This is a genomic window from Ammoniphilus soli (assembly GCF_040813775.1).
This window is the reverse complement of sequence record NZ_JBEGDL010000036.1, coordinates 1-50051: the sequence shown is the minus strand read 5'-3', so window position 1 is coordinate 50051 and position 50051 is coordinate 1. Positions and strand designations below refer to the sequence as shown.

Below are 50051 nucleotides of genomic sequence, written 5' to 3'. Positions count from 1 at the left end.
TCAGTCCCACTTGGATGATCATGAAGCCATAAAACAGGATCAAGTGCATACATCCACTTTTCTTGTCTTTAAATAATTTACGTTGGCCGAACCCATTGATTAAAACAGCATTAATTCTTTCTTTAAGGCTTGGTTCAAACTCGGCCTTCTTGCCAAGTTTCACAAACAAATATCGGCTGTATACGACATTGAAGAACAAGTAGAAAGCATAACCGGTCACGGCCATGAGGGTTATAAAATTAAATAAATCTAACATTCCCTAACCTCCATTACTTCTGTATTGGTCATGGTGAACTCCCGCTACCGTTGTGATGAGGGATACCTACCCCATAGAAGGAAAAAGGGAGGAAATGGATTCCTCCCACAAACGGGGACAAGTCAAACCGCAGCTCCATTAAAAACTTCTTTCAATTCTTCCGTCAATAAAGGTACTACTTCAAATAAATCTCCTACAATCCCATAGTCGGCCACTTGAAAAATAGGGGCTTCAGGATCTTTGTTAATGGCTACAATCACTTTGGAGTTCGACATTCCCGCTAAGTGCTGAATGGCACCAGAAATCCCACAAGCAATGTACAAGTCCGGTGTGACCACTTTGCCCGTTTGTCCAACAAGCAAGGCATAGTCGGAATATCCCGCATCACATGCTCCACGGGAAGACCCTACAGCTCCGCCTAACACATCCGCTAACTCTTGTAAGGTTTTAAACCCTTCAGCGCTCTTTACCCCGCGTCCTCCGGCTACAACCACTTTCGCTTCACTTAAATCAACTCCGCCAACCGCTTTACGTACGACTTCTTTCACGATGGTGCGCAGATCCTTGATCACAGGTTGGAAGGGGACGATCTCGGTTTCTGTAGGTGCTTCTTTCATTTCGAAGTTATTGGAACGCAGGGTTACAAAGATCGTTCCTTTCTTGAAGCTCTTCTTTTGGAAAGCCTTCCCCCCATATATCGGTCGGATAAAAGTGATATTCCCCTCAGCTGTATCAAGTCCAATGCAGTCCGTAATTAAACCGGATCCCAACCGAGCGGCTGCCCTTGGTGCCAAATCTTTACCCATACCGGTATGTCCCATTAGAACTACATCTGCTCCTACTTGTTGAACCAATTGCACGACCGCTTGAGTATAGGCATCTGTCGTATACACTGAGAGGCTTGCCTCGGTACTTACATATAACTTCTGGGCCCCATATCGTGAAATTCCGGAAACATATTCTCCAGAGTCTGCACCAAACAAAGCCGCAATAATCTCTCCGCCTTCTGCAAGCCGTTGGGCAACGGACAAGGCCTCTAAAGAAACTTGACGCAATTTCCCATCTTTCACTTCGGTTAATACAAGTACTCTTCTTCCCATTCGTTCTCCCTCCTCTTAGATCACTTTGGCTTCTGTACGAAGTAACTGAGCTAACTCACGAACTTGCTGCTTTACTTCTCCTTGTAAAACGCGTCCGGCCTCTTTTTTGCCTGGCAAGTACTGGTCTGTGACCACCGTGAGCGCCTGCGATTCCTCTTCGGATAGGCCAAGATCACTTATTGAAATCACTTCCAATGGCTTTTTCTTCGCCTTCATGATTCCCGGAAGAGACGGATAGCGCGGTTCATTTAACCCTTGTTGGGCCGTCAGTAACACCGGCAAAGAAGCCTCAATGATTTCCAGATCTCCTTCTACATTTCTTTCGATGATTGCCTTTCTACCATCTAGTGATAATTTTGTAATGCTAGATACATGGGCAATATCCAGTTCTTCTGCTACTCGGACAGCAACCTGACCAGCCCCCGAATCCACCGCCAGATTACCTCCGAGGATCAGGTCAAACGAACGGTTCCGAATCGCTGCTGCCAACCATTTAGCCACCACGAATTCATCGTATTCTCCTTCTTCCTGTTCAATCCGTACCGCCTTGTCCGCTCCCATCGCTAATGCCGTACGCAGCACACTGTCGGAACGTGCGGGTCCAACCGTTAAAACGGTCACCTCGCCGCCTTTTTCTTCCTTTACTTTCACAGCTTCTTCAATGGCATATTCATCATAGGGGTTCATGATAAATTCCACTCCATCTTCAATGATTTGGCCATTTTGAACGGCAATTTTTTCTTCCGTATCAAAGGTCTGTTTAACTAAAACCAAAATATTCATTGGTTGCTCTCCCTTCATTCTCAGGGTCTAATTTATCGAAAATAGCAATAACACATATTATAAATCCCCTGTTTACTAATCAGTTAGTAAATAGTCCTTCAAGCTTACAAACCTGCCAAAGACCCTAGATAGCCCGTGAAAGAAACCCCTTGACAGACTATCGAGGATTGGAAAACTATGAAATAAATCTAGCAAAATTTAGTAATCCATCATTTTATTCAAGCGCTCAACCGATTCAATAAACTCTTCTAGCATTTCTTCAACCACTCGCTTAACTGTTGTCTCTTTCGTCATCTGTCCAACAACCTGACCAACAACTGGGGCCATATAGTCTTTAGCTTTTGCACGATGAATACGTGGGAGTGCATAACCCCTCCAAAATAAAGTTTGTCGCGGTAATCCAAGCGTATTTGGTGCGTCAGGCCTTACCCAGGCATCCGTTGCTTTATCCCGTATCATACGAGACGGTTTACCAGTCAAATGGCGTGACAGAACGGTATCCTCGGATTTAGCCTGTAATATAACTTCCCTCTCTTCTGGAGTTAATTCACTTTCCCTTGTAGCAAGCCAGACGGAGCCACACCAAACGCCCGCTGCGCCCATCGCTAGAGCGGCAGCTATTTGATTCCCACGTCCAACCCCTCCTGCGGCTAAAACAGGTATCGGATCTAGTGCTTCGACAAGTTCAGGCCATAAAACCATCGAGCCGATTTGCCCTGTGTGTCCCCCCGCTTCATATCCCTGAGCAATGACAAGATCGACACCCACTTCTTTATGTTTCATGGCATGTTTAAGATTCCCTGCTAACGCCCCCACTTTAATGCCCTTAGAATGTGCTCTTTCGACCTGGTGCTTCGGGGGAGCACCTAGCGCACTGACGATCAACTTCACATTCGGATGACGATAGACAACCTCTAACATCTCGTCATTTCTTTCCGGGTTCCAGTTGTATATATTGAAAACTTCCTTACGCTTTTCTTCCTTTAAATCCTCAGGTAAGTGTGGAATGTTAGCTTCTTCAAGCAATTGATCAACAAAATCCTTATGTTCCTTTGGTGTAATGTCTGCAAGTGTTGTAGTTTCACTCAACACGTTTTTCTCTTGTTTAGATGGCATAACAAGATCAACACCGTAAGGTTTTCCGCCTGTATGTTCGTCAATCCACCTTAATTCTTGCTCTAGCATTTCGGCGTCCATATAAGCCGCACCAAGAACACCAAATCCGCCAGCTTTGGTAAGTTCAACAACAACATCCCGACAATGACTAAATGCAAATATTGGTAACTCCATACCTAACATCTCTGTAGCCTTCGTTTTCATTGTTTATCGCCTTCCTTATACCTCTTTATTTTTTAATGATCAACAAAATTTGAAATAATATTTATTTTAGAACCAACACCTATTTATTAATAAATGCTTTCGCCGCATTAGAATTCATTAATTCGCTGTTTTTAAATCTGTTAATATCATACTGAGTAACATCTACCAGATCCGTTTTGCCATCTACAATAAGATCCGCCATCACTTTGCCATAGAAAGGAGAAGTTTGAATCCCTCCAAATCCACCAATTCCGATACAATTAAAGAATCCTTTTACCTCGTCTAGTTCTCCAATGATGGGTAGGTGATCCGGTGTAAGGGCATATAATCCTGCCCAGCCCGTTTGAAATTCAATATTCTCAAATCCTGGGGCAACATCCATAAGTTTTTCTGATAATTCCTCAACAAATTCTCGATCAATCGATTCTTTAAAGTTATCTGGATCAACTGGTTGTTCACCTTCTTCACAATCTTCACTATGGAGGCCAGCAAATATTTTACCGCCTACTTCATCCCTAAAATAAACACTCATTTCTTCTCTTCCAGGGAAATAAGTCGTAACATGTGGAACTACATAGTCAACATGAGTTTTAAACACCGCAGTTTGCCTTCTGAATCCTTTTACTGGAAAATCCACACCGATCATACGTCCAATTTGATCAGCATGAGCACCAGCTGCATTAACAATATATTCACATTCAAAATTTCCTTTATTAGTAACAACAGTAAAACCACTACCATCGTGGATAATTATGTTCTCTACCTTCGTATTTTGAGATGCCTTAGCACCGAGTTCCTTCGCTTTATTTATAAACACTTGTGTAAGTAAATAAGGATCTAGGTAGGCATCATTTGGTCCCCATAAAGCAGATGGAACTTTAGAAACATCTAAATCAGGAATAATCTTTTTGATTTCCTCAGGTCTAACTGTCGCGGAAATCCTTCCGTATTTCGCTTGAATTTCATTCGATTTTTTAAAAGCTTCCGTGTCTTCTTCGTATTTCCCCAGTCTCAAGTATCCAGTAATCTCTAATTTAATATCACCATTTCTATGAAATTCTTCAAATACTTCCATGCTTACAGCTCTTTGTACAATATCGCCTTCATCTAGATATTGGGTTTGTACAACACCGGAAGATTTACCCGTTGCACCACTTCCATATGCCCCCTTTTCAAGCAACTGAGCATCTGTGAGCCCTTTTTTAGCCAGATGATATAAAATACTTCCTCCTATGACCCCTCCACCAATGATAAGCACTTTAGTTTTCATCAAATGATCCCTCCATTTTACTACTAGCTTTTTATCAAACTTATAAAGATATAAAGCAAGTTTCGTGCCAAGTACATTTTACTCTGTAATGTTATAATGGGGAGGGATAATAAAACAATTATGAAATTATTCATCAATATATTTAGGAAGAGCATTTCTTAAAATGGTTTTTTAACTTTAACAATCAAACGGGATAAGATCTGTATTAAAAACTGAAAATCGTGTATCAAAATCGATACACCGTGTGTTAATTTTTGAAATTCACCCCTTACTCTATTCCTAATTTCCTCATTTTATAGTAGAGTGCAGAGCGAGATAATCCTAAACGTTTTGCTGTTTCTAGTTTATTGCCTTTTTCTAGAGATAGAGTTTGCATAATCATCTTTTTTTCGAATAAATCCACCCCATCTTGTAAAGATACTTGTAAAAGTATATCTTCTTGTAAAGATACATCCTCTTGTAAAGATGTAGCTATTGAAGTGTAACTCCCCTCCGTATTTTCAAGATCCACCCTAATCGATGTATCGTTATGATTTATCGTCTGGCTTGTGTTAATTAAGTTTTTTGGAAGGTAATCCACTAATATCGTTTCATCAGCAGAAAAAACGACTAGACGCTCAATTACATTCCTAAGCTCACGTACATTTCCAGGCCAAGGGTAGTTAATAAGTATTTCCATTACATTATATGGAATCTCTTTAATAAAACGATTATACTTTGTGGAGAATTCGTATAAAAAGTATTTCGTTAATTCTACTATATCCTGTAAACGTTCCCTAAGTGGGGGGATATGAATCCCAATAATATTTAATCGGTAGTAGAGATCCTCTCGAAATAATCCTTTTTGAGCCATTTCAAATAAGTCTCGATTTGTAGCAGCAATTATTCGAAAATCTACTTCGAGTTCCTTAGTACCACCAACAGGATAGTATTTTTTCTCTTGTAAAACCCGTAACAGTTTGACCTGCATATCAAGGGGCAATTCTCCAATTTCATCGAGAAATAACGTCCCTCCTTTAGCAAGTTCAATTTTCCCCTTTTTCCCTTTTTGATCCGCCCCTGAAAAAGCCCCTTTTTCATACCCAAAGAGTTCACTCTCAAATAAGGTTGGAGGAATTGCCCCACAGTTGATTTCAATAAAGGGCGAACCAGGTTTTTCCCTTAAATTATGAATAGCCTTAGCAAATAGCTCTTTTCCGACCCCGCTCTCACCATATATAAGACAAGTAGTGCTAGTATTTGCCGTTTTTTTACATAATTCAATCGTTTTAGTTATAGCTTCGCTCTTTCCTATAATCAAGTTAAAGGGGTTGTTAGAAGGGGCTAATTTTTCTACCTCATTTTTTAGTTGTTCAACTTCTCTGGTGGTATTGATTAATTTTTGAGTTAGTCGAATTTCATTTGATATATCCGTTTCTGCACATGTGACTCCAACAATTTCCCCGTCTAATTCAATGGGACTCATATTCACAAATAAAACAAGATCATCTCGAGGCCGACTAATCGTTCGATGCAACCTTTCTCCAGTCTTAAGAACTCTTACCATTTGCAATTTTTCATAGGGAAAATAGTTAATCACTGGATTCCCTATTACCTCTTCTTTTTTCATTGAATATAAACGTTCCACTCCTCTTGACCATTCAACAGTTATCCCATTTTTATCAATAACAGCCAATGCTTCCTCTGCAGTTTCAATGATTGAATCATAGTAAGCTTTCAGATATCTGTAAGCATTGTATATTTTTTTGTAAACATCATGAACTTCAATGTATCCCATAGGGGAACCCATGTCGTTAGTTATTAGAATCACCTCATATTCATCCAAGCTCTTCATTAATTCATCAAATTCAATGGAAATAGGAACTGACTTTGTTTTTATCCATGACAGAACTTCAATTTTAGAGATGGGTGGCCTTAAATAATACAATTGTTGATTCTTATAAGAGAAGTACACGGTTTGATCTTGTTTCTCTGGATAGATGTCATCATCTACAAATGCAAAAGATTCATTCAGTAGGTTTTCAATCTTTGGAAGCTGATGTTTCATAGAATCCTCCTGTTCTAAAATTCATACATTATTCTAAAATTTACACATAATATGCTTCGTTTTTTGTACATATCGTTATTGTACAAGATATATCTCTTAATTTTCAATATAGTGATTCAATTTCGAACCCTACTCCTCAAGTTTTCTAACGCGAAAAGGGATATCTTGGCATGGTAATTGCTTATAAAAATATCATGAAAGAATTTTTCATTAGGATATTAAAGAATGGAGGGATTTTAAAATGAAAATTTTAGTGTTATTAAAACAAACCATTGGGACTGAAGAAAAAATAGTTATCGACAACGGAAAGGTCATTGAGGATGATGTGGAGTTCATTATTAATCCATATGATGAATATGCCATTGAAGAAGCAGTGAAGTTGAAAGAAACCATGGGAGCTGAAGTGACCGTCATTACGGTAGGACCACCAAGGGTTGAAAGTTCGCTTCGAACTGCACTAGCAATGGGGGCCGATAAGGGCATCGTCATTGACGTTGAGAAAGAGTTAACAGATGAGTATAACACGGCTAAAGTTATTGCAGCTGCGATAAAAAAATATGAGTATGATTTAATATTAGGAGGAAATATGGCCGTAGATTCTGGCTCTGGTCAGGTTGCGATCCGAGTAGCAGAAGAATTGGGGATCCCTCATTTATCCTCCATTACTAAACTATCAATTGAAGATAGAAAGGCGATAATAGAGCGTGATGTAGAAGGAGACATAGAGGTTATTGAAGTTAATCTACCATTCTTGGCGACAGCCCAACAGGGATTAAATGAACCTCGGTACCCATCTCTATCAGGGATCCTAAAAGCAAAGAAAAAATCTTTTGAGCATTTTACAATAACGGATTTAAATATGACTGGTGAGGATATAAATACTCGCACTTCTGTTCTAAATCAATATTCTTCACCAGAGAAACCGCAAGGTAAAATTCTAACCGGAGATATTTCTCAACAAGTTAGTGATCTAGTACATCTGCTTCGTAATGAATCCAAATAGTCTAATTATTTATTCGAGGAGGACAAACAGTGAAAAAAATACTTGTACTTGCAGAATGTAAGGATGGAAAGTTACGTAATATCTCTTTTGAAGCTCTAACTTTAGCCAACCAATTGGCTGAAGATGGGGAAGTAGTTGCTGCTCTTTTTGGTACAGAAGCTTCTTCTCATGTTGAAGAACTAAGTAAATATGGGCCAAAAAAAATATATATCGCAGATGAAGCTGCCCTATCCACTTACAATAACGATGCGTATACTCAAGCATTAGCTCAGCTTATCGAAGAGGTGCAAGCGGATGTTATTTTAATGGGCCATACTTCACTTGGCAAAGATCTTGCACCGAGAGTAGCCGCTAGATTGGGAGTAGGTTTAATTTCTGATTGCACTGCGGTTGAAATTAGAAACGATATGGTTGTTTTTACCCGACCCATTTTTGCCGGAAGAGCATTTCAGGAAAAGGTCTTTAATCAAGGAAAAATATTTGCAACACTACGCCCTAATAACTTTGAAGTTCTTGAAAATCCTAAACAATATGTGACAGTACCTTTCCAACCTGTTATTAAAGATATAAGAACCACGATCAAGGAAATTGTTAGAAAAACCTCATCCAAAGTCGACCTGAGTGAAGCAAAAGTCATTGTATCCGGTGGTCGTGGTGTTAATGATAAGGATGGATTTAAGGTGCTTCAAGAGTTAGCGGATGTATTGGGAGGTGCTATAGGGGCTTCACGAGGTGCATGTGATGCAGGTTATAGCGATTACTCTTTACAAATTGGGCAGACAGGTAAAGTCGTTAATCCGGATTTATATATTGCTTGTGGGATTTCTGGGGCCATTCAGCACTTAGCGGGAATGTCGAACTCCAAAGTGATTGTAGCCATTAACAAAGATCCTGAAGCGCCGATTTTTCAAGTGGCGGATTATGGGATTGTAGGAGATCTATTTGAAGTTGTACCGTTATTAACGGAAGAGTTTAAGAAAGCATTGGTTACTTCCTGATGTTTCATTCCTGCTTAGGATGAGCAATTAAAATTAATTTTTATTAACTACTGGCTATGCCTAATGAAATTTACAGCGTTGTAACAGAAAAGATCTCCAATCGTTATAAGAGATAAGCGTAAGACTTACTCAAATAACGAAAGGAGATTTCTTTTGTAATTCCACCATACTTATAAGTCTCTAAATAACTTGAAAACGGAAAAGTAGTTGAAAGCCTTCGTATAGCTGAATATGATCCACTGCTTTAACACTAAAATCTAGATCGAAAACGACTTAGGAAATCTTTCGTACGCTGTTCTTTCGGATCTTGAAAGAGCTTTTGCGGCGGGCCTTGTTCTATAATATTCCCATCAGCCATAAAAACGACTCTATCAGCAATATCTCTGGCAAAATCCATCTCGTGAGTAATCAATAGCATGGCCATTTCCCCCTCATTTGCGATTTCTCTAATCACCTCTAATACTTCACCGACTAGTTCCGGATCTAATGCAGCTGTTACTTCATCAAATAACATAATTTGGGGTTTCATGACTAATGCTCTTGCGATAGCCACTCGCTGTTGTTGTCCACCGGAAAGTTTTGCGGGATAAGCATCAAGTTTATGTTCAAGACCCACTTTTGTTAACATTTCAATTGCTATTTCCTTCGCTTTTGTTTTTGGCATCCCCAATACATGTACCGGGCCTTCCATCACATTTTTAAGAATAGTCATATGTGGAAATAAATTATATTGTTGAAAAACCATTCCTATCTTTCCACGTATCCTACGGAAATGCTTTTCGTCTGCAGGAATTAGTTTACCGTTTTTTTCTGTATGCCATAAATATTCGTCTTCTACTTGGATTGTTCCACTTGATGGCTTCTCTAACGTCATTAACATCCTGGCAAGTGTTGTTTTACCTGATCCACTTGGGCCAATAATTGCAACCTTTTCCCCTGGGAAAATATCGAGATCAACACCTTTCAAAATTTTCACATCATCAAATGACTTTGTTATGTTTCGATATTTAACAATCGGCGTTACTTGATCGAGGCTTTTATAACCATTTATCTTTTCTAAATGATTAACTGAAAGTATTGAATTCATATTTCACACATCCTTTACTCGTATACTTAAGCAGTCCCTTTTCCAATACCTTTATTCATTTTCTCTTCAATGTAACGAATAAGAATAGATGACGGATAACTTAAAAGTAAAAATAGCAATCCTACAATTGTGAATGACTCAAAATATCTAAAAGATGTTGAACCAATGATTTTAGCTGTTTGCATCATTTCAATTAGTGTAATGGCGGATAGAAGTGGAGTTTCTTTAAACATAACAATGAAATAATTACCTAGTATTGGTATTACCAAACCAATTGCTTGTGGCAAAATGATACGAAACCATGTTTTAGTCTTTGAATGGTTTATTGCTATACTTGCTTCCCATTGACCTTTTGGTAATGATTCGATACTTGATCTATACACTTCTGCCAGATAAGTACTGTAATGAAGGCCAAGACCGATCACACCGGCAACAAAACTCGAAAAAGAAATTCCAAACTCCGGCAACACATAAAAAATGAAAAATAGTTGCACTAATAGTGGAGTACTGCGAATAAATTCAGTAAACCATGTTACTACGATCACTAATGGTTTAAAGGTTGATCTCCTGCAAAATACCCAAACTAATCCCAGAAAGGCAGCGAGCAAAAAACCTATTATCGTTGCAGCTATTGTGATTTTCATAGCATTCAATAAGTCTGGAAGAATTGACCATGCGAACTCCCAATCCCACATCAATTATACCCTCCCAGCAGATAATTTTTTTTCTAACTTTCGAAAACTAAATGTAATAGGATAAGCTATAATAAAATAAAAGATTAAAAGTAAAGTGAATAATTCAGTTGATTGCATCGTAGAGTTTCGTAAGGACATTGCTTGGAAGGTTAAGTCAGATAAGGTTATAAGAGACACAAGGCTTGTTCCCTTTAGTAATTCAATCATTAAATTCCCGAATGTAGGAATTATTAATAAAATTGCTTGAGGAAGAATCACTCTTCTCATTCTTTTGATAGGCGTCATATTTAAGGCAATCGTTGCTTCTGTTTGCCCTTTTGGAACAGATTGGATAGAACTTCTGACAACTTCAGCACCATAAGCCCCCATATTTAACCCAAGAGCTAACACCCCAGCTGTCATAGCTGATAATTCAATACCCATAATTGGAAGTGCAAAATATAACCAGAATAACTGTATTAATAATGATGTTCCTCGAAATACTTCAATATAAAAGTTTGAAATAATTCTAATAACAATCCATTTTGATAGTTTCATAAATCCCAATATAAAAGATAAGGCTAAACCCAGAAAAGCAGAATAGATTAAGATTTCTAATGTAACAACTAGTCCACTTAGGAGCGGTGGAATAAAATCTATTATGGAATACATTCTTACTATCCTCACCTTCTAGAAAAGACGAAAGGAAAGAAAGATTCTTCTCGTCTTTCCAATTATTACTTTGATATTATCCTTTAAGATTAGTCTTTTAATAACTCCTCCGCTTTTACATCGCCAGGCAGTTCCTGTTCTGTAAGTCCAAATTTCTCAAGAATTTCTAGTAATTCTCCGGATTCTTTCAATACTTCAAGCTCTTTATTAAAGGCTTCTCTAAAATCATCATCTTCTTGACGAAAAACTGTTGCACCATATGAACGTACACTTTTCCCATCTATCACAGGTTGTACAAAATCCTCTACAATCTCTATACCGCTATCTTTAGTTTTATCTAACAAATCTTTCAGTGATGGTCTTGTCGTCGCAACCACATCTACTCTCCCTGATTTAAGAGCAGAAAAGGCGCTTGGAAGGTCAGGAAGTAGCTTTATTTGATCTTCAGAAACTCCAACTTTTAGTAAGTACTTCTGTTCAACAGTCCCACTTAAGACAGCTACTTTAATATCTTTATTATTTTTAATATCTTCATAACTTTTTATATTAAAAGGATTTCCAACTTTTACACCAATGCTCTCACCAATACTATACTCCGGATTAGCAAAGTCAACTTCTTTAGCCCGTTCTGGAGTGATATACATACCTGCTGTAATAATATCAAAACGTTTCGCTTTTACTGCTGGAATCATTGAACCAAATTCTGTTAATACACCTTCCATCTCATTGATTCCCATTCTTTTAAAAACCGCACGCGCTACCTCAACCCCCAATCCCGTCAATTCACCGTCTGGTGTTTTATATGCATATGGAATCTCATTGGCAAATCCAACCGTCACTTTCCCTTCCCTTTTAACTTTTTCTAATGTTGTCTCCCCTTCTGATTCCTTGCCAGAGGAAGAAGATTCTGAACTGCTGCATCCAATCAGACTAAATACCAAAACTAATATAAACAAACTGGTGATCAATTTTTTCATTATTATTCTCCTTTTATCATATTTTTGGAGCTACCCAACCCAGAATAAAATACCTGCTATAGGACACCTACTTTTGCTCCAAAGATTCATTGAGGCAATGTGCCAAGATTTACTTAACATTTTGTGATTTCCTAGAAATGCATAGTGTTACGGCATCGAATCTAAACGGTAACAAAAAACTAATTTTGCTCTATTGGGCTAAATCACCCCCTTATTGTACTTACCTAAAAGGTTTTTCGGTGTTCTTTACTTACTGTTAAGTAAAAAACGAAGCTAGAATACATAGTGGACACACCGTTAAGAAGGTATTAATCGTGCAATACTGATCCTAACGAGGAGGTGTCCACATGGGTGAACAACGGCAACGGTGGTATATATTCTATAATTTATAAAGTGTTATTCATTCAAACAAATGGACTTCATCACCTACATGAATTTCACCTGTTTTTTTCACAGAAGCATAAATGCCGAAATTTTGTTTTCTTTCTTTTACAATGGTTTTAAGTAAAGTTGCATCTCGTTCTCCACTATCAGGATTAACGGTAATAATCATACATCTTGGACAATCACTTGTTAATTCAATTTCCACCTCTTCCCCTATTTTCATTTGTTTTCCAAACCACGTTTCTTCTATAAATGGATTTTTTTCTATTAATGATATAATAAAATTAGGGCGAAACCGCCGATGATCGACTTCTCCTTTTCCCCACAATTCTTTTAACTTATTTATGGAAGTATCAAATACCAGATGTATGTGATCTACTGCAATTGGCCCGATAGGGACATACGAAGGGGTATATGCAAAAGTTGAAATTTTCCTGTTTGTTTTGTTTTCAATTTCTTTAATCAGTTCTGTATCTTTCCAATCAAAAACCCTACCTTCGGGTGTTATTATTTCGACCTTGGGATATTCCTTCATGAGCTCTTCTCCTACAAACCTTGCTTTATATTGAGCCATTTCCGGGAATTGTGCAATGGTTAAAAACTTCCCTGGCTTTGTTTCATCTAAATAACCATGGCTACGGTCTCCATATAATCCATATTCCATTACTTTTGTTTTCTGTAAACTTTCTCCGTAAAAGGATTTCACAGGGTGGCGAACAATTTCCTTGATATGACCGATTAACATTAGCTCCCTCCAATTTTAAATTTTGCTAGACGGAACAATCAGCACAATTAACAATTTATCCATTTTTTCTTTCAAGTTGGATAAGAATTTTTTAGGATCCTTTTTAAAAAGTAGGTCCTACGGGCTCTCTCCAAATCATGCTTGAATATTTGGAACATACTCTCCCATACTCAATCCTTGCAAATTCCTAGCAGCTCCCGCAAAGAAGCAAATTTGGTCGACAACAAATTCACTTACTTATCAGTAAGTAAATTATACCCAATCACAGATGTAATGTACAGTATTTTTTGAATACTCGATATTTAGTAATTGAACTTACCGGTTATTCTATATCATCTCCATAAACTTCGATAGTCGTTTCTTGGCAATGCAGAAGAGGACATAGAGGTGATTGAAGTTAATCTACCATTCTTGGCAACAAAAATAGTCTATTTTTTTATAAGAAGAGGATATACAGCGTGGGAAAAAAATACTTGTATGTGCAAAGTAGTTAATCCTGATTTATATATTGCTTGTGGGATTTCTTGTGCCATTCAGCACTTAGCGGGAATGCCGAACTCCAAAGCAAGACTTTTTCGATGTCCATTATGACGGTCAAACCTTAGCTATAAATGTCAGCAGATACGTCAAAGCCTGGTCAAGAGATGATCTTCAACCCGACAGCAGCAGCTAATACCATTGCAATGAACAGGATGCGACGCAGTTTTTTGATTCACCAAAGAAAAACATGCCAACCGATGCTCCTCCTACAGTACCGATCCCGGTCCATATTGCATAAGCCGTACCCATAGGTAGACTTCTCATTGCAAAACTCAAACATATGAAGCTCTCTCTTCGCCGCATCCTGATAAGCGCCATGAATAGGTCGTCTTTGCCCCCAAGAACATATTTTTCGATTAGGGAAACACCCCCTTCCTATGCAGAGGTTTTAAGGTTGTAGCGCAAACGCTCCCACAGAAGCCCAATCTATTAGGACCACTGTCAAAGGTGAGATATAATCAATTGCATACTTCGACACTTAATTCATATACCCGCCTTCAAGTAATTGCAAATAAATACCTATTATTTCTTTTTTAGAAATTGGACCTTCCGCGTCATACCATTGATACAATCCATTTACCATTCCAAATATACCCCTAACAACAGTATGAGGATCTAAAGATCTAAAGTGACCCAAATTTATGCCTTCTTTATATACTTGGACAAATAACATTTCATATGCCTTAACCCTACTTCTCAACGATTTGAGTTCTTCCTCTTTAAGCTCGGATTGTTCATGATTAAAGATAGTGGTAAAAGTTTGGTTATCAAGAACAGCGTGTGCATGACCTTCAATTAATCCGCGGAGCTTTTCTTTTGGATCTATATCCTTTTCCATGATAGTCATTGCGGAACGAAGATATATATCCATAATTTCTTCAAAAATCGACCAAAGAATTTGATGCTTGTTCTTAACATAATAATATAGCGCTGGCTTTGTTACCCCAAGTTCTTTAGACACATCTTCAAGTGTAGATGCTCGATACCCTTTTTTTGCAAATATCTCAGAAGCAGTTAAAAGTATGGTCCTCGTTGTAATACCATTCCCGTGCTGCATCCTAACCTCCAGGTCACATTACTTATCAGTAAGTAAATTTTTAACCTTATCATACCTCGGGAATATGATTTTGTCTACTACAAGGCATATACTCTAAATAAAAGGAAAAGCCACGAGAGCAGTTGTCGTGGCTTTAAATGGATACACTTTCATGGCAGAACCGATGGTGAATCTGTCCGACCTACATTGCCGTTAAGAGTAACACGTGCCAAAGAGGCTTTCATTAAGGTACGATTTTATCTCTTCAGGTATTGGATAGGATTGTTTATCTTTTATGTTAATATGAGTCATTTCTACAACAGCAAGGATTGTTTCATTACGCATTATATTAAATACAACATGATAACTAGTGACTCCTATTTTCTTGACATATAAATCAATATCTAATAAATCATCTAAATAAGCTGGTTCTCTGTAGTCTATATTTGCTGATCTCACTACAAAATCAAAGTCTTTGGAGGCCAATTCATGAGGGGACCAGCCCTTTTTTCTAAAGAATTCATAGGAGGCATTATCACACCATGTTAAATAATGGGCGTTAAATACAATTCCTTGTGCATCCACTTCATTATACCGAACTCTATGTTTCATAACCTTCATAAGTAACCCCTCACTAAAAAATTACTCTACATTCGTTATTCAACAATTTCTTAAGTTCTTTTTTATTAATTTTGCCCACTCCACTTTTAGGTAATTCTGATACGATCACGATATGTTCAGGTACCTTAAACTCAGCCATTCTTTCTTTTACAAACATTTGAATTTCATCAGGAGATAATGTGTGTTCCTCTTTTAAAGAAATAACCGCTGCTACTTTTTCACCAAACACATCATCTGGGATGCCAATAACTGCTACTTCATAGATAGATGGATGTTTTGAAATACATTCTTCTATTTCACTAGGAGAAATATTAATACCTCCACGTATAATTAACTCTTTTTTCCGGCCAACTATATAAAAATAACCTTCTTCATCATACTTGACCAAATCTCCTGTATAAAACCACCCATCTTTGATAACCGATTTAGTCTGATCAGGGTCGTTATAATAACACTTAAATAACGTATTACTCTTAATGAGTAGTTCGCCCTCTGTTTGGGGAGAAACGACTTCGTTTCCATCATTATCTTGAATTTTAATTTGAACACCTGGAGCAACTCTACCGCATGAACCCTCTTTAAAAGTATCTGTTTTCGTATTATAAGCAATCACAGGTCTCACTTCTGTTAAGGCAAAGAAATTCATAATTTGAATATTTAACTTTTGTTTAAAATGCTTCACTGTACTCTCAGCGATAGGTGCACCAGCTGTTAACATCAATCGAATAGAATCTAATCTAGTGATATCCATCTTCTCAGATGCATTTAGCATCATATTATACATCGTAGGTACACCCATAAATAATGTAATTTTCTCTTGAACCATTTTATTTAACACTTTTACAGGATGGAATTTTTCTTCCAAGACAACATGTGCTCCAGCAAATAAGCAAGTAAGAGTTCCAGTAGTTAATCCGTATAAAAAGGACATCGGTAAAGTAATTAATACTTTATCATTTTCATTAATATGCCATACTTCTTTATATTGTTTGGTTGATTCTAATTCATTGAGATGAGTGGCTACAACTCCTTTGGGTACACCTGTACTGCCAGAAGTAAAAATGATTAATGCGTCTGTATCCTGGTCAAACTCCTGCAATTCAGCTACTCCATAACTATCATTTTTATTTACAGCCACAGGATTTCCAATCAATTTATACTCTTTTTCAAATGCAGTAATTTTTAAGGCTTCCTTGAATAAATCCTCCGAATTTTCAGAAGTAAAACATTGAACCGGGTTTGTTCTTTTTAATATATCTGCCACTTCATCCGCAGTCAGTTGATGATTAATAGGTACGAAAATAGCTCCTAAAGCGGTTGTTGCTAAATAAAGACTAATAATTTCCGGCCTATTTTCTGAAAAGCAACAAATAATATCTCCAAATTTAACATTTTCTTTTAAGATATTAATGGTCGCCTTAATTTGATTGGCTAACTCTACATATGAAATATCTTGATCCTTAAAAGAAATTGCAGGCCTGTTACCATAAGAGTTGGCAATTTGAATAAACTCTTTTGCTAAATTCATTATTATACCGCCTTTCTTGGCATACTTCATATCGATATTGCTGATGTTGAATCCTCTGACTTCTACTCCAGACATTCAGACATTGTATGAAAGACCGCATTTGATTTTTCTTTAATCGTTTTAATCAAACGTTCTACCATCTCTATCCGAGGGCCTCTGCCAATAACTTGTGGATGCATAGTCAAGGTATACACACTATTCTCTAATTTATCAGCATAATAGAACTCTTCCATCCAGCGGTTAAACACAAAATCTGGAGAACTAAGTCCTCTATTTTGGCCTGTAAAAGCAAAATAGGGAAAATCATCCAATTCCCAGGAAACAGGAATTTCTAAAATACTAGATGGCTGTCCGAATTTTATATTACCGTCGATATCAGCTGAATCCCCTATACGTAAGTAATAGGGTGTGTAGTCATCTGCCATTAAACTAGAATCATATTTGAACCCATATTCTTGCAAAAGAGATGGGGTAATCATATTCAAGTTCCACGCTGGTGACCTAAAACCTGAAATAGTAGTTTGTAAAAACTCTTCTAACATCTTCTTTCCATGAAAAAGTATTTCTCTTTCTTGCTCTTCAGATAATTGATTCCATCTTTCGTGAGAGATACCATGAAGACCTATTTCATGTCCATTATCGCGTATTTTTTTTATTAAATATGGATAATTTTCAATTTGTTTAGCTGGTACAAAAAACGTTGCTTTAATTGCTTCTTGTTCTAACAAATTCAAAATACGTTCTAACCCTACACGCGCTCCATATTCTCCTCTGGAGAGTTCAGCTAACGTTGTTTTGTGAAAGGTTCCAGTCCATAACAATTGAAAATCCACATCGAATGTTAGTAAAACTTTTGTCGTCATGTTGCTGTCCACCCTCATCAACAAATTTATATTCATAATCTTTTCCATAGATCAATAGAAACAGCTGGCAGATAAATAAGGGTTTTTTATAGAATTGTACACCTCAATATCTGATAAATCAATTAATTAATATCAATCTCAACTGCATAATGGAAATTAAATTTCGTATCGTTTGAAATCATTACGACATGGTTGTCCTGGTGCAACCTCTATATATCCTGAAGTTAAATTCATTATGATTGAAAATACGGTATTAGCTAGAAGTGGTCTACCTAACTTAGGTTTTATCTCTTCTCCATGTCGACAAATACTGTCTGGGAAATTAATATGATCTGACAAAATTTCCTTAAACGTTTCTACAGTGATTTCTCCATCTACCTGCTTCAATAACTTTTCAGCTCGTTTGTTTCTTAAATGTGTGTCTGGGAATTTCAATCTTGAAGTATCTTTAATATTAATATATTTAGGCCCACAGAAATGATTGGAATGCGTAATATAATTGTTTTCTGCATATATAACATCATAATCATCACATGTTACTTCAACATCAATGGCTTCTCCCTCTTTAGAAGCAATTAAATAGTTTGCCGCTGTTCCTCTTGGCATACGGGAGATTTGTCCAATCGTTTGTGAATGAAACTCACTATTTAAAATTCCTCTTAATACAATATGAATGGGAACTCCGTATTCCTTTTGCTGAATACTTAAAAAGTTTAAGCATACCCCTATTCCGCTGCTATTCATCCCAATTTTTCCTACTATACCTGCTTCTGTACACATTAGAATCTTTGGTTTATTATCTTGCTCAATTTCAAGAATAATTAAGCTATCCTTTATTTTCCCAACCCAATCCCAATTTTGTCCAATGATAGTTTCTCTATATTTTGTACTTGGAGGAACAGCAGCCATTGATGTACAGCCATCATTACTTGACATAATTTCACTTCTAGCATTTAGCGCGACGATATCTAGTAGGTCAATTTCTGCCCCTTCACTAATTCCACGAATTTCTTCCATAATGTCTTCATCGTACTCTTGAATCCATGGAATATATTTATTGGCTTCCTCACGGGCCTTTTCCCACTCTACTTTATTATAACGGAACATTTTTTTATATAGCTGTACTGCCTTTGTTATTTCTTCACGAGCTTTCACACCAACTTGGAAGCCACATTCATACGAGTTTCCAGAAACTTTAATATGTTTCAAAACATCTCTCTCCCTATAATATATTTTTTTTCAAACGAACAGAAAAGTGCGCAGGCGAGCGTTATTAATTATAAAATGTAGAATCAGCAGACGAGAGTGGGGTAAAATGTTTTAGTGGTTACTCGTATGCAAAAGTTTATCTGACAAGATCTGAACAATCCGATCTCCAACTTCAGAAGTGGCAGCCTGTCCATTCATGTCCGGCGTAAGAACCTGTCTTTCTATCATAATGGATTCAATAGCATCTAATGTCATTTCAGCAAGCTTCTCATACCCAAGGAATTCCAACATTTGGCTAGCGGACCATATGGCTGCAAGTGGGTTAGCCACCCCTTTACCTGCAATATCCGGTGCGGAACCATGGATAGGTTCGAACATCGAAGGGTAAACTTTTTCCGGATTGATATTAGCTCCAGCAGCTAATCCCAACCCTCCTGCAATCCCCGCGCCAAGATCGGTTAAGATGTCTCCAAATAAATTGGATGTCACAACCACTTCAAAACGCTGAGGTTGTTTAATCATGAACATACTAGCTGCGTCAACTAAATAGGAATAAGTTTTTACATCCGGATATTCCATTCCTATTTCTTCAAACACTTGATCCCAGAACACCATCGAGTAATTCAATGCATTGGCCTTACTGATGCTAGTCAATGATTTCCCCATCCTTCGGGCCGTTTCATAGGCGTATCGTATAACTCGTTCAGTTCCTTTACGCGAGAAGACACCTGTTTGTAAAACCACTTCTTCTGGTTTTCCTGGAAATAACCAATCTCCTTTTCCTGCATATTCACCTTCACTATTTTCTCTAATGAAAAGCATGTCAATGTCTTCCCTTTTAGCATCCATTAAGGTTTTAGGTGCACCTTTTAGTAACTTAATCGGTCGAATATTTATATATTGGTCAAACCCCTTTCGAATCTTAAGGAGCAAATCCCAAAGGGATATATGGTCAGGAACTCCAGGATATCCAACCGCCCCTAAATATATGGCATCAAACTGTAATAACTGTTCCAAACCTTCACTCGGCATCATTTCTCCATGCTTCGTATAATATTCACACCCCCAAGGAAAATAGGTAAATTGGAATTTAAATTCTCCACGTATTTCCGCTACTTTCTTTAAAACCTTGACACCTTCTGCGATTACTTCAGGACCAATGCCATCACCTGGTATTACAGCGATATTGTATATTTTCATAATAATTCCTTCTTTCATATTGTAAATTGCTGTTTTGTGCAATATTTTACTTACCGTTCAGTAGATTGTAACTTAAGTTCTCCTCATCATCATCACTTTCCATTCACCTTCTTGACACACTTCACCAAGCTGATTTACAACCTCAACATGAAAATTTACAATTCCACGATCAGGTTTTGATGTTTCACGTTTTGACAGGATGGTTTCAATGACTTTAATCGTATCACCAATTTTAATTGGAGCTTTAAGATCCCATGTCATTCCTAAAAAAGCAATGGCTGTTCCCTCTTTTATTCCTAGTCTGCTTTCTAATCCAATTGCAATGGCAAATCCAGCTGGACCATGTAATATTCTTGTTCCAAAAGCTGTCTTTTTGGCAAACTCCTCATCCGTATGAATTGGATTATAATCCCCAGAATACCCCGCATAAAAAGCTAAATCTGTCTCAGTAATTGTTCGGCGTGGACTTTCAAATTTTTTATTTACTTCGAAGTCTTCGTAGTAATATCCCATTCAATAATTCGTCTCCCATCTTAAAAATTTCTTAATTTATTTTACTTAACAGTAAGTAAGGTATAATGTTATTATACCTTCTGCAATTTTAATTGTACAGAAATTTCTATTATCTATACGAAGCACACAATCGTCGAGCCAGTCGGCGTTATAAGGGCTATTCATATCGTTAAAAAAGCAGGAGCGCTTTCGGCTTTTCTGGCCCGCCCCTGTTCAGTCAAAATAACAACCCACTAGCTACATTAGGTGAACTGGTAAGTAATAATAAACGAAAGTGATTGCAATAAGACCCACTCCACTTATTATCATAAATAAAGGGTATCTTTTGGTTATTGCTAGTTCCTTACTATCATACATAGACTCTGGTATGACAAAAAGCTTTTCTCTTTCTAATCGTTCTTCTTCTGTAACGTTAGTCAACTTTGAAATTAAGACTAATGATGTGATCGATAAAATTGTGCCAATTATTACTGGTGGCAAGAATAAAGGCAACGTTAATCCAAATAATTTCAACGCCTCTCCTACTAGTACTCCAAATAATCCTAATAGAATACTCCAAAATGCTGCTGTTTTAGTCACCTTTTTAGAATAAATACTGGCCAAAGCCATTGGACCCCACGAAGCAGCAAACATTGTAGCCGCACTATAGGCAAGCCACATCACAGAAGTTGGCGGTTTTAACCCAATAATTAATACGATCACACTTGCAATCAGCATTGAAGCCTTTGCCAAATTGAGCACCTTTTTGTCAGACAGATTTTTATTTGGAATTATATCTCTAGCAATTGTGTTTCCAATCAATTGTAAGAAAGTGGAACAAGATGAAAGTACAGCCGCCATGATCCCGCTAACTACAATAACTCCCATCCACATTGGTAGAATATTCTGCGCCGCCCAAATGTAAGCACTCTCCGAATTGGTTATTTCCGGTTTAATTAAAGGTAATGTAGCCATAGTGGAATGCAAGAATAGATAAATAATTAGCATAGGTATTGGTGCCAGCATTCCAGCTCTAAGTATAACATGTTCATTCTTTGCCATAAGGTATCGGCTAGTTTGCCAAGGACTTATAGCTGTTACGAATGCCCAAGAAATTGCCATAGTGATAACCCAAATAAGAACTTCACTTTTCGTACCCATATATGCACCTTCACCAGTTATACCATGCCAGTTAAAAACTCCTTCTCTACCTTGTTGTGCTACACTATTAATAAATGCATCAGGCCAACCACCTGTTGCCATTAGTATGACTGGAACAGAAATTACACTTGCAATAAAAAATAAAAAGAACATAAAAGTATCAGTTACTAAAACACCCTTAGCACCAGACAAAAACGTAAACGTAGTATAAACTAACCACATTATAATGAGTGCGAGAACATAATTTATGCCCAAAATGTCTGCAAGAATTATGGTACCAGCTTGTGCAACGGAAACTAAATAAGCAGTAATTCCTACAATTACTGTAATAGAAGCAGCAACTTGGACTTTTTTCGATTGAAATCGATTACCAAAGAATTCTGGTAATGTAAGAGCTTCACTTCTTCTTAGGTATTTACCGAACATAATTGTACCTAGAACATACCCACTACACATAATCATAATAAAAATGGCTAACAAAATGGGATATCCATCATAAGCAAAACCAACTTCTCCAGTAAAACCTACACTGCTTACTACTGACGCTACCAATGATCCTACAATAAGAACAGTAGATGCATTTCTGCCTGCCACGTAATAATCAGCTGCATTAGTAACCTTTTTAGAGACATAGATACCTAATAAAGTGATCAATATAAAGAATGTAACTACACCTACAGCAAACACTATAATCCCCCCAATTCTTTATTTACGTTATCTTTAGTTACATTGGACAGATCTTGAATATTATTAATGGATTTCTCTATTCTAAGGATATGGTATTTGCAAATCACTCCATAAATTATTAAGGAACCCCCGAAAAAAACAGTAAAAATCAGATCTCCAATAACCACTTTAATCATCCTCCTAAAAGTAATGTTTTCTTTCATTTTCTCTCTCATTTTCAGTTAGTGCTGTAGTGTGAAGTTTTCACTTCATCTCACAAGTTCAACCTTGGCTAAGAAGCTGGCAAAGTGAGAACGCCCATTCGATTTTTTATACACTCGGCCTAGTTCTTTCATCCAAGTTGCCAACTTCGTTAACCCGTCCCAATCTTTGTGGAATACGCAATCCTTACCTAGCTCAACTCCGCGAAGATCCACTTACATGAACTTCGCGCTTATCAATACGATTCCATATAGATTAGGGCTATTCGAATTCCACTTTAGGTACTTTGGTAGTTTGCTTAAGTAAAGCTAGCTGCCTCTTTACTACTCGTATGTTCTTTGTTCGTATTTACTCTGTCTTTAAGTAAAAACATATTAATTAAAATAGATACAAATAGATATATAGTTAAAGCCACGAATCCAATGGAATAAGAATCTGTTGTATCTTTAACATAGCCAATTAATAACGGGACAACTAATCCTCCTATTGTAAAACCTAAACATATAACGATACCATTTACAAAGCCTATTTTACTTTGATCAACCGTATCAGCTACAAGAGCATAGGCGACTGGCATTCCTGCATAAGCAAACAAACCTGCTAATGGAAGCAAAATGGCCAGTAAAGTATAATTCCCTATCACATAAGAATAGGTGAAACCAAAAAACATTACTAGTAATCCAACACCAGCAACATTAATGAGTAGTGCACGTTTACCTAGCTTATCTGAAAAAAATCCAGCGGCAATAGCACCTAGTGTACCTGCAACTGCAAAGGATGCTCCAATAAACCCTGCAAGTCCTTCAGACCATCCACTTTCCTCTATAAGAATAGTTGGCACCCAATAGACTGCTAAACTAAATGCGCTGATTTGAGCTATTACGTATATCGAACTACCGATCACATTTCTGTTAATTAATAATGGTATATTAGATTTAAATCCATTATTCTTTTTCAATGTTTCAACTTCAATGGTTTTGCTAAAATTTGGTGGATCTTTTAGATATTTTAAAGCGATAAAGAGAATGATTAAGAACGGTAAGCAACCTATTAAGGAGCCAGACCTCCAACCAAATGTGATGAGAAATATCGAGAATAGATAAGTAGCAACTAATGTTCCAACTCCATCTGCTCCTAACATTACGCCCATACTAATTCCATTGGGCTTTAGAATCTTGAAACCATAATATAGCAAGGGTATAAGGAGCGATTATTAACGCTGCTACACCTATTCCAATAATGGCTCTTTAATATTTTACACAAATATAAAATTATTTCTTTTACCAAAAGATTATAAGCTAGTCTCGATGACGCACTTCGTGACATCTACATTGCAGTTTCTGAGTCCTCTATACTTTCGTAACTATCTGTCTTTTTTGAAAGATATAAGTGTTTATATGCATTTTTGCAAAATGGTACAGAAACAATACCCATAACGATACAACCCATACTGGCAACCAGAATATTATTTAAAGCAGTAACGTCTCCAAATATCAGTTTGGATAGCAAGGGATTAACATATCCGGCAAGAAATTCCCCGGAGAACATTGCTACAATGCATAAAGAGCTAATAATTTCAGCAATCCTACCCTTGAATCCCAAAATTACAAGCGTATTTACAGCTGAGGAAAATATCAGAGCCCCCATCCCTGCAAAAATCCATCCTAATATAACAGCGTAATTACTAGGTAGAGTTATGCAGAAGATACCTGCCATTGCGACAACTACTAACGCTATCATCAGACTAAATCTTTTTAATTTTTTCATCCATATAAATATAAAGGCAGTAGCAAAAATGCCAAAGAAATTTCCTATGGAAGCGCCCATTCCGACCTGACTTGAACTAATATTCCGTTCATTAATGAAATAGTCAGACACATTATAAGGAAATCCTATATAGAAAAATCCTGCGATAAACCGAACAACCAAAAGGGCAATTATAAATTTGGGAACTATAGATAATACGGATTTTATGGATAAACTGGTTCCCTTTTCGGATTCAGTTGTTGTTGTCATTGCAATATCGTTTGTGTTATCACTATTTACACTTGGATAGAAAAATACTGTCAAAATAATAATTGGAATAATTAAATAAAAAACATTGTACGCACTTGCCCAGTCTCCATCAGATGCAAGATAGCCTGCCAACGCCTGAACCATAACCATCCCCAAAGAAAGCACTGCGTAATCAAATCCAATTACTTTATCTCGAAGTTTCTCAGGTGCGATGAATGTCAGAGTCACATTATTCACCGAGGGCAGCAATCCTGCCGGCAGTCCAGTCAATGCTGTTCCAATCAATGCAAATGTCAAACTGTTTGTTCCCATGAAACGGATAATCAGACCGCCGCAAAGACTTAGGCAGAGGGCAATCATCACAATTGATTTCTTACTCATAATGCGCATCAATGGTATTGCGGCAAGTCCACCGATCAAAGCGAATAACGATGGTAATGACATCATCAAAACGGTGAGAGAACCCTGCCCAGGGAAGCTATTAACGATATATCCATAGACAACGATTGAAACAACAAAAAACCATGAAGTAAACGAACCTAAATAGACAACGCCTAATTGTAAATATCTTTTCATACTCTTTCCCCATTTCTCTAGATTAGAAAACTATATTTTTTCTTTCGTCAACAATTAATTAAGGCTTCGCACACTTAAAAGGGATTTCATACTTTCGTGACCAGGTGCATTGATATTACTCTGTTTTCCAGTTATGTGATGAATATGCCATATGTCTAAATGACTGCCACCGTATTGGAGGATTTCTTCTTGAAAATCATAGGGGGATAGGGGTTGGCAGACAAAAACGGTAGTTCACAACAAAACTGAGCTTATTAATCATATCCTGACCAAACAGCTCAATATACCCCCATATAACGGAACATCCCATAGACCAACCAATCAAATTAACTTTAGATGCAATCCTCCTCAGGTAGATCGACGACTCCTCCCATTTGAGCAAATCCTACATTCTTATAAAGAATTCAATTTGACCAAACTCCTTAATTGTGTCTGTAACGACTTTTTGAACTTCAGCTGAATTTGTTACATTTGCCGTTCGATAAGAACAGACCCCTTTTTCATTAAGAATAATTTGGCACGTTTGTTCCGCAGCTTTAGCATGTAAGTCTACGGCCATGACTTTTGCACCTTCACGTGCATAAGCAACTGCTGCCGCTTTGCCATTTCCCCATCCTTCCCCAACTGATCCTGCTCCAAATTATTCTTTAATCGATTTGTCATCATTGCACCCTTCTACAAACTGTTCAAGATTGAAACCAATAAAAGGAATTTTCGTTCTTATAAAGTTTTACTTTTTGATTTATGGTTGGTTCACTCTTAACAAGACGAGCTGTTACGTGTGTCCCTTCATCTAAATCAATCATGCTTGAATGATTTGGAACATACTCTCCCATACTCAATCCTTGCAGATTTCTCGCAGTTCCTGCGAAAAAACGAATTTGATTGATAACAAATTCAATATCCGCCTGTGCATACGCAATTGGTTTCCCCACATTAAGCGATTCTAAATGCGCCAAACGTTCGCTATTCTGTTCGATTAGATCGGCCCATTTTAATAGAAGTGAGCTTCTTTCAGACGGTGTCGTTGTTTTCTTTCATGTTATAAATGCCTCTTCAGCAGCTTCTACTGCTCTATTGACATCCACTTCTGTACATAACGGAACTTCTGCAATAATCTCTTCTGTCACTGGATTCAAAATAGGGAATTAATTACTATCTACACTTTCTATTAGCTCACCATTAATAAATGCCTTATACCGTTTTTCTACTTTTTGTGTTGTCATTTCATAGCCTCCTCAATAAACTTGATTTATCCGAACCTTTTAACACCAACACCCACGCATAGAAAAATCATACTTCCTCATTACTTACTGTTAAGTAAATTACGTAGTTGCTACCCTTTTTGCTATCCATTTCATCTTTGCACTTGTTTTTTTACTTACCGGAAAGTAAAACGGAACATCTTCTTTTTCGCCCATATTCGAAGCATAAAGACTTTGTTACCCTTAATGTGACAACGCTTACAACCCTAGGCGTTTATTATTCGCGGTAGCTTACACAATCATTTTATTACAATTATTCACAAGGTAAGAATTCACAAACCTCCCTTTGTTACTTACCAGTAGGTAAAATTTTTTTCTATTTTTTATGTTATCTTTCACCCCCATTAGAGTAAGTTTCAAATTTATTGTACATTATACCGCACAATTTGTATATATAATTTTTGAAATATTCTACAATCTATTCCAAGCCACAATTTGGTAATCAAACATTAAGACCCTCAAGAGGTGTTTAGTTAATATTTATTTTGAAAAATTTTTACTCCTTAGTAATAGCACGAAAGGCCTGTTTGCCAAAGTGGCCAAAATAAACCGAGATTAATCTACAGAATTCTGCCTTTTGTTGCATTTCTTAACCGATACCTTCTTCGTTCAGTACATCAAAATTATGAGAGAGGGTATGGGAAGGATCACCGATCATCGTATAGGTGATTTATCCTTTTTATGGGATGCTTCACATAATACATTATGTTAAGGCTGTACTTAACCAAGAAACATATAGTAAAATAATTATCTCAACCAAAAGAGCAATTATACACGGGATTGTACCTTTAATTACAACCTCCAACTTTTCATCGAAATTACCAGAAATTTCAAATAAACTCGAACCTATTGGTGGTGTTATTTGTCCTAACATTAAACAAATCACTATTAGGATTCCAAAATGAATAGGATCATAACCAAGACTTATAGCCGTAGGGAATAATATTGGTATAGAAATATATAAAATAGGAACAGATTCTAGAAAGGTTCCGAATACTAAAATTAAAACTAATATGCATATCATAATAACCCAACTAGGAGCAGTAAGATTTGCTAATATTTGTGTGATTTGTTGAGGAATTTGTGAAAATGATAAAGCCGTTGAAAATACAGTAGCCCCGCATAAAATTAAATAAATAACAGAAGTAGTGACCATTGATCTAACAAGGCTTTTCTTTATATTAAGTATTGTAAATTCTTTTCTATTAAAAATAAAACTAATGATTAATATATAAATTATTGACATAGCAGCTGCTTCAGTAGGAGTGAAAATACCACCATAAATTCCACCAAGTACCTTGATGATTTTTGATTAGGTTTAATGAATCAACTAGCTACTGTCTCGTAGTACTCATCGCCGAAAATATACTGTTTCCTTTCAAAAAAAATTGAGCTGGGTTGAATTTTACAAACTCACCGGACAGTTGACCGACTACTATCCAACGCCCCCCCAACGCCAGACTTTTTCTAACTGAATTAAATACTGGTGTTCCAACATTATCGATAATCAGATCAACACCATAACCGTTGGTGACCTCTTTTACCTTTTTTGAAAATTCCTCACCTTTTTCTATCAAAATTACAACATCTGCTCCAGCATCTTTTATTACATCGACTTTACTCGAAGACGTTGTGACACAAATGACAAATCCTCCAGCACTTTTTGCAATCTGTACTCCATGTATTCCAATGCCGCCCCCTGCACCAGTCACTAATACTCTTTCTCCTAGCACTAAATTGCCAATTTCTCTTATAGCGTTTAATTCCGTTCCCACAGCACAAGCTGCAATCGCCGCTTCATCTAACGAGACCCCCTCAGGAACAAGGGCTAAATTATCTTCTTCCACAACAACATATTCCGCATAACCACCATTCAAACCGTAATCACCTAAAACCCTGGCCTCAGGGCATAGTGTTTCTTTCCCACCTCTACACCATTTACAGTGCCCACATATATGATGTCGTTGGGTCGTTGCAACCTTGTCACCAATTTTAAAATCAATTACACTCTCCCCTATAGCCACTATTTCACCAGAAATTTCATGTCCTGGAATTAAAGGCATTTTAATTCCTCGTCTTAACGTACCATTTCTAGTAACAACATCATGAAAACAAACACCACATGCATGAACTTTAATTAGAACCTCGTTATCCTTTGGCTCCGGAACAGGTAAATTTTCAACTTTTAAGACGGAAGAATCTCCCGTTTCACGTACTACTATTGCTTTCATAATTTTGTCTGCCCCTTAGTTAATACAGTTTACTTCACGTAGCTTTTAATCAACCATAAACACCCGCAAATCATGAAACTCATCATAATTTACGGGTGTTTAACCTAAATACTCATATCAATTACAAGTTTACCAACATAATTCTTGGAACCAAAAGCAAGCTGGGCTTCCGACAGCTTTTCAAGAGGGAACAATTCATGAACAATAGGGTTCAACCTACCAGACTCTACATAATTTACCAAGTTGCTAAGTGCCTCTGGTTCTGGAAAACAAATTCCAAAATATTGTAGATCCTTATAAATTAAGTCTCTCAAATCTATATTTACTGCTGGACCTACAAGAGCTCCTGCTGTTGAAAGACGGCCTTCACGATCTAGTATATTACATAATTTATTAAAGTCTTCCCCACCTACAACATCTAAAGCAACCGTTGCTCCGTGTTCTCCGATTGTGGCTTTAAGTTGTTCACCAATATCTCCATCGTCTCTTGTTAGTACTTTGTCAGCGCCATGTTCAAGGACCTGTTCTTTTTTTGAACGGCTACTAATCGCAATGACCTGAGCACCACGTAGTTTAGCTAATTGAACATTGGCAAGTCCGACACCTCCTGAAGCACCTGTAACCACAACAACATCGTTTCTTTTTACTCCTGCACGAATCTGCATTTCCTCTGCAGTCTGATATGCACATGGAAGAGTTGAGAGATGAGCAAAACTTGTATTAGAATTTACCTTGATAGCATTTTCTGCAGGTACAGAAACATAATCTGCATATCCTCCATCCTTTTCCATTCCAAGATACTGCACTCTAGGTGCATAGGGAGGTAACTTCTTTTCTCTAATTATTGGATCAACCACGACTCTTTCACCAATACGTTCATTACTTACCTTTGAGCCAACAGCTACAATTGTTCCAGCAATTGAAGCTCCTTGTATACGAGGGAAGCTCATTTCTTTTCGCTCCCATGTTCCCAAAATAGTTTTCATATCTTGAAAACCATTTTTCACAACATCAAAGGTAATACCACTCTTATTATTTGCTTCATACCACCCAACACGTACGTTAATATCTGTATTATTTAGTGCACATGCACCAACTTGTACAAGTACTTCTTTCTCACCAATATTAGGAACAGGATATTGTGCTCTATATTCTAATTTGTCTATACCACCATGTCCAGTCAAAACAACCGCACGCATTGTAGTGGTACTTTTATTATTTGCAACTTCTTTAATCAAGATAACTCACCTCATAGAAATTAAAATTTAGTTATCGATGAATAATATTTATTCTATATAACTAGCAAATCAATAGATTAAGTTCATTTTTTTAGTTAAGATCAATCCACACATTTTTGATTTGTGTGTAAGCATCAATTGAAGCTTCTCCATTTTCTTTTCCGATACCACTTTGTTTATATCCACCAAAAGGGGAATTAGGCTCTTCAAGGTTGTACGTATTTACCCAAATATTACCAGTTTGCATAGAATTAACTACTTTAAATGCTTTTTTAAGATTTGTTGTGCAAACTCCACCACCTAAGCCATATTCAGTTTGATTAGCAATCCGAATGGCTTCGTCCACTCCATCAAATGGAATAACTGAAACAACAGGTCCAAAGATCTCTTCTTTTGCAATGGTCATATCATTGTTCACATTGGCCATTACTGTCGGCTTAACAAAGTACCCTTGGCTTAAATGCCCTTCCGTTGCATCACCACCGATAAGCATTTCTGCTCCTTCTTTCCGTCCAATATCTATATAATTTAAAACACGTTTTTTCGCTTTTGCTGAAATTAATGGACCAATTACGGATGATTCATCAAAACCATTACCAACCTTGTATTTTTTTGAGTATTCAGCTAAATCTGCAACAAATCTATCATAAATTTTCTTTTCCACTAGCAGTCTTGAACCTGCATAACATACTTGACCAGTGTTAAGGAAAATTGCATTTGCTGCATTTTCCAAGGCATTTTCGTAATCTGCATCCGAAAAAATTATGTTAGCTGATTTACCGCCCAATTCTAATGTAACTTTTTTAATATTAATTGCACTGTTCTGAATTATTTTCCTTCCAACTTCTGTTGAACCAGTAAATGCAACTTTATCGACATCTGGGTGTGAAGCCAATGCATCTCCCACTGTGGTACCTCGACCAGTAATAATATTAACAACCCCATCAGGAATTCCCGCTTCCTGCATAAGCTCTCCTAAGCGCAATAAACTAATTGGTGTTTCTATCGATGGTTTAATAACAATTGTATTTCCTACAGCAAGTGGAGCGGTAATTTTCATCACAGCACCTATTAATGGGGCATTCCAAGGAAGAATTCCTGCACATACTCCTAAGGGTTCTCTTTTGGTAAAATTAAAAACTTCCCCAGGAATAGATGAGGTGAAAGTCTCCCCAGTAATTTTTGTTGCACACCCCGCATAATATCTGAAATTTTCGGCTACAAAGGCTGCAAACTCACTCGTAGTAGACAACGGCTGACCGTAATCCAGGGTTTCTAAATGGGCAAATTCTTCCGCATTTTTTTCAATTAAATCGGCAATCTTTAACATCAGTTTTGCACGTTCATTTGGTTTCACTCTTGCCCATGGTCCTTCTTCAAACGCTTTCCTCGCATGCATAACTGCTAGATTGACGTCCTCCTTGTCCGCCTCAGGAGCCGTCGTAATTATTGTTCCATCGGCAGGATTAATAATTTCTGTTCTCTTACCACTTAGAGCATCTACCCACTTGCCACCTATAAACATTTTTAATGGTTTAAATGCAAATTCTGCTGCTTTAGGATTTAGGGAAACCAATGTTGACATAGTATATTCCTCCTTATTATTCTTAAGGCTCGACGATTTTTCTGATCCGTCATATTTCCTTCTATGCTACTTTTGGTAAAAGACTTTCCATTTTCAATTCATGTAAACCGATGCTTATAAATTTTATTATCAAGAAATTTAGTTGAGATTTCTAACAATTAGAAACGATCAATTATAACCGCTCCTACATTTTTTTGAGCCTGCATATCTAAAAGGATTTGTCCAGCTTCCTCAAGAGGAATTGTTTTTGTAACCATTTTTCCAGGGTTAAGGGTTCCATCTTTAATCAATTGAATAATAGAAGGATATTGATAGGATGGAATTCCAGCTGATCCAATCATAGTTAACTCATACATCATAATGTCGTCAACGGGAACTTCAATAAAATTAGTTGCAGTGATACCAATCTGGACATGTCGCCCTCTAGCTCTTAGGCTTTTAATTGCAGGTTGAATTGTTTGTTTAGAGCCTAAAGCATCTAAAGATACATGAACTCCGCCCTTGGATAGTTCTTTTATTTCGGAAGGTACGTCTTTTCCTCTCGCGTTAATTGTAAATGACGCCCCCAGTTCTTTAGCTAATTTTAATGCTTCGTCATTAATGTCAACAGCAATTACAATCGCTCCTATGGATGCAGCAGTATGAATAGCAGATAAACCAACACCCCCACACCCAAAAATCGCAACCCATTCGCCCGGCCGTACTTGCCCTTGAGCAACAATGCCGTGATAGGCAGTGGGAAATCTGCAGCCTAATGAAGCGGCTTCCACAAAACCTATCTCTTCAGGTAAATGAACTAACGTTGTATCTGCCTTTGGGATAAGTGCGTATTCTGCAAAACCTCCCCAACATGTAATACCAATCTCCATACGATCCCCACATACATTAGGGTGACCAGATGAACATTCATAACAATGCCCACATCCATGGGTTAATGGAACTACAACTCTATCACCTTTTTTAAATTTGGTAACATTTTTACCAACCTCTTCAATTATCCCACAAAATTCATGCCCCATGACAAATGGTAATTCTTGTGATTGGCCAATCCCGTCTAATCCTCCATCCCATATATGCAAGTCACTTCTACATACACCACTAGCCAATACTTTTATGATTACTCCATCTGGAGTTAAATCGGGGTCTGCAACTTGTAAGATTTCTAAGGGCTTTCTAAGTTCTGTTAATACCGCAGCTTTCATTTAAAACACTCCTTGTATGAGATATTTCAAAGGCAAATTTTTCATTGTACTAGGTATATTAATAGTTTGCTGAAGTAGAGCTAGCGCATCTGAACTACTCGTATTTCCTTTTTCTTAGTGTATAAAAGCATTCACTATAGTATCTACCTATTTTTACCCTCCTTTTTTACTGAATGGTAAGTAAGTTTAGTATATTATATTAACTTTTATTTGTAAACACTTTTTGAAGTTTTCACATTATTACTACTCTGAGCATTTATATATTAAGAGGCCGTTCAAAAAAGATACCCCTCACGTAAAACTGAGATACAGATTTCTATTCTAAAGCTCCAAAATGATATAATAATCCTCCAAAGTAAGGAGGATTATCTCAGCTCTGCCTCATGATTAGTAGGTGGGTAGGGTTTGACGCTTACAAAAAAACCTCTGGTGAGGGTTTATGCCAAATCTATCAGTGATATCAATCTATCCCTGCCTGGGCTTAACCTGTACGGTTGTGGAAAAGATGTCGCTCCCCCACCCATGTCCGCGATTCGGTCTGGCGTTAACCGGTTAACGGTATGCGGGCAGTTTTCTACTCCCCACCAAGCCCTTGGCTAATGTTGACTCTCCAGGAAGCATTGCCTCAAAGACCTTGGCGCGAAGCTCACATCGTCCTCGCTCATTCCAAACGAAGACCGGATCTCCATCGGCAATCTCCCGCTCCTCTGCATCCTTTGGATGGATCTGAAGCAGCGGTTCCTTTTCGATCGCTTGAAGCTTTCGCACATTCGCAAAGCTAAAAAGGCGGGCTGAGCAAGACATATATACATAGAAATCTTTAGGCCGACCACTAAAGATAGGATAGCGCCAAACTTATTTGCCCTCTTCCAATATAAACCCAAAACTGTGACTGGGAATATGACTATCAAGGCTTGATATGTGTATAAAGCCATAAAGATTAACTGTTGTTGACCTAGTGATGCCACATACAAGGACCGCTACGCCGTAAGCAATACCGAACTCTCCTATCTGGATATCCTTACCATTCTGGATTTATATTTGCTAGTCCGCAGACAGACATGTTTTGTCCGCTTATGAAACCAGATTTATCAGACGCCAAATATAGTGCCATAGCAGAGATATCCTCTTTCTTACCATACCCGAAGCCTGTTACCGATTGAAGTTTCTCAACCCATTTCATTGCTTCTTCAGATTTGTTTGCCAACATTACTTCATCGTAACCACTTACAATAGGACCTGGAGAAATACAATTAACTGTTATATTATACTGTGCGACTTCTTTGGCGAGCGCTTTACTAAAACCAATTACCGCTGCCTTGGCTCCGGAATAATCCGCCCGTCCCATGGCTCCTAAAACTCCATCCAGTGACGAAATACTTATTATTCTTCCACTTCTTTGTTCTATCATCTGATTTATTACCGCTCGTGTAACATTGAGTACTCCCTTGTAGTTAAGATTAATAATATCATCCCAGACTTCCTCAGTAGACTGACAGAAAAGAGAAGACCTTTCACGAGCACTGCCGCCTGAGCAATTGACTAAAATATCAACTCTCCCAAATTCATCTATAACACGTTGATACATTGTATCCACTTCAATCTTTTTAGTAATATCTGCAGCAACACCTATCGTTCGTCTGCCCAGAGTCCTTAGTTCAGCAACTACTTTTTCAAGGTTTTCCATGTTTCGACTGGTAATTGCAATGTCTGCTCCGGCTTTAGCAAGCTCCATAGCAATAGTGCGTCCTATCCCTGTTCCACCTCCGGTGATAAGAGCAACCCTATCCTTTAATATTTCATCTGATTGACTCATTATTTTCCTCCTAGTTTTTTGTTATTACTACCTGCAAGTAGGTTATCAGATTAACAATCAATGTGATTTAATTTAGGCGGGTATTACATCCTGTTCATTCTTCCTCCATCAACAGGAATAGTCTGTCCACTAATGTATGAAGATTCATCTGACACCAAAAATAGAGCAGTATTAGCTATATCTTGAGGTAAACCCGTTTTACCCAAGACGTTAGATTTACTAAATTCAGCTATCATTTCTTCATACTCTTGAGGTGTTTTTCCAAGCTTAACCATAGGAGTGGCAATAAATCCCGGAGCAATACTATTCACATTAATGTTATATTTTCCTAGTTCTGCCGCAGCATTATAGGTTACCTGGATAACTCCAGCCTTCGCGGCACTATAACTTATCCCTTCACTTGTCGCACCTCTTCCACAAACAGAAGAAATATTTACAATCTTCCCATATCTTGCTTCAATCATATATTTAGCGGCACTTTGAAGACATAAAAACGTTCCCTTAAGATTTACGTTCATGTTAGTATCCCATTCTTCTACGGACGTTTCGAGTATAGGGCTTGATATACATACACCTGCATTGTTGACCAGGATATCAATTTGACCAAAGCGTTCAATTATTTTGTCCATCATTGCTTCTACCTGGCTTTTAATGCTTATATCTGCTTCTAAAGGTAAGCATTGGCCACCGGCTAATTTTATTTCCTCTTCTACCTCTTTTAAACTTTCCATGTTAAGGTCACATACAGCTACATTAGCTCCAGCTTTAGAAAACGTTATTGCAAGCTCTTTTCCTACTCCTCTCGCTCCACCCGTAATTAGAGCTACTTTACCATCCAATATTTTTCGACCTTCAGTGTCCATTATACGCATCTTCTCAATTCTCCCCTTTTTCTCGTATTGTTTGAGTTGTTTTCATTTTATTAAAAGAAGCTTAGGAAAAGCCAAAACCTGATTTCCAAATTTATGTTAGTCCAATTATGTTATATGTCTATGTATGATTCACTATAGTAACTACCTATTTTCATCCCCCTCCCCTTACTGAATGGTAAGTAAGTTTAGTATATTATATTAATTTTTACTTGTAAACACTTTTTGAAGTTTTCACATTATTACTAATCTGAGCATTTACATATTAAGAGGCCGTTCAAAAAGGATACCCCTCACGTAAAACTGAGATATAGATTTCTGTTCTAAAGCTCCAAAATAATAGGGTATTCGGGCCTATCCAGTCAAAATTCCGATAGTTTAAGACTGTGAATGTCAATTGATAATCCTCCAAAGTAAGTTCTTGGGAGGATTATCTCAGCTTTGCCTCATGTTTAGTAGGTGGGTTGGATTTGACGCTTACAAAAAAACCTCTGGTGAGGGTTTATGCTAATTCTATCAATTACAATTTTCATCAATCTATCACTGAATGAGCAACCTGTACGGTTGTGGAAAAGAATGTCGCTCCCCCACCCATGTCCGCGATACGGTCGGGCGTTAATTGGTTAACGGTCTGCAAGCGGTTTTCTACTCCCCACCAAAGCCCTTGGCTGATGACGACTCCGGGAAGCATTGCCTCGACGACCTTGGCCCGAAGCTCACACCTTCCCCGCTCATTCCAAACAAAGACCGGATCCCCATCGGCAATCCCCCGCTCCGCTGCATCCTTGGGATGGATCTGCAGCAGCGGTTGCTTTTCGATTGCTTGAAGCTTTCGCACATTCGCAAAGGTAGAATTCAAGAAATTATGATTGGGAGGGGTAATCAGCATCAACGGATATTTCTCTTTCACCTGCGGCAGATACTCCCCGTCAAATCCTTCCGGCAGCGGAATATAAGTTGGAAGGGGCGGAAGACCTTGCTCTTCCATGGCCGTGGAATACAGCTCAATTTTTCCGGATGGCGTAGGAAGGGGGTTTAAGAACGGTTTACTCTCCTTTACTGATAATTTCATCCATCCTTTTTCCTGCAACCCTTCCAAGTTGATGCCCTGCAGATACGGATTTCCAGGATAATCCAAGGCCTGCCTGATCATGTCTTCCTCGGTATCATCGAAAGCTTCTTCCGTAAAACCCATCGCTTTAGCTAGCATCCTAAACAGCTCCACATTCGATTTGCTCTCCCCCTGTTTAGGAATAACCGGTTCCTGCAGCTGGATATACATATGCCAATAGGATTTGTACAGATCCGTATTCTCGAAAGAACTGCTTGCAGGCAGCACTAGATCGGCGTACTTGGCGGTATCCGTTATAAAAAGATCATGCACCACGGTAAACAAATCCTCTCGACCTAATCCGGTCAGCACTTTGGTCGCGTTGGGAGCGACGGCAGCCGGATTGGAATTATACACAAATAGACTGCGAATCGGCGGATCAAGCTCGCTCAAAGCTTCCCCTAGCCGGTTCATATTAATTGTCCGGGCCTGTGGATTGGGCCTGAGTTCGGGTCGTTGCAGGGCCTGCGTGTTGTGCTCGGCATACCAGTAGTTACTTTTCGTGGCCCCTCCTCCAGTCTTGCCCCATTGACCGGTTAGGGCCGGAAGGCAGGCAATCGTGCGCACGGACATTCCACCGTTATCGTGGTGCTGCAGACCATTCCCAATCCGGATATAGCTCGGAGAGACGGTTCCGTACAACCGGGACAATTTTAATAGATCCTCGACCGGAACCCCGGTAATTCGGGCCACCCGCTCAGGCGAATAAGATCGGACATGCTCACGCAGCTCCTCATAGCCATGGCAGTATGTTTCCAGGAACACTTGGTCCACCAGATTCTCCGCAAACAAAACATTCATCATCCCCAAGGCAAGTGCCGCATCCGTTCCCGGGCGCACCGGAATAAACCAATCCGCCCACTTTCCCGTTTGATTTTTATGGACATCAATGACGATGATTTGCGCTCCATTTTTTCGGGCTTGTTCCGCTAAGACGACCTGATGCATGTTAGTACTAACCAAATTGCATCCCCACACGATGATCAACTTGGACTCGACGGTTTCCTCCGGCAAAAGTCCTCCGCCGATGCCCATGGTATACCCGAAACCTGCTTCTCCTGCGGCACTACAAATCGTTTGCTCGAGTTGACTGGATCCCAGGCGGTGGAAAAAACGGCGATCCAAACCTTCCGCGTTGAGCAGGCCCATGTTCCCATAAAAGCTGTAAGGCAAAATGGCTTCCGGACCACTTTCCGCAATGATTTCTTTAAAGCGTGAAACGATTTCCCCAAGGGCTTCCTCCCAGCTAATCCGCACAAAAGAACCTTCCCCTTTGCGGCCCACCCGCTTCAGCGGATAGAGCACGCGCTCCGGATGATATATCCGTTCCGCCATATTGCGAACCTTATTGCATATCGCTCCTTTGGTAATCGGGTGATCGGGATTCCCGGTCACTTTGACGATTTTCCCCTTTTCTTTGTATACATGTAAGGCGCATGTATCCGGACAATCCAAAGGACAAACCGCGCGAAACACCCCATTCTCCGATTGAGTAAACTTCGCCACCGTTCTCCTCCTCCTCTCTATAAATTAAGAGTTTTCACGCAGAGAGTATATAGTTTGACTCATTTTCTGAAAGGGTGTGGTGGTAAAACCACCACCACACATAAATGTAATTATGAACTCTACCATAGATAATACTCGGTATTTTTTACTTAGGCTTCCATTCTTTTTTGGTTGTTTTGTGATCCTATTGTTCTATCTCCTTTAATAGAAGACCTGTTTTTTGCCCCTTCTATATCCTTCCACAATTTTCCTACATGAGAATCTACAGGATGTAAAAATCCATCAATAATCATAATCGCAAAAGCAACCAGTACTCCGTAAATACCACCTTGCCAACCCAAGTCGGCTAAAAAGGCGGGCTGAGCAAGACTTATATACATAGAAATCGTTATGCCGACCACTAAGGAAACGATAGCACCAACCTTATTTGCTCTCTTCCAATATAATCCTAAAGCTGTGATTGGGAATAATATTACCAAGCCTTGATATGTGTAGAAAGCCATAAAGATTAACTTTTGTAGACCAAGTGATGCCACATACAGGGTTATTATGGAAAATACCACTACGGTTACCCTTGCTATCAAAACGGATTGTTTATCTGTAATTTTACGATTGATCACTGATACAATATCCGTGGTTACTACACTGGAAATAGCTTGGATCATTCCAGCAGCTGATGAAATGCCTGCTGCAACTATTAGCACACTCATTAGAGCCATTGGCAACGGTCCAGCTTGTTGAGCAATCCATATATACGCTTCATAAGGATTATTCTTGGCATAGTCAAAAGTATGGAGAACCATGCCTAAAAATGTAAATGCCGCCCAGAAGATAATGCTCATTATAGGAGCTATTAATGATCCTTGTTTTATAGACTTAACACTATCCGCAGCCAGTAATTTATTGAAAACATGTGGTAACATTGGAGACGCTAAAGCACTTAAAAGTATAATTGATGTCCAGTATGTGGATGGCGGATCCCAACCAGGACCTGGATAGGTCAATAAGTCAGGAAATTTTTCGTTTAACACAGTCATAGCTCCACTGAAGCTGCCAAAATTACTATAAATTAAATAAAACATTACTCCTACGCCTATAAAGAACATATATGAACCCTGTAACATGTTGGCTTTTACAACAGACCTCATCCCACCAGTTACTACATAGATGATCATCACCACAACTCCAATTACCATTCCCGTAAACGAGCTTAAGCCGGTAGCATAGTGAAATACAACACCTAGAGCTACCCATTCTAATAATAAAAAGCCCAAAGGAAAAACAAGTCCTACAAGACCAACCAACAAACGGAGTGTTTTACTCCGGTATCGTAAACCTAAAAACTCGCCCAGGGTTGAAAGTCTATACTTTTTGCCCCACAAATATACTCTCTCAGCGACAAAGAAGTAAAAGACTAACATTATTGAACTGTAAATCATTACGTAAATACCAATGAATCCAAATCCAACACTGAAATCAGCCCACGCATTAAAAATAGAGCCTGAATACCACGAAGCGAAAACAGCACATGCCACTGCCCACTTTCCAAAACTACCCCTTGATGTTGCGTAATCCTCGTAGTCTGCTACTTTCATATTTTTCACGTTGATAAATATCATAATCGCGAAGAAAGCTATAATAAAAGCTAAAGACATAGACATTTTACAGCCCTCCTCTTCCGCGCCACTCATTTAATTCTTCTTCTGTTGCTGGTTCAATATCAACATCAAACTCACCTTTTACAGAATCTGTATAATACCAGACAATAAGAGTACCGCATATACAAAGATTGCAGAATATCACCCAAAATGTTCCAAATGGCAACCCTAAAACCCAAGGATCAATTCGATTGTACCATTCAAAAACACTGGGATGTATCATAAGAGCAAGTAAAAAGCCACTTATTAGAAGGAATATGATATTATGATGAACTTTCAATCCCATATACTTTCTTCATCTCCTTTATTAAGTTAATTTCTTTGCTAAACGATTTACATTGGCCATATTGTTGGCGTAACAAGCAACTCTTCAGAAAAAGGCTATAACCTACAAATTTTGTAGTCTCTTTTTACTTAATAGTAAGTAAATTTTGTGTATCAAACTATTACGTTTCATGGTACTTTGATTGGTCATAGCCAGCATCCAATATACAGAATTTGCTTCGCTCAATTGGCCGCTTGTACTATATTCGGAATAGTTTTCCTTTTTGCAGATTACAGTAATTTTTTTGAAATTTCTGTCTCACAATTCTAAAAAAAAATCAACTTTACTAGTTGATCTTTATCTGCAAAGGACCATTCAAAACAGTGGAATAATTTCTATCTACAGTTTCTATTAGATCACCATTAATCAATAGTTGTATTAGAATTTTGTATATACCTATTCTCCAGATCTATTCTCAATAGGTTCCCCAGATACATTAAGGTGACCAGAACCAGAATTTTACCAGTAAGTAAATAAAAGTTTAATAATTAGTAGATTTCTATTAAACCTTCTTTTTACCTTAAACCATTTTGGTTAACCTTTTTACTTACCGGTAGGTAAAATGAATCGTTTTGTTTATTTAAGAAGTTTTTTACTCCTGTATTATTTTATCAGATCCCTTATACTAGACCGTTTAATTCACGCCAGTTTGCCGGGTATAAAGAATAAAAAAATTCTACATCTTGATCTGTTCCGTAGGTAACTTTTGCCCCTTCCTTCAAGAAATAAATATCCCCTTTGTTTGCCGTGATTTTTTGTTCATTTTCGACGATATACATACTCCCTGAAGTAACGCAAATAACTTCATCGTATTTCACCTGCCAGTCAAAAGATGTGCTGCTTAATTTAATAAATCCAGCACCCATTGTATTCGAGAATGGACTCTTAATGACCGATGAAAGCTCTGCTTTTCCCGACTGCACACTAATTGGATCATAGCTAATTTCGTTTTTATTAAAGTAGGAAACTAATTCAACTGATTTTTGCATCCTTCCAACCTCCATATCCACAATTTTGCGTACTTATTCTCAGGAATTAATAAAGTATTTTTATCCACGTTGTCCAATGAAATCAGCTAAATATCTTTTTGCCGGGCCTGTATATGTCAACTCGGAAATTTGGCGAATAGGTACCCCATTCTTTAATTCGTGGACTGCGTTGGCAATAATTCCAGGCAGCATCGACATCGCGGCAACCCCACCCATCTCACACGGCTCAAATCCTAGTTCCGTTAAAGCAACAGCCAACATTCCATCGACATTGATGACCAGATTCTTTCCTGTCTCTGTATTCCAAACTTTTTGGATCTCTTCGGACAAACGAGCAGCTGTCCCCCATAAACCATTCTCTTTAAGAATCTCACTAATGGTGTACGCTCTTGGATCTATACCTAAGTTAGTTGGAAGACCCAGACCAGGAATCCGCTTTTTCTTCGAACGATAATCAGTAACAACAGCCAAAGCAGCCCTCGGGATATCTGGGTTTACCTCTTCCAAAACAATAAGAGCATTATTCAAGAATTCACCCGCATCTTGAGGAGAGACCGCATATTGACCTTGTGCTAAAATCCCAGCTGCCATAGCTGGTCCCAATTGAGGGTTCCCAGAGGCCACTACACGTCCTGCAAACGGCGCGGGGCCCATCGCATAATCCAGAATGGAAGTTAAGCATGCCCGAAACACCTCGGATTGCTCTTTGCTAGGCAGTTCGCCTCGTAGAACAAGAAATATAGAGTCATGAAATGAAAGGTGTTTCATCACCTCTTGTATAGAGTATCCACGAATTAGGATCTCCCCGTTTTCTACCGTACTGACTGGTGAAGTCCAACTATACCTATTCATTGTTTACCACCTTAATGCCCTGGCTGCGAAGTGGTTCCTCGGATTGATTCTTGCATTGATCTCCTCTTTGCTGCAGGGTTCCGACTCTATGCTTTTCCACAGTTTGCTCATCTCCTTTATGGCTATTTTTCATTTCTCTACCTTGGGAGCTCTGAAACGCATCATGCTAGATTCATTCCGTCTATCTCCTCTTCATCATCACTTTCCATTCACCCTCTTGGCATATCTCTCCATTTTGGTTGACAACTTCCACATTAAAGAAGACAATCCCTCGGTCAGCTTTAGAAGTCTCCCGTTTAGACTTAACAGTTTCAACCACGTGGATCGTATCTCCTGGTTTAATCGGCGCTCGAAGATCCCAGGTCATTCCAAGGAAGGCAATAGCTGTCCCTTCTTTTATCCCCAGTCGACTTTCTAGACCAGTGGCAATTACAAAACCTGCTGGTCCATGTAAAATACGGGTGCCAAACTGGGTTGTTTTCGCAAACTCTTCATCCGTGTGAATGGGGTTAAAATCTCCGGAAAAACCCGCAAATAAAATAATATCCGCTTCCGTTATTGTCCTTTTGGGACTTTCAAATTGATCACCTTCGTTTAAGTCTTCATAGTAGTATCCCATTGCTTGTTCCTCCAGTCATTTTTAATAATCTGAATCAGTCGATATCCTTATGTTGCAGTCCATCCACCATCAACTGCAATGGATTGACCATGTATATATGAAGCTTTGTCACTAGCAAGGAAAGCTACTACCTCTGCAATTTCCGAGGTATCTCCAGTTCTGCGAAGAGGAACCGTTCGATCCAAAAACCCTTGAGAGACCCCTACACCAGCATTCATGTCTGGAGCTATTTCACCTAGCACTTCAGCAGAAGTTGCCCGAATGGAAGTCTGAATCACACCTGGACAAACCGCATTCACTGTTACTCCGTATTTCCCCAAATCTACCGCAAGACGTTTGGTTAGGCCAATTAAGCCAAATTTTGAAGCAGTGTAGGCAAGACCATCTGCGGATCCACGAAGCCCACCAACAGAAGAGATATTAATAATGCGTCCGCTGCGCTGGGCAATCATCCATTTAGAAGCTTCTTTGCAAGTGTAAAAACAACCTGTAAGATTAATATCGATGATTTTTTGCCAAAGTTCACAGGAAGTGTCTTCTATACCGGCGTAACCATCGAAAACCCCTGCAGCATTTACGACGACATCAATTTTATTCAAATTTGAAGATGCTTTTTGAAATAAACGTTCTACCTGGTCCACTTGTGAAACATCAGCTACAACCCCATCAGCAATACCAATTTCCCTCGCCTCCAGTACAGCTTGATGTAACCTATCCTCTGAAACATCCGACAAAAAAACACTATACCCTTCCCTTGTTAATGTAAGAGCTATTGATTTTCCAATTCCAGATCCTGCTCCAGTGACAACTGCAATTTTTCCATTACTCATAGACATGTCTCTCCTCTCTAAAATACCACCATCTAGTTTTTCATCATTTGCCATCCAATGGCCAAATCGTTAGTCCTTACTTAATGTTTTGATTAGAGTTGGTGTACTCTTTATGATGGAAATGGACAATTTCCCATCTTCTTTTACTTACTAGTCAGTAAACCATTTTATGAATTTTATTATACATTACAATTGTTTAAATGTACAGTCTTTTTAACACCTTATGGTTTTTAAGGTTATACCTTCAAAAGTACTAGCAAAATCCATTTAGCCACTTGACAGCATTGTTCATCCTCCTTTCACACTTTCAACTTCTTCAACACCATCTTCATAAACCTCATTGGTGCTTTCTTGGCAAAGGAGACAAACCGCTCGATTTCTTTCCCATGGTGCCAATTCTTCTTTACAATTAATGCATTGGTCTACAATTACTATTGTCATCAGGCAACTCCTCTCATTTTTATTATCTGAATCAATTAACCTCTGCTCCGGAATTTTCTCATTTCATTTTGATGACTGATCTAGATAAAAGAACGGAAGTATATAGTCAACTACTTTTTACTTACCAGTCAGTAAACGTTTGTTAATAAATATTGTTATTATAGTTCCTCGCTAATCAGCGAGGAACCTTCACTAAATTTACATACCCTTCTTCAAGGATTTGTGTATAAATATCTATTATTTCCTTTTTGGAAATTGCACCTCGTTCGTCATACCATTGATACAATCCATTTATCATTCCAAATATTCCCTTGATTACAGGGAATGGATTCAAATCTATAAAAACCCCCCTCTTTATGCCTTCTCTATATACTTCGACAAATATGAGCTCGTACGCCCGAATCTTAGTTTTCAACAATTTAAGTTCTTCGTCTGTAAGCTCTGCCCGTTCATGAACGAAAATGGTGGTGAGGTATCTGTTATCTAGAACAGCGTGTGCATGACTTTCAATTAATCTGTGGAGTTTTTCTTTAGGATCCAGATCTTTTTCCAGAATAGCCATTGCTGAACGAAGATATATATCCAGTATTTCTTCAAAAATTGACCATAAGATTTGATGCTTGTTCTTGACATAATAATAGAGTGCAGGTTTAGTCACACCAAGTTCATTAGCCACATCTTCAAGTGTAGATGCTCGATACCCTTTTTTAGCAAATATCCCAGAAGCAGTTAAAATTATTATCCTCTTTGAGATACGATTCCCAGTTTCCATCTTAACCTCCAACTTTTTACTTATCGGTAAGTAAAAAACTAATTTTATATTATCCCAAAAATAAGTATATGTCTACTCTAAAAAGATATTCTCTACCATATGGGATGTATAAAGTATTCTTCTAAATCAGCCATCACACTCACCAAAATACATTTAGTTACTAAAAATAATAATTCATAGATTTATGGGATCATTTCCTCACCCTCGATGACCGGCGTGCCATTAAAAGTTTCGCTATGAATTTGTGTTCTGCGTCAGAGATTCTTGGACAAAACTAGGCTGGAGGGTAATTTCGAGGTTTGAGATGGCTCCCCTATGTATCGTATCATTAAATACATGGAAGGGAGTTTTTTAAATGCCGAGACCATCAAGATGTACAGCAGATCAAAAAGTGGATATTGTATGACGTGGATTAAAGGGGGAGGGCGAGTCTTCCGTCGGATCATTCACTAAAACTGGTGACAGATAACGGCAGTCAGTACCTGTCAAAAAGGTTTAGACAATACTTGAAAAAGGAAGGAATGAGCATATTCGAACAGCGTATAAGCATCCAGAGACAAACGGGAAAATTGAGAGGTATCATCGGACTCTGAAAGAAAAATGCGTCTTATAGGCTTCAAGGACCCACAAGACGCAGCAAACAAAATCAATCAATTTAACGAGTATTATAACACAAAACGTGTTTATCAAAAATCATATACTTTTTTCTTCTAATAATTCAAACGTAATTCCACTAGGAGAAGAGAAAAATCTTAGTAGACGATCTCCAAACATCTGCTCATTTACTTGTTCCCAACCTAGATTGGCATCATGAACGTATTTCTAAATACTTTAGTTACATATTTTTGCTATTTTTATTGTGTTACTCTTTGTTCCTCACGCAAATACTCAACAATTCTAGCTGTTTTATCGCTCATTTTAGCGAATTTATCCCAGATGACTTGAGCATGATCATACAACTTCTGTTGGTCTTCTTCTGAGAATGAAATGATCTCAATATTATATTTTTCTAGTGTATCTGGTATTTTTGATATAAATTCTTTATTGTTCTCTATTACCTTTTGCTCCATGTCAAGAGCTACTTCTTGGACGATCTTTTGTAAATCCTCAGGTAGCTCATTCCAAGCTCCCGTCCCGACAAGGAGAGTAACAGGGACCGTATCTGTAATTGAAGGTTCAATGACATAATTAGTAACTTCGCCTAATTTAAGAGTTTCCAATGTTGAGTACTCTGCATCGCATCGTACAAGTCAGCTGGTCCTATTGAAGCGGTTGACATTCGAATATCTTTAAACCATATATCTGTAGTCCATCCCGCAGAACGTATAACCAATTTACTAAGCTCATCTAAATCTTCAACCGGTTTTTTTGTAAAAATAGCATAAGGATCAAGTAGATTATAACCGATTATTTTTGCTCCATGTTCCTCAAAGTCTTGCTCTAGAATAGTACCTACTTCTGTCTCACGTAAAAGTTCATATCCATGTTCTATTGAATCAGTCCAATATGGAAGTAGTCCGATATTACCAGTTGGAGCGGTATCTGAATAAATTAACGGTGAAGTTATCGCAAAGTCAATTGTTCCTGAATTCAAAGCGGCCAAAACTTCGTTTTGAGGCACCAGTTCATTTGCATAATGGTCACTAATTTTAATACGTCCATTGCTCCTTTCTTCAACTTCTTTAGCAAATTCTAATCCAAAATACTTAGAACTCATATCTGTATTAGGGTATATGGAATTTAAATAAAACTCAAATACCTTTTCATCATTATTATTCTTACCAGCAACAGCAGAGGTCCCTACTTCTGAAGAAGATCCTCTTTCAGAACAGGCCGCCAAAAATAAAATCAGACATAAAATTATGAAACAATTGGTTATTTTATTAAACACTTTTTATCCCCCTCAAAAAAATATTTAAATTTTAAAATTTTAAACCTGAATCTATTAATTTGTTTCATCTCTCGGCGGCTATCCTTAGAGACTTTAGCTAGTCCTTTAAGTACGCACACTCATTTAATTTCAGACACCAGTTTTATGAGCGTTTTATGTTTGATTGAATTATGGAGCGTTTCACTGTTTGATACCCTCCACTAGCCGAACTAACACTACTGACCATCGATCTTTTCCCAGAATAACGTTGCCTTCCATCCATTTTCCTTCACAACCGCCCAGCCGCCAGACAACTAATACTGCACTTTCTCATATCAGCGCCTTAGATAAATTTCATAGACTCCCCATTTTTCACAGGGCGAGATATGAGCCGTTAGTAGTGGTTTCTTCATTATCAGAGGCAAAGCCTTAACAGTTGTGACCGATTTCAATGAGGCCACCTTCAAAATCTTCCGAGTAGCAACGTGTCACTAGTAACTCCCATCGACGCCCGCGATTCCCGAAAGACAGGTTTCAAAGGATCTATGGAAAAACTTATTAATTCTTGGAATTTACGTTTTAAGTAATTTCATTACGCACTCATTAAATTTCTTATAGGAATTTTGCGTAAAATGATGTTTTCCGAAATCCTCCATAGAAAAGCGAACCATTCGCAATTTTGTATCGCATTGCACATCTATTCACCAGAAAACCTTTCATCAGTGGCTTGCGAGCTCTCCTAAAAAGAGACTGGCTCCTGAATGTCCGAAGATAATTCCCTGCTTCCAAAAAAATACTGCATGCATATGTAAATCGGTGTTTCCGTTTTCATTTTTGCTCAGAAAGCCTGTACCACTTAAAATTCCAAAGAGACTCTCTCCTTTCATTGTATAAAGATGACCATACCCTATTCAGCACTGTACTTTTCATACCTCTTTTCTTTGTAATGTCTTTACTTCTTCTTCCTATACAGTCCTCATCTAAAATCCCTCCTATATATTTGGTTAAGTACAGTCCCACCGAATGAATTTGAACAAATGTACAGGAAATTCGCAGCTTGATTTCTCCTTCATAAAAAAGTTTAAATCTCTATAAATTTAAACTTTTTTATGAAGGCCACCAAGCGAAAGTGCGGTAGAAATCTGTGTCTATTTTCTTGACGTAGTATCATCAATGTGGTATGGTTAATTTACTTACTGATAAGTAAAAAAAGAAAGGGGGCAGTAGTTAGAAAGCAATAATAAAAGAAGGGGGATGTAATTTCTAATTAATTTAGAGGTAGGACTGTAAAAGATGAATTCGAAATATTCATAATGTTATATAAGAGAATATTCTATGTCTATCTTTATTAAAAAGATCGGAGGGGATATGGAAAAAGAAACGTTTACAAGTTATTTAAATGGTGTATTCGCGATGGTTATGACGTTTTTGACGAGCGTTATTCTGGTTGCGCCCGCACCGATTATGACGACAATTGTTGAGAAATCACATTGGAATTTAGGTCAGACTGGGTATTTATTATCTGCAATTTATGTGGTAACATGTATTTTCGTCTTTGTTGGAAGTGTTTCCATAGAAAAAATTGGTACCAAGTGGACTGCGGTCATTTCATTGGCAATGGTAGCAATAGGCGGTATCATGGCTTTCTTTTCAGGAGACGGATTTGTGCTGCATCTGATCGCAAGAGTTATCGTTGGTATTGGTTATGGATTATATTTTCCACTTCCTGGTGTTATCGTGGCACAGTGGATTCCAAGGACACAACAGCCTGCTTGGCTGGGTGCGCGTACTTCGATAAGCACTCTTGGGGTTTCAGCGGGTTTTTACTTTACCCTACCTGTACTTGGTTTTATGCATACCTGGCAGGCTACTTTTGGCTTCTATGGTATTCTTACGGCCGTACTTTTCGTTATTTCAATATTCGTTCTAAGAGATCCGAAACGCAGCGAAAAAGCAAATGCTGCAGAACAAGCAGATAGCCAAGTTGGCCAAATGGGTCTAGTGCGGGTCGTAAAGAACAAAATCGTCTTGAAGATGTGTGTAGTTATAATAGGAGTGGGGATTACTGGCATAGCATTTATGGGCTACTTACCTGCTTTTTTTGAGTTGGAACACGGTATGAGCAAAGAAGCCTCTTCCAAGTTGGCTGGCGTCAGCCCAATAGGATCCGCTTCATTTGGCTTTATCTGCGGTTTAATCATGACAGCCCTGGGACGAAGAAAAATAATAGGTCTATCTTCACTAATTCTTATATTTTTCAGTGCGATGTTGATAATATTCATGGACAACTATTATGTTGTTCTAGCAGGCGCATTTCTATTTGGGGTAGGTTCCGTTGGTTATTTTGTATACTACTCAATGATTTCGCTAGATCTTTCGAAATCCGATCCTTCCTTTATTGGTGCAGCGTTTGCAATCATACTTGCATGTGCCTGGTCACCTGCTTTCTTCGTTCCTGCGATTTTCCAGGCGTTGCTTAATCTCGGAATGTCAATGCCGATGGTAATGCTCATTTTTACCATTCCGACACTCGGAAGTATATTCGTACAATGGTTTATTGAGGAGACAGGCCCTAAAGCTAAACAAATGCAGGCTAAGGATGTTACACAATTGGCAACTAGTTGATTAAATTTAATTAGCCTAAATATATGTATAATTTTCTGACCTTTATAAATTTAAATAATACTTTTTCTAAGAGGGGATTATTATGCCTACTTACACATCAGGTTAACAGTCAAAACAAGTTTCCAATCTACCGAAAAGTATTTCCCAGGCTGATTGGAAATCTCAAAAAAATTAGTAAAACTTTCTACTGGCATCACTATGAAATACATTGAAATGGAAAATCCCAATGGTAAAGTATTGATTTTATTGCACGGACTTACAGATTCAAGCCGGGCCTGACATCATACGGACCAATTCTTCCAATGGTATTTCCCAGTATACCCTTGAAGAGCTTGTTCGGAATTAAACAGAATTAAGTAACATAACATTAATCCTTGAGAATTGTAAAATTGCAGCTTACCTAACATTAGCTTAATTCTTCTGGCATCCATTTAAAAATAGACCTATTAAGTTAGTATAACCTTTAAAAAGGATAAGGATAACAATATATAACAAAGGAGTCACTTCAATGTAAAGTAATTTCGATTTAACAGGAAAAGTAGCAATAATAACTGGATCTTTGGGTCACTATCCAAGGAAAGGGAGGAATTAATATGAGCACATTATACACAAGAAATCCATTGATGCAAGGTTTTACTGAAGATTATTTCGTTGCAAATGACGGAGTGAAAATCCGCTATCTTCATAAGGGAAGTGGTATGCCACTAATTTTTATCCCTGCTTTTGATGCAATGGCTGATGTCTACGCATTGAATGCTCCTGCATTCACAGATAATTTTTCTGTCTACGTACTTGAGATGC

At 38.0% G+C, this 50051-nt stretch carries 43 protein-coding genes and 6 pseudogenes; 6 read left to right on the top strand and 43 right to left on the bottom strand.

Annotation, left to right across the window (positions count from 1 at the left end; translation table 11 throughout):
* From ABLT31_RS32355 to ABLT31_RS32330, 6 genes and pseudogenes are all read right to left on the bottom strand, one after another.
* Window positions 1-256, bottom strand: a pseudogene (locus ABLT31_RS32355) (hypothetical protein); the annotation flags it as partial.
* Window positions 257-378: 122 nt separating this feature from the next.
* Window positions 379-1356, bottom strand: coding sequence for an electron transfer flavoprotein subunit alpha/FixB family protein (locus tag ABLT31_RS32350; protein ID WP_367759493.1), 978 nt, complete (start codon window positions 1354-1356; stop codon window positions 379-381).
* A 15-nt stretch (window positions 1357-1371) separates the two neighbouring features.
* Window positions 1372-2139 carry an electron transfer flavoprotein subunit beta/FixA family protein gene (locus tag ABLT31_RS32345; RefSeq protein ID WP_367759491.1) on the bottom strand — a complete coding sequence of 256 codons (768 nt, stop codon included), beginning with the start codon at window positions 2137-2139 and terminating at the stop codon, window positions 1372-1374.
* A 198-nt stretch (window positions 2140-2337) separates the two neighbouring features.
* A complete protein-coding gene (locus tag ABLT31_RS32340) occupies window positions 2338-3459 on the bottom strand; it encodes a nitronate monooxygenase (RefSeq protein WP_367759489.1) in 1122 nt (373 codons plus the stop codon).
* 79 nt (window positions 3460-3538) lie between these two features.
* Complete coding sequence (locus tag ABLT31_RS32335) at window positions 3539-4729, bottom strand: NAD(P)/FAD-dependent oxidoreductase (RefSeq protein WP_367759487.1); 1191 nt, start codon at window positions 4727-4729, stop codon at window positions 3539-3541.
* A gap of 268 nt (window positions 4730-4997) precedes the next feature.
* Window positions 4998-6776 (bottom strand): sigma-54 interaction domain-containing protein, encoded by a 1779-nt coding sequence (locus ABLT31_RS32330; RefSeq protein WP_367759485.1) that lies wholly within the window; start codon window positions 6774-6776, stop codon window positions 4998-5000.
* A 241-nt stretch (window positions 6777-7017) separates the two neighbouring features.
* Here ABLT31_RS32330 and ABLT31_RS32325 point away from each other — a divergent pair, with 241 nt between their 5' ends.
* Window positions 7018-7779 (top strand): electron transfer flavoprotein subunit beta/FixA family protein, encoded by a 762-nt coding sequence (locus ABLT31_RS32325; RefSeq protein ID WP_367759483.1) that lies wholly within the window; start codon window positions 7018-7020, stop codon window positions 7777-7779.
* Window positions 7780-7808: 29 nt separating this feature from the next.
* On the top strand, window positions 7809-8777 hold the full coding sequence (locus tag ABLT31_RS32320) for an electron transfer flavoprotein subunit alpha/FixB family protein (protein WP_367759481.1): 969 nt from the start codon (window positions 7809-7811) through the stop codon (window positions 8775-8777).
* A gap of 250 nt (window positions 8778-9027) precedes the next feature.
* Here the strand turns inward: ABLT31_RS32320 and ehuA are convergent, their stop codons facing one another.
* From ehuA to ABLT31_RS32295, 5 genes are all read right to left on the bottom strand, one after another.
* Window positions 9028-9864, bottom strand: coding sequence for an ectoine/hydroxyectoine ABC transporter ATP-binding protein EhuA (ehuA, locus tag ABLT31_RS32315; RefSeq protein WP_367759479.1), 837 nt, complete (start codon window positions 9862-9864; stop codon window positions 9028-9030).
* A gap of 26 nt (window positions 9865-9890) precedes the next feature.
* Entirely contained in the window at window positions 9891-10559 is a 669-nt protein-coding gene (gene ehuD, locus ABLT31_RS32310; RefSeq protein WP_367759477.1) for an ectoine/hydroxyectoine ABC transporter permease subunit EhuD, read from the bottom strand.
* A gap of 3 nt (window positions 10560-10562) precedes the next feature.
* Window positions 10563-11210 carry an ectoine/hydroxyectoine ABC transporter permease subunit EhuC gene (ehuC, locus tag ABLT31_RS32305; RefSeq protein ID WP_367759475.1) on the bottom strand — a complete coding sequence of 216 codons (648 nt, stop codon included), beginning with the start codon at window positions 11208-11210 and terminating at the stop codon, window positions 10563-10565.
* Window positions 11211-11299: 89 nt separating this feature from the next.
* Entirely contained in the window at window positions 11300-12187 is an 888-nt protein-coding gene (ehuB, locus tag ABLT31_RS32300; RefSeq protein WP_367759473.1) for an ectoine/hydroxyectoine ABC transporter substrate-binding protein EhuB, read from the bottom strand.
* A 400-nt stretch (window positions 12188-12587) separates the two neighbouring features.
* On the bottom strand, window positions 12588-13316 hold the full coding sequence (locus tag ABLT31_RS32295; RefSeq protein WP_367759471.1) for an MOSC domain-containing protein: 729 nt from the start codon (window positions 13314-13316) through the stop codon (window positions 12588-12590).
* Window positions 13317-13799: 483 nt separating this feature from the next.
* Here ABLT31_RS32295 and ABLT31_RS32290 point away from each other — a divergent pair.
* Window positions 13800-13880, top strand: a pseudogene (locus ABLT31_RS32290) (FAD-binding protein); the annotation flags it as partial.
* 73 nt (window positions 13881-13953) lie between these two features.
* Here the strand turns inward: ABLT31_RS32290 and ABLT31_RS32285 are convergent.
* The 19 genes and pseudogenes from ABLT31_RS32285 to ABLT31_RS32195 form a co-directional block, all read right to left on the bottom strand.
* Window positions 13954-14174 (bottom strand): annotated as a pseudogene (locus ABLT31_RS32285) (DMT family transporter).
* Window positions 14175-14334: 160 nt separating this feature from the next.
* On the bottom strand, window positions 14335-14913 hold the full coding sequence (locus ABLT31_RS32280) for a TetR family transcriptional regulator (RefSeq protein ID WP_367759469.1): 579 nt from the start codon (window positions 14911-14913) through the stop codon (window positions 14335-14337).
* A gap of 192 nt (window positions 14914-15105) precedes the next feature.
* Complete coding sequence (locus tag ABLT31_RS32275; protein WP_367759467.1) at window positions 15106-15513, bottom strand: acyl-CoA thioesterase; 408 nt, start codon at window positions 15511-15513, stop codon at window positions 15106-15108.
* A 13-nt stretch (window positions 15514-15526) separates the two neighbouring features.
* On the bottom strand, window positions 15527-17116 hold the full coding sequence (locus tag ABLT31_RS32270; RefSeq protein WP_367759465.1) for a class I adenylate-forming enzyme family protein: 1590 nt from the start codon (window positions 17114-17116) through the stop codon (window positions 15527-15529).
* Window positions 17104-17904 carry a polysaccharide deacetylase family protein gene (locus ABLT31_RS32265; protein WP_367759463.1) on the bottom strand — a complete coding sequence of 267 codons (801 nt, stop codon included), beginning with the start codon at window positions 17902-17904 and terminating at the stop codon, window positions 17104-17106. Before ABLT31_RS32265 ends, ABLT31_RS32270 begins: the two co-directional genes overlap by 13 nt.
* A gap of 156 nt (window positions 17905-18060) precedes the next feature.
* On the bottom strand, window positions 18061-19113 hold the full coding sequence (locus ABLT31_RS32260; RefSeq protein ID WP_367759461.1) for a C45 family autoproteolytic acyltransferase/hydolase: 1053 nt from the start codon (window positions 19111-19113) through the stop codon (window positions 18061-18063).
* Between the two features lie 111 nt (window positions 19114-19224).
* Entirely contained in the window at window positions 19225-20313 is a 1089-nt protein-coding gene (locus ABLT31_RS32255; protein WP_367759459.1) for a tartrate dehydrogenase, read from the bottom strand.
* 72 nt (window positions 20314-20385) lie between these two features.
* Entirely contained in the window at window positions 20386-20826 is a 441-nt protein-coding gene (locus ABLT31_RS32250; protein WP_367759457.1) for a MaoC/PaaZ C-terminal domain-containing protein, read from the bottom strand.
* Between the two features lie 237 nt (window positions 20827-21063).
* The gene (locus ABLT31_RS32245; protein WP_367759455.1) at window positions 21064-22653 is read right to left on the bottom strand and encodes a sodium:solute symporter family protein; all 1590 of its coding nucleotides are present in this window, start codon (window positions 22651-22653) and stop codon (window positions 21064-21066) included.
* A gap of 248 nt (window positions 22654-22901) precedes the next feature.
* The gene (locus ABLT31_RS32240) at window positions 22902-23069 is read right to left on the bottom strand and encodes a hypothetical protein (protein WP_367759454.1); all 168 of its coding nucleotides are present in this window, start codon (window positions 23067-23069) and stop codon (window positions 22902-22904) included.
* An 83-nt stretch (window positions 23070-23152) separates the two neighbouring features.
* Entirely contained in the window at window positions 23153-24004 is an 852-nt protein-coding gene (locus ABLT31_RS32235) for an MFS transporter (RefSeq protein WP_367759452.1), read from the bottom strand.
* Between the two features lie 176 nt (window positions 24005-24180).
* Entirely contained in the window at window positions 24181-25446 is a 1266-nt protein-coding gene (locus tag ABLT31_RS32230) for an MFS transporter (RefSeq protein ID WP_367759450.1), read from the bottom strand.
* Window positions 25447-25831: 385 nt separating this feature from the next.
* A pseudogene (locus ABLT31_RS32225) lies at window positions 25832-26008 on the bottom strand (hypothetical protein); the annotation flags it as partial.
* Between the two features lie 124 nt (window positions 26009-26132).
* Window positions 26133-26585 (bottom strand): annotated as a pseudogene (locus ABLT31_RS32220) (aldehyde dehydrogenase family protein).
* A gap of 829 nt (window positions 26586-27414) precedes the next feature.
* Window positions 27415-28014 carry a TRAP transporter large permease subunit gene (locus ABLT31_RS32215; RefSeq protein ID WP_462976564.1) on the bottom strand — a complete coding sequence of 200 codons (600 nt, stop codon included), beginning with the start codon at window positions 28012-28014 and terminating at the stop codon, window positions 27415-27417.
* Between the two features lie 31 nt (window positions 28015-28045).
* A complete protein-coding gene (locus tag ABLT31_RS32210) occupies window positions 28046-28942 on the bottom strand; it encodes an alcohol dehydrogenase catalytic domain-containing protein (RefSeq protein WP_367759446.1) in 897 nt (298 codons plus the stop codon).
* A gap of 104 nt (window positions 28943-29046) precedes the next feature.
* Window positions 29047-30180, bottom strand: a complete 1134-nt coding sequence (locus tag ABLT31_RS32205) for a zinc-binding dehydrogenase (RefSeq protein ID WP_367759444.1) — start codon at window positions 30178-30180, stop codon at window positions 29047-29049.
* 91 nt (window positions 30181-30271) lie between these two features.
* Entirely contained in the window at window positions 30272-31765 is a 1494-nt protein-coding gene (locus tag ABLT31_RS32200) for an aldehyde dehydrogenase family protein (protein ID WP_367759442.1), read from the bottom strand.
* Between the two features lie 158 nt (window positions 31766-31923).
* Window positions 31924-32967, bottom strand: coding sequence for an alcohol dehydrogenase catalytic domain-containing protein (locus tag ABLT31_RS32195; RefSeq protein WP_367759440.1), 1044 nt, complete (start codon window positions 32965-32967; stop codon window positions 31924-31926).
* A 405-nt stretch (window positions 32968-33372) separates the two neighbouring features.
* Between ABLT31_RS32195 and ABLT31_RS32190 the strand changes: the two genes are divergently transcribed.
* Window positions 33373-33567, top strand: a complete 195-nt coding sequence (locus ABLT31_RS32190; RefSeq protein ID WP_367759497.1) for a hypothetical protein — start codon at window positions 33373-33375, stop codon at window positions 33565-33567.
* Here ABLT31_RS32190 and ABLT31_RS32185 read toward each other — a convergent pair.
* The 13 genes and pseudogenes from ABLT31_RS32185 to ABLT31_RS32125 form a co-directional block, all read right to left on the bottom strand.
* On the bottom strand, window positions 33520-33771 hold the full coding sequence (locus tag ABLT31_RS32185; RefSeq protein WP_367759438.1) for a molybdopterin dinucleotide binding domain-containing protein: 252 nt from the start codon (window positions 33769-33771) through the stop codon (window positions 33520-33522). The genes ABLT31_RS32190 and ABLT31_RS32185 overlap by 48 nt on opposite strands.
* A 217-nt stretch (window positions 33772-33988) precedes the next feature.
* Window positions 33989-34783, bottom strand: a complete 795-nt coding sequence (locus tag ABLT31_RS32180; RefSeq protein WP_367759436.1) for an SDR family NAD(P)-dependent oxidoreductase — start codon at window positions 34781-34783, stop codon at window positions 33989-33991.
* A gap of 83 nt (window positions 34784-34866) precedes the next feature.
* The gene (locus tag ABLT31_RS32175; RefSeq protein WP_367759434.1) at window positions 34867-35646 is read right to left on the bottom strand and encodes an SDR family NAD(P)-dependent oxidoreductase; all 780 of its coding nucleotides are present in this window, start codon (window positions 35644-35646) and stop codon (window positions 34867-34869) included.
* Window positions 35647-36184: 538 nt separating this feature from the next.
* Window positions 36185-38269, bottom strand: a complete 2085-nt coding sequence (locus ABLT31_RS32170) for a molybdopterin-containing oxidoreductase family protein (protein ID WP_462976563.1) — start codon at window positions 38267-38269, stop codon at window positions 36185-36187.
* A gap of 149 nt (window positions 38270-38418) precedes the next feature.
* Window positions 38419-39930, bottom strand: a complete 1512-nt coding sequence (locus ABLT31_RS32165) for a sodium:solute symporter family protein (RefSeq protein ID WP_367759432.1) — start codon at window positions 39928-39930, stop codon at window positions 38419-38421.
* Window position 39931: 1 nt separating this feature from the next.
* The gene (locus ABLT31_RS32160) at window positions 39932-40213 is read right to left on the bottom strand and encodes a hypothetical protein (RefSeq protein WP_367759430.1); all 282 of its coding nucleotides are present in this window, start codon (window positions 40211-40213) and stop codon (window positions 39932-39934) included.
* Window positions 40214-40872: 659 nt separating this feature from the next.
* Complete coding sequence (locus tag ABLT31_RS32155) at window positions 40873-41241, bottom strand: cupin domain-containing protein (RefSeq protein ID WP_367759428.1); 369 nt, start codon at window positions 41239-41241, stop codon at window positions 40873-40875.
* A 60-nt stretch (window positions 41242-41301) separates the two neighbouring features.
* Window positions 41302-42093: a citrate/2-methylcitrate synthase gene (locus ABLT31_RS32150; RefSeq protein WP_367759426.1), complete on the bottom strand. Its 792-nt coding sequence runs from the start codon at window positions 42091-42093 to the stop codon at window positions 41302-41304.
* Between the two features lie 181 nt (window positions 42094-42274).
* The gene (locus ABLT31_RS32145; RefSeq protein WP_367759424.1) at window positions 42275-42712 is read right to left on the bottom strand and encodes a MaoC/PaaZ C-terminal domain-containing protein; all 438 of its coding nucleotides are present in this window, start codon (window positions 42710-42712) and stop codon (window positions 42275-42277) included.
* Window positions 42713-42759: 47 nt separating this feature from the next.
* Window positions 42760-43596, bottom strand: coding sequence for an SDR family NAD(P)-dependent oxidoreductase (locus ABLT31_RS32140; RefSeq protein WP_367759422.1), 837 nt, complete (start codon window positions 43594-43596; stop codon window positions 42760-42762).
* A gap of 234 nt (window positions 43597-43830) precedes the next feature.
* Window positions 43831-43983, bottom strand: a complete 153-nt coding sequence (locus ABLT31_RS32135) for a hypothetical protein (protein WP_367759420.1) — start codon at window positions 43981-43983, stop codon at window positions 43831-43833.
* A gap of 175 nt (window positions 43984-44158) precedes the next feature.
* The gene (locus ABLT31_RS32130; RefSeq protein WP_367759418.1) at window positions 44159-44755 is read right to left on the bottom strand and encodes a TetR family transcriptional regulator; all 597 of its coding nucleotides are present in this window, start codon (window positions 44753-44755) and stop codon (window positions 44159-44161) included.
* Window positions 44756-45609: 854 nt separating this feature from the next.
* Window positions 45610-46472: pseudogene (locus tag ABLT31_RS32125) on the bottom strand (TRAP transporter substrate-binding protein).
* 1488 nt (window positions 46473-47960) lie between these two features.
* Between ABLT31_RS32125 and ABLT31_RS32120 the strand changes: the two are divergent.
* Both ABLT31_RS32120 and ABLT31_RS32115 read left to right on the top strand, forming a co-directional pair.
* Window positions 47961-49250 carry an MFS transporter gene (locus ABLT31_RS32120; RefSeq protein WP_367759416.1) on the top strand — a complete coding sequence of 430 codons (1290 nt, stop codon included), beginning with the start codon at window positions 47961-47963 and terminating at the stop codon, window positions 49248-49250.
* Window positions 49251-49843: 593 nt separating this feature from the next.
* A partial coding sequence (locus tag ABLT31_RS32115) for an alpha/beta fold hydrolase (protein ID WP_367759414.1) occupies window positions 49844-50051 on the top strand: 208 nt, incomplete at its 3' end.

Bases quoted from the DNA above. Each gene is read 5' to 3' on its own strand.
- ABLT31_RS32350 (WP_367759493.1), bottom strand. From the start codon at position 1,356: ATGGGAAGAAGAGTACTTGTATTAACCGAAGTGAAAGATGGGAAATTG.
- ABLT31_RS32345 (WP_367759491.1), bottom strand. From the start codon at position 2,139: ATGAATATTTTGGTTTTAGTTAAACAGACCTTTGATACGGAAGAAAAA.
- ABLT31_RS32340 (WP_367759489.1), bottom strand. From the start codon at position 3,459: ATGAAAACGAAGGCTACAGAGATGTTAGGTATGGAGTTACCAATATTT.
- ABLT31_RS32335 (WP_367759487.1), bottom strand. From the start codon at position 4,729: ATGAAAACTAAAGTGCTTATCATTGGTGGAGGGGTCATAGGAGGAAGT.
- ABLT31_RS32330 (WP_367759485.1), bottom strand. From the start codon at position 6,776: ATGAAACATCAGCTTCCAAAGATTGAAAACCTACTGAATGAATCTTTT.
- ABLT31_RS32325 (WP_367759483.1), top strand. From the start codon at position 7,018: ATGAAAATTTTAGTGTTATTAAAACAAACCATTGGGACTGAAGAAAAA.
- ehuA (WP_367759479.1), bottom strand. From the start codon at position 9,864: ATGAATTCAATACTTTCAGTTAATCATTTAGAAAAGATAAATGGTTAT.
- ehuD (WP_367759477.1), bottom strand. From the start codon at position 10,559: ATGTGGGATTGGGAGTTCGCATGGTCAATTCTTCCAGACTTATTGAAT.
- ehuC (WP_367759475.1), bottom strand. From the start codon at position 11,210: ATGTATTCCATAATAGATTTTATTCCACCGCTCCTAAGTGGACTAGTT.
- ehuB (WP_367759473.1), bottom strand. From the start codon at position 12,187: ATGAAAAAATTGATCACCAGTTTGTTTATATTAGTTTTGGTATTTAGT.
- ABLT31_RS32295 (WP_367759471.1), bottom strand. From the start codon at position 13,316: ATGTTAATCGGTCATATCAAGGAAATTGTTCGCCACCCTGTGAAATCC.
- ABLT31_RS32280 (WP_367759469.1), bottom strand. From the start codon at position 14,913: ATGCAGCACGGGAATGGTATTACAACGAGGACCATACTTTTAACTGCT.
- ABLT31_RS32275 (WP_367759467.1), bottom strand. From the start codon at position 15,513: ATGAAGGTTATGAAACATAGAGTTCGGTATAATGAAGTGGATGCACAA.
- ABLT31_RS32270 (WP_367759465.1), bottom strand. From the start codon at position 17,116: ATGTCTGGAGTAGAAGTCAGAGGATTCAACATCAGCAATATCGATATG.
- ABLT31_RS32265 (WP_367759463.1), bottom strand. From the start codon at position 17,904: ATGACGACAAAAGTTTTACTAACATTCGATGTGGATTTTCAATTGTTA.
- ABLT31_RS32255 (WP_367759459.1), bottom strand. From the start codon at position 20,313: ATGAAAATATACAATATCGCTGTAATACCAGGTGATGGCATTGGTCCT.
- ABLT31_RS32250 (WP_367759457.1), bottom strand. From the start codon at position 20,826: ATGGGATATTACTACGAAGACTTCGAAGTAAATAAAAAATTTGAAAGT.
- ABLT31_RS32235 (WP_367759452.1), bottom strand. From the start codon at position 24,004: ATGGGCGTAATGTTAGGAGCAGATGGAGTTGGAACATTAGTTGCTACT.
- ABLT31_RS32230 (WP_367759450.1), bottom strand. From the start codon at position 25,446: ATGAAAAGATATTTACAATTAGGCGTTGTCTATTTAGGTTCGTTTACT.
- ABLT31_RS32210 (WP_367759446.1), bottom strand. From the start codon at position 28,942: ATGAAAGCAATAGTAGTACGTGAAACGGGAGATTCTTCCGTCTTAAAA.
- ABLT31_RS32200 (WP_367759442.1), bottom strand. From the start codon at position 31,765: ATGTCAACATTGGTTTCCCTAAATCCTAAAGCAGCAGAATTTGCATTT.
- ABLT31_RS32195 (WP_367759440.1), bottom strand. From the start codon at position 32,967: ATGAAAGCTGCGGTATTAACAGAACTTAGAAAGCCCTTAGAAATCTTA.
- ABLT31_RS32185 (WP_367759438.1), bottom strand. From the start codon at position 33,771: ATGTCTTGCTCAGCCCGCCTTTTTAGCTTTGCGAATGTGCGAAAGCTT.
- ABLT31_RS32180 (WP_367759436.1), bottom strand. From the start codon at position 34,783: ATGAGTCAATCAGATGAAATATTAAAGGATAGGGTTGCTCTTATCACC.
- ABLT31_RS32175 (WP_367759434.1), bottom strand. From the start codon at position 35,646: ATGGACACTGAAGGTCGAAAAATATTGGATGGTAAAGTAGCTCTAATT.
- ABLT31_RS32165 (WP_367759432.1), bottom strand. From the start codon at position 39,930: ATGTCTATGTCTTTAGCTTTTATTATAGCTTTCTTCGCGATTATGATA.
- ABLT31_RS32160 (WP_367759430.1), bottom strand. From the start codon at position 40,213: ATGGGATTGAAAGTTCATCATAATATCATATTCCTTCTAATAAGTGGC.
- ABLT31_RS32155 (WP_367759428.1), bottom strand. From the start codon at position 41,241: ATGCAAAAATCAGTTGAATTAGTTTCCTACTTTAATAAAAACGAAATT.
- ABLT31_RS32150 (WP_367759426.1), bottom strand. From the start codon at position 42,093: ATGAATAGGTATAGTTGGACTTCACCAGTCAGTACGGTAGAAAACGGG.
- ABLT31_RS32145 (WP_367759424.1), bottom strand. From the start codon at position 42,712: ATGGGATACTACTATGAAGACTTAAACGAAGGTGATCAATTTGAAAGT.
- ABLT31_RS32140 (WP_367759422.1), bottom strand. From the start codon at position 43,596: ATGGCAAATGATGAAAAACTAGATGGTGGTATTTTAGAGAGGAGAGAC.
- ABLT31_RS32135 (WP_367759420.1), bottom strand. From the start codon at position 43,983: ATGACAATAGTAATTGTAGACCAATGCATTAATTGTAAAGAAGAATTG.
- ABLT31_RS32130 (WP_367759418.1), bottom strand. From the start codon at position 44,755: ATGGAAACTGGGAATCGTATCTCAAAGAGGATAATAATTTTAACTGCT.
- ABLT31_RS32120 (WP_367759416.1), top strand. From the start codon at position 47,961: ATGTCTATCTTTATTAAAAAGATCGGAGGGGATATGGAAAAAGAAACG.